The sequence below is a fragment of the Photorhabdus tasmaniensis genome, assembly GCF_011189505.1.
Classification (GTDB): Bacteria; Pseudomonadota; Gammaproteobacteria; order Enterobacterales; family Enterobacteriaceae; genus Photorhabdus; species Photorhabdus tasmaniensis.
Genome location: NZ_PUJU01000015.1, coordinates 57,672 through 110,754 on the forward strand (window position 1 = coordinate 57,672; position 53,083 = coordinate 110,754).

48 protein-coding genes (1 of these 48 running past the window's edge) are annotated in these 53,083 nt (G+C 42.2%); 21 read left to right on the forward strand and 27 right to left on the reverse strand.

Translation table 11 applies throughout. From position 1 onward, the window contains the following. From C5471_RS09185 to djlA, 7 genes are all read right to left on the reverse strand, one after another. Positions 1–255, reverse strand: the 5' portion of a protein-coding gene (locus tag C5471_RS09185; protein WP_133813698.1) for a PIG-L family deacetylase. It extends 525 nt beyond the left edge of the window; the window shows 255 of its 780 coding nt (coding positions 1–255); the start codon lies at positions 253–255; its stop codon lies beyond the left edge, outside the window. Position 256: 1 nt separating this feature from the next. Beyond that, positions 257–1,003 (reverse strand): hypothetical protein, encoded by a 747-nt coding sequence (locus tag C5471_RS09190; protein WP_133813697.1) that lies wholly within the window; start codon positions 1,001–1,003, stop codon positions 257–259. Then, entirely contained in the window at positions 996–1,652 is a 657-nt protein-coding gene (locus C5471_RS09195; RefSeq protein ID WP_207627273.1) for a nucleotidyl transferase family protein, read from the reverse strand. The genes C5471_RS09190 and C5471_RS09195 overlap by 8 nt, the downstream gene beginning before the upstream one ends. Positions 1,653–1,917: 265 nt before the next feature. Next, on the reverse strand, positions 1,918–3,078 hold the full coding sequence (locus C5471_RS09200) for an aminotransferase class V-fold PLP-dependent enzyme (RefSeq protein WP_166295817.1): 1,161 nt from the start codon (positions 3,076–3,078) through the stop codon (positions 1,918–1,920). Next, the gene (locus tag C5471_RS09205; protein ID WP_133813696.1) at positions 3,060–3,734 is read right to left on the reverse strand and encodes a hypothetical protein; all 675 of its coding nucleotides are present in this window, start codon (positions 3,732–3,734) and stop codon (positions 3,060–3,062) included. The genes C5471_RS09200 and C5471_RS09205 overlap by 19 nt, the downstream gene beginning before the upstream one ends. A gap of 11 nt (positions 3,735–3,745) precedes the next feature. Next, positions 3,746–4,624: a hypothetical protein gene (locus tag C5471_RS09210; protein ID WP_133813695.1), complete on the reverse strand. Its 879-nt coding sequence runs from the start codon at positions 4,622–4,624 to the stop codon at positions 3,746–3,748. A 529-nt stretch (positions 4,625–5,153) separates the two neighbouring features. Further along, complete coding sequence (gene djlA / locus C5471_RS09215; protein ID WP_133813694.1) at positions 5,154–5,975, reverse strand: co-chaperone DjlA; 822 nt, start codon at positions 5,973–5,975, stop codon at positions 5,154–5,156. Between the two features lie 183 nt (positions 5,976–6,158). Between djlA and lptD the strand changes: the two genes are divergently transcribed. The 6 genes from lptD to apaH all read left to right on the forward strand — a co-directional run bounded on the left by lptD (position 6,159) and on the right by apaH (position 12,864). Then, positions 6,159–8,483, forward strand: a complete 2,325-nt coding sequence (gene lptD / locus C5471_RS09220) for an LPS assembly protein LptD (protein WP_133813693.1) — start codon at positions 6,159–6,161, stop codon at positions 8,481–8,483. 69 nt (positions 8,484–8,552) lie between these two features. Then, the gene (gene surA, locus C5471_RS09225) at positions 8,553–9,854 is read left to right on the forward strand and encodes a peptidylprolyl isomerase SurA (protein ID WP_133813692.1); all 1,302 of its coding nucleotides are present in this window, start codon (positions 8,553–8,555) and stop codon (positions 9,852–9,854) included. Beyond that, a complete protein-coding gene (pdxA, locus tag C5471_RS09230) occupies positions 9,841–10,833 on the forward strand; it encodes a 4-hydroxythreonine-4-phosphate dehydrogenase PdxA (protein ID WP_207627278.1) in 993 nt (330 codons plus the stop codon). The genes surA and pdxA overlap by 14 nt, the downstream gene beginning before the upstream one ends. Next, positions 10,826–11,644: a 16S rRNA (adenine(1518)-N(6)/adenine(1519)-N(6))-dimethyltransferase RsmA gene (gene rsmA / locus C5471_RS09235; protein ID WP_133813690.1), complete on the forward strand. Its 819-nt coding sequence runs from the start codon at positions 10,826–10,828 to the stop codon at positions 11,642–11,644. The genes pdxA and rsmA overlap by 8 nt, the downstream gene beginning before the upstream one ends. Before the next feature lie 12 nt (positions 11,645–11,656). Further along, a complete protein-coding gene (gene apaG / locus C5471_RS09240; RefSeq protein ID WP_133813689.1) occupies positions 11,657–12,034 on the forward strand; it encodes a Co2+/Mg2+ efflux protein ApaG in 378 nt (125 codons plus the stop codon). Positions 12,035–12,036: 2 nt separating this feature from the next. Next, positions 12,037–12,864, forward strand: coding sequence for a bis(5'-nucleosyl)-tetraphosphatase (symmetrical) ApaH (apaH, locus tag C5471_RS09245; protein ID WP_133813688.1), 828 nt, complete (start codon positions 12,037–12,039; stop codon positions 12,862–12,864). 49 nt (positions 12,865–12,913) lie between these two features. On the opposite strand, the gene folA is transcribed toward apaH, so the two are convergent. Beyond that, the gene (gene folA / locus C5471_RS09250; protein ID WP_133813687.1) at positions 12,914–13,399 is read right to left on the reverse strand and encodes a type 3 dihydrofolate reductase; all 486 of its coding nucleotides are present in this window, start codon (positions 13,397–13,399) and stop codon (positions 12,914–12,916) included. A 178-nt stretch (positions 13,400–13,577) separates the two neighbouring features. Between folA and C5471_RS09255 the strand changes: the two genes are divergently transcribed. Further along, positions 13,578–14,192 carry a LysE family translocator gene (locus C5471_RS09255; protein ID WP_133813686.1) on the forward strand — a complete coding sequence of 205 codons (615 nt, stop codon included), beginning with the start codon at positions 13,578–13,580 and terminating at the stop codon, positions 14,190–14,192. 97 nt (positions 14,193–14,289) lie between these two features. Here C5471_RS09255 and carB read toward each other — a convergent pair whose 3' ends face one another. The 8 genes from carB to ribF form a co-directional block, all read right to left on the reverse strand. Further along, on the reverse strand, positions 14,290–17,514 hold the full coding sequence (gene carB, locus C5471_RS09260) for a carbamoyl-phosphate synthase large subunit (RefSeq protein WP_133813685.1): 3,225 nt from the start codon (positions 17,512–17,514) through the stop codon (positions 14,290–14,292). 15 nt (positions 17,515–17,529) lie between these two features. Further along, on the reverse strand, positions 17,530–18,693 hold the full coding sequence (carA, locus tag C5471_RS09265; protein WP_166295820.1) for a glutamine-hydrolyzing carbamoyl-phosphate synthase small subunit: 1,164 nt from the start codon (positions 18,691–18,693) through the stop codon (positions 17,530–17,532). Positions 18,694–19,127: 434 nt separating this feature from the next. Further along, positions 19,128–19,949, reverse strand: a complete 822-nt coding sequence (gene dapB / locus C5471_RS09270; protein ID WP_133813683.1) for a 4-hydroxy-tetrahydrodipicolinate reductase — start codon at positions 19,947–19,949, stop codon at positions 19,128–19,130. A gap of 114 nt (positions 19,950–20,063) precedes the next feature. Next, positions 20,064–21,017, reverse strand: a complete 954-nt coding sequence (gene ispH, locus C5471_RS09275) for a 4-hydroxy-3-methylbut-2-enyl diphosphate reductase (protein ID WP_133813682.1) — start codon at positions 21,015–21,017, stop codon at positions 20,064–20,066. After that, a complete protein-coding gene (gene fkpB / locus C5471_RS09280; protein WP_133813681.1) occupies positions 20,998–21,468 on the reverse strand; it encodes an FKBP-type peptidyl-prolyl cis-trans isomerase in 471 nt (156 codons plus the stop codon). Before fkpB ends, ispH begins: the two co-directional genes overlap by 20 nt. A 121-nt stretch (positions 21,469–21,589) precedes the next feature. Continuing rightward, entirely contained in the window at positions 21,590–22,093 is a 504-nt protein-coding gene (gene lspA, locus C5471_RS09285; RefSeq protein ID WP_133813680.1) for a signal peptidase II, read from the reverse strand. After that, positions 22,093–24,906, reverse strand: a complete 2,814-nt coding sequence (gene ileS / locus C5471_RS09290; protein WP_133813679.1) for an isoleucine--tRNA ligase — start codon at positions 24,904–24,906, stop codon at positions 22,093–22,095. Before ileS ends, lspA begins: the two co-directional genes overlap by 1 nt. 24 nt (positions 24,907–24,930) lie before the next feature. Next, positions 24,931–25,875: a bifunctional riboflavin kinase/FAD synthetase gene (gene ribF / locus C5471_RS09295; RefSeq protein ID WP_133813678.1), complete on the reverse strand. Its 945-nt coding sequence runs from the start codon at positions 25,873–25,875 to the stop codon at positions 24,931–24,933. 350 nt (positions 25,876–26,225) lie between these two features. On the opposite strand from ribF, the gene rpsT reads away from it, so the two are divergent. Beyond that, the gene (gene rpsT / locus C5471_RS09300) at positions 26,226–26,486 is read left to right on the forward strand and encodes a 30S ribosomal protein S20 (RefSeq protein ID WP_021326156.1); all 261 of its coding nucleotides are present in this window, start codon (positions 26,226–26,228) and stop codon (positions 26,484–26,486) included. 75 nt (positions 26,487–26,561) lie between these two features. On the opposite strand, the gene nhaR is transcribed toward rpsT, so the two are convergent. From nhaR to C5471_RS09320, 4 genes are all read right to left on the reverse strand, one after another. Then, on the reverse strand, positions 26,562–27,476 hold the full coding sequence (gene nhaR / locus C5471_RS09305) for a transcriptional activator NhaR (RefSeq protein ID WP_133814245.1): 915 nt from the start codon (positions 27,474–27,476) through the stop codon (positions 26,562–26,564). A 211-nt stretch (positions 27,477–27,687) separates the two neighbouring features. Further along, positions 27,688–28,854, reverse strand: coding sequence for a Na+/H+ antiporter NhaA (gene nhaA / locus C5471_RS09310; RefSeq protein WP_133813677.1), 1,167 nt, complete (start codon positions 28,852–28,854; stop codon positions 27,688–27,690). Between the two features lie 197 nt (positions 28,855–29,051). Continuing rightward, a complete protein-coding gene (locus C5471_RS09315; protein ID WP_133813676.1) occupies positions 29,052–30,896 on the reverse strand; it encodes a beta-glucoside-specific PTS transporter subunit IIABC in 1,845 nt (614 codons plus the stop codon). Between the two features lie 110 nt (positions 30,897–31,006). Beyond that, positions 31,007–31,861 carry a PRD domain-containing protein gene (locus C5471_RS09320; protein WP_133813675.1) on the reverse strand — a complete coding sequence of 285 codons (855 nt, stop codon included), beginning with the start codon at positions 31,859–31,861 and terminating at the stop codon, positions 31,007–31,009. A gap of 446 nt (positions 31,862–32,307) precedes the next feature. On the opposite strand from C5471_RS09320, the gene C5471_RS09325 reads away from it, so the two are divergent. The 3 genes from C5471_RS09325 to C5471_RS09335 are packed head-to-tail and all read left to right on the forward strand — an operon-like array spanning position 32,308 to position 36,533. Next, on the forward strand, positions 32,308–33,810 hold the full coding sequence (locus tag C5471_RS09325; RefSeq protein ID WP_133813674.1) for a PTS transporter subunit EIIC: 1,503 nt from the start codon (positions 32,308–32,310) through the stop codon (positions 33,808–33,810). Positions 33,811–33,826: 16 nt separating this feature from the next. Further along, on the forward strand, positions 33,827–35,248 hold the full coding sequence (ascB, locus tag C5471_RS09330) for a 6-phospho-beta-glucosidase (RefSeq protein WP_133813673.1): 1,422 nt from the start codon (positions 33,827–33,829) through the stop codon (positions 35,246–35,248). After that, the gene (locus tag C5471_RS09335; protein ID WP_242688632.1) at positions 35,232–36,533 is read left to right on the forward strand and encodes a carbohydrate porin; all 1,302 of its coding nucleotides are present in this window, start codon (positions 35,232–35,234) and stop codon (positions 36,531–36,533) included. Before ascB ends, C5471_RS09335 begins: the two co-directional genes overlap by 17 nt. A gap of 94 nt (positions 36,534–36,627) precedes the next feature. On the opposite strand, the gene dnaJ is transcribed toward C5471_RS09335, so the two are convergent. Together dnaJ and dnaK are read right to left on the reverse strand one after the other, a co-directional pair. Further along, positions 36,628–37,749: a molecular chaperone DnaJ gene (gene dnaJ, locus C5471_RS09340; protein ID WP_133813672.1), complete on the reverse strand. Its 1,122-nt coding sequence runs from the start codon at positions 37,747–37,749 to the stop codon at positions 36,628–36,630. 108 nt (positions 37,750–37,857) lie between these two features. Continuing rightward, a complete protein-coding gene (gene dnaK / locus C5471_RS09345; RefSeq protein ID WP_133813671.1) occupies positions 37,858–39,765 on the reverse strand; it encodes a molecular chaperone DnaK in 1,908 nt (635 codons plus the stop codon). Between the two features lie 315 nt (positions 39,766–40,080). Between dnaK and satP the strand changes: the two genes are divergently transcribed. Further along, positions 40,081–40,653, forward strand: a complete 573-nt coding sequence (satP, locus tag C5471_RS09350; protein WP_133813670.1) for an acetate uptake transporter — start codon at positions 40,081–40,083, stop codon at positions 40,651–40,653. Positions 40,654–40,744: 91 nt separating this feature from the next. Here satP and galK read toward each other — a convergent pair whose 3' ends face one another. Together galK and C5471_RS09360 are read right to left on the reverse strand one after the other, a co-directional pair. Continuing rightward, entirely contained in the window at positions 40,745–41,908 is a 1,164-nt protein-coding gene (galK, locus tag C5471_RS09355) for a galactokinase (RefSeq protein WP_133813669.1), read from the reverse strand. 66 nt (positions 41,909–41,974) lie between these two features. After that, positions 41,975–43,024 carry a UDP-glucose--hexose-1-phosphate uridylyltransferase gene (locus C5471_RS09360; RefSeq protein WP_133813668.1) on the reverse strand — a complete coding sequence of 350 codons (1,050 nt, stop codon included), beginning with the start codon at positions 43,022–43,024 and terminating at the stop codon, positions 41,975–41,977. A gap of 362 nt (positions 43,025–43,386) precedes the next feature. On the opposite strand from C5471_RS09360, the gene xreR1 reads away from it, so the two are divergent. Then, positions 43,387–43,623, forward strand: a complete 237-nt coding sequence (xreR1, locus tag C5471_RS09365) for a cell morphology transcriptional regulator XreR1 (RefSeq protein ID WP_133813667.1) — start codon at positions 43,387–43,389, stop codon at positions 43,621–43,623. A 141-nt stretch (positions 43,624–43,764) separates the two neighbouring features. On the opposite strand, the gene xreR2 is transcribed toward xreR1, so the two are convergent. Next, entirely contained in the window at positions 43,765–43,986 is a 222-nt protein-coding gene (xreR2, locus tag C5471_RS09370; protein ID WP_133813666.1) for a cell morphology transcriptional regulator XreR2, read from the reverse strand. Between the two features lie 148 nt (positions 43,987–44,134). On the opposite strand from xreR2, the gene C5471_RS09375 reads away from it, so the two are divergent. Both C5471_RS09375 and C5471_RS09380 read left to right on the forward strand, forming a co-directional pair. Next, the gene (locus C5471_RS09375; protein ID WP_133813665.1) at positions 44,135–44,371 is read left to right on the forward strand and encodes a helix-turn-helix domain-containing protein; all 237 of its coding nucleotides are present in this window, start codon (positions 44,135–44,137) and stop codon (positions 44,369–44,371) included. A gap of 129 nt (positions 44,372–44,500) precedes the next feature. Further along, positions 44,501–44,818, forward strand: a complete 318-nt coding sequence (locus tag C5471_RS09380) for an SAP domain-containing protein (protein ID WP_242688634.1) — start codon at positions 44,501–44,503, stop codon at positions 44,816–44,818. A gap of 89 nt (positions 44,819–44,907) precedes the next feature. Here the strand turns inward: C5471_RS09380 and C5471_RS09385 are convergent, their stop codons facing one another. Beyond that, entirely contained in the window at positions 44,908–46,104 is a 1,197-nt protein-coding gene (locus C5471_RS09385; RefSeq protein ID WP_133813664.1) for an aspartyl protease family protein, read from the reverse strand. 348 nt (positions 46,105–46,452) lie between these two features. Continuing rightward, entirely contained in the window at positions 46,453–47,403 is a 951-nt protein-coding gene (uriH, locus tag C5471_RS09390) for a uridine-preferring nucleoside hydrolase UriH (protein WP_133813663.1), read from the reverse strand. A 265-nt stretch (positions 47,404–47,668) separates the two neighbouring features. On the opposite strand from uriH, the gene C5471_RS09395 reads away from it, so the two are divergent. The 6 genes from C5471_RS09395 to C5471_RS09420 form a co-directional block, all read left to right on the forward strand. Continuing rightward, positions 47,669–48,424, forward strand: a complete 756-nt coding sequence (locus C5471_RS09395) for a response regulator transcription factor (RefSeq protein ID WP_133813662.1) — start codon at positions 47,669–47,671, stop codon at positions 48,422–48,424. Between the two features lie 108 nt (positions 48,425–48,532). Further along, positions 48,533–49,834 (forward strand): NAD(P)/FAD-dependent oxidoreductase, encoded by a 1,302-nt coding sequence (locus tag C5471_RS09400; RefSeq protein ID WP_133813661.1) that lies wholly within the window; start codon positions 48,533–48,535, stop codon positions 49,832–49,834. A gap of 73 nt (positions 49,835–49,907) precedes the next feature. Then, the gene (locus tag C5471_RS09405; RefSeq protein ID WP_133813660.1) at positions 49,908–50,276 is read left to right on the forward strand and encodes a cupin domain-containing protein; all 369 of its coding nucleotides are present in this window, start codon (positions 49,908–49,910) and stop codon (positions 50,274–50,276) included. 33 nt (positions 50,277–50,309) lie between these two features. Beyond that, entirely contained in the window at positions 50,310–51,803 is a 1,494-nt protein-coding gene (locus C5471_RS09410; RefSeq protein ID WP_133813659.1) for an aldehyde dehydrogenase family protein, read from the forward strand. A 440-nt stretch (positions 51,804–52,243) separates the two neighbouring features. Then, positions 52,244–52,669: a DcrB-related protein gene (locus C5471_RS09415; RefSeq protein WP_133813658.1), complete on the forward strand. Its 426-nt coding sequence runs from the start codon at positions 52,244–52,246 to the stop codon at positions 52,667–52,669. A gap of 12 nt (positions 52,670–52,681) precedes the next feature. Continuing rightward, the coding region (locus tag C5471_RS09420; protein WP_166295823.1) for a PAAR domain-containing protein at positions 52,682–53,083 on the forward strand (402 nt) is incomplete at its 3' end.

Sequence of the window (53,083 nt, forward strand, 5' to 3'; positions counted from 1 at the left end):
ACCATGTATTGGAATAGCTGATAATTTATTGCAAAAAGCGATATCTTCATTAATTCGCTTTGAATAAAGTTTTGTAAATGAATTCATATTATCATTATGTACAGAGTCTAAATAATGAGATGTAAGATATTGGTCATGCTCAGTAAAAAATGTTAAAACAATCACTTTTTGATTTTCTGAAATTAATTTATATATTAAACCACCCGCACTTAAGGCTACATCATCTAAATGGGGTGATAAAAATAAATGAATCATTTCAAATCTCCATGCAAAGGTTGTTATATTTTATTTCCATTAGTACTATATAAATAGCTGCTAGATCAATACGTATCCCATCCCTGTTTTTTATAAAATCTGAGTTGTTAATGTTTGGTTTTTCTTGGAATTGAACTCTTTCATCATGGGCATAAAATTCTTTCATTATATCAAACCAGCTAGCATGGATTTTTTTTGCTGCAACTTCTATTATGCTGTCACTGTGGCCTAATATTGTCATTAAATCTGAAAAAATAGCATCGTTTGTAGAAAGTAGAATTTCATAATTAAAATTATCAGATACGATATTATCATCGTATAAATAAAGATTTTTTATTACTTCTGATATAATACTCAAATCGCTCTTTATTAACCTTTTCTCAAACTTCTTCTCTTTTTCAGTGAATGCTTGATAAGGTTTTAAAAAATTGATTTGCAAGTTGTACTCAATTTCAAGTTTTGTTATTGAATCTTGTATAGCCGTTTTATTGTCGATTAAATATTTTGCACACCATAGATCATGTATGCAAGAAGCAAGGATATCTAAGTTGTCTTCCCGTTCCAAAAACACACATATCTCAGAAAATAATTTAATTTTTGAACTACTTAGCTGGGAATTCAAAGTTCTATGGCTTGGATTAAATATAAATGACGCTTGCTTTAATCTTCTCTGAATCTCTTTAGTTAAATATGTTGAATTTAAATTAATTTTGCTATCCAGCAATTTTTTATTATTTTCTTTACTCATGATCCATCTCCTGTTCTTTGTTCATTAACCTTATTTCCGTTGATGATATATCTAAGCGAAATAAATTTTCCGGAATAGATTCAAATAAAAAACGGTGTTCATTTCTAATATTTACCAAATCATTAACTGTATGATATCTATTATTAAAAAAACGTCCAGCTACAAGAAACCTACAATCATTACTCTTAATTTTCATAAGAGATTTTTTTAATTCCTCTTCACCTCCATAATAAATAGGGTTATTAATTTCTTGACATAAATCAGCTCCAATGACGAAAATTGCCCCTTGATAAATATGTGATTTTTCAATAAAAAATTTAGCATCACTTAAAATAACATCACCTTTTCCTTTGAATTGTCTTATCCTCTTGAAAATTTCATCAGTTGAAATTGTAAGTTTTACCGCATTCTTGATTGACAGTTCATAATATGGTTTTCTTTTAGTCATTTCTGTAGCGATTTCTTTTAATTCTTCATGTCCTTTATGAAGTGGATTGAAAGAACCAGATAAAATTATAGAATTTTTCCAGTCTATCTTTGTATTGTTAAAATATCCGTTTCTATCAATATGTATATAATTCGACTTACCATTAATTAAATCGATTAGATAATTATCATTCTTGTTAGGAATATTAATATATATTCTCATATGCTATTATTGTTAATCAAATTTATAATACTTCCTTATAAACTCACATATTTCTGAAGTTATATCATTGTATTCTTTGCCAATAGTGATTAATGACATATTTTCATTCTTTTGAAAGAAATATAAAATTTATTTCCCTAGTGATCACTTGGCCGTTTGTCAGTAGCAAATCCTTTGTGTTTTAACATTAAGACTATGAGCTTTAAATATTTTACTCGCAGCTTCGCTGATCGCTAAATCGCCTAAGTTGTCTGAACGATTCTCATTAATTATAAGTACTTCCTTCATAACTTTCCTCAGTGATTTTAGCTAAGGCTGATTTTATTTTTAAAATATCTTCCATTGTATGCGACGTATCAATACTAACCCGAACAGCACCATCGGGATAAGTTCCAAATTTTTTATGGGCTAACGGTGCACATTGTAATCCGGGACGTGTAATAATATTGTATTTATTTTCTAGTATATAAGAGATTTCTCCAGGATGATAACCTTCTACGGTAAAAAGAATTGTTGGCAACCCGACATTATGTTTACAGATTAACTTGACCTTCTTTAATTGTGATAGTTCATCTATAAGATTCGTGCGCAGAGTTTGTAGTTGATTTTGAATGTTTTTTATCCCAATTTTTTTTAAACGTCTTATGGACGCTAGCAATGAAAGTATGCCAATAGTGTTTTGTGTTCCTGATTCATACTTGTATGGTATTCCAGTGGGCTGTTTTATTAATCTTGATAATACACCTGTCCCACCCTGGATTAATTCATTATGAGAAAATTCATTATCAAGAATAAAATATCCGCCAATACCTGATACTCCTCCTAAGCTTTTGTGCCCGCTAAAAACAAGATAATCAATATTACCTTTAGACAAATCAATTATTTGTGAACCAAAAGATTGTGAACCATCAACTAAAACCATCGTGCCATATAAATGTGCCAATTTTCCTATCTCATCTATATTACAAAATGTACCAATAGTATTGGAGCAACTATGAACCACTAATAACTTGGTTTTTTTATTCTTCAATAAAAATTCCAAATGCGACATATCAATGTCGCCATCTGTCACATCGATTAATTGACTACTTACCCCAATACCTTTTAAATGATCTATAGGTCTAAGCACTGAATTATGTTCTAAATGGGTAGTAATGACATTATCACCCGGCTTAAGCGTACCCTTTATACATTCGTTGAGTGAGTACGTTGCCCCTGAGTTAAAAATTACTGTCCCATGACGGTTTAACCCTGTTTGTTCGATTAATTCATGCCTGCACTCTTCAATGAGTTCTGTAACCTTTTTAGATTGTTGCGATAAAGATCGCCCTGGCGTTACCCCAAGAGTGTCCAAGTACATATTTATTATGTCTTTTACTTCTTGTGACTTTGGCCATGAAGTAGAAGCTACATCTGCATATAACATTCTTCAATCTCCATATGATTATTAATATATGATTTGAATTTTTTAGCAGTCGCATCCATCTCCCTTATTCCTTCATTAGCTCTCCAATCGGATCTTTCTGGTACATTCAAACTATTTGCTAATACTGTTCTTATCATCCCTCTCTCAATGAAATCTGATTCGCCTATCGTAAAAATGTACTTATTACCACTATCTTCAATGTAGATATAAGGCCCCGCCTCACCGAATATCTTAAGTTCATCCAACGAGTCTATAGTATGCATTTTAAATTGATGTTTTAATTTATTATGAATATCAATCTCGGTGGGGAAACAACATAAATGTGCGTGATAACAGTACTTCTGATTTGGGTCCATGACGATACAACCACCGGCTCGTCCATTTTCATAGCAGATAGGATTGTTTATATTGTAATATTCGCGATAAAAATCATTTATTATATTCTTAAACTTTTTCAGTTCTTTTATTGCTTCTTCATCGTATATTTCTGCAAAACACCGGTATCCCCCTAAATCAGCTTCACATTTGTTGGTGGCAATGATTATATAGCCCTCAATTATCTGGCCTTTAGGTATAAACGCATAGAAATGTTTTCCTTGTAAAAGTATTTTATCTTTTGCAAAGGAAGACTCTGGGTGACAAAAAATACATCCCATTTTAAACTCCTTTATCGTTTGTCGATTCTACTGATAAATATATTTTCATGACACAAATTGAAATCGTCTTCGGTATGCCAGGCAATCATCATACTAAACTTATTTATAATACTGTGTTTGCTCAGTCTACTTTGTAGTTCAGAATAAATAGGATTTGGTAAGATTATTCTGCATTTTTCCCTAATAGCAAGACAAGAATCAATTACAGATATAATTGTACGGGGAGCGGTGCTTGACAAACCGATCACTTCCACAGTGATATCATCAAAACCTAATATCGCCAATTCCTTTCCAACAGTTAACAACTTAATATCCCTGTAGTAAGGACACTGCTTTGAGTAAGCGATCCAATCGTTATTTACTTCCCTGCCGAAAAAATTGATTTTATTAATATTATCTATTTCATTAAAATCACTCAAATCTACATCGATTCTAGTACATCCTTCTACTACTATTTCTATAAAGTCAAAAACGTTCACTCTGTTACATATGTATTTCTCGAAAATCTTTGAATAACATTTGATCTTCCGTTCATCTGAGTAACAAACCGTTGCATCTACATCATTACGATGTGTTTGTTTAGCACTTTCTATTATCAAAGTTCGTGATTTTACACATTCATCTATGCCAAAATCGCTAAGCATATTAATGGATATCAGCCTGTTTTTAAGGCAAAACTCACACTTTCTTGCCATAACAATTGACAAGTATGTATCGTTTATTTTAAACGAAAATGCTTTGATCTCACTAGAAAGATTATATTTTTTTTCTTTAAGATTTCTCCAAATAAAATAATCTAAGCTTCCTATATCACGCTTATAAAAATTATTCAGCAAGATATAGTTTTCCTTCGTTATATCTTCGCAGATCAGGGTTAATCCATTTTCCATTATTTCCCCCGTTATTTTATATTGGTGATAATTTCTTCTCACTTTCAGTTTATATTCATTTCCCAGTATATGAATCATGAAATATTTTATTTTATGATCTGTATCATGATTTAAAGATCTAACAGGAGCAAAAAATGCAATTATTTATTCTGAGAAGTTAAATTTAAGTTTCCCCCAATCATGCAAGACCATAGGGCTGTCAGCGCAGGAACTGCAACGAAAGCGATTAGCACCTGTTAATTGGGGTTATTAAGAAGCGCCCACGATAATCACGGGTGATTTAGTGGGGAGAGCAAGCCACTAGACAAATACGGTAACCGAATTCAATGAAGCTAATATTAGGCACAAGGCCAAGCCAAAATAACCTACGAGAATACGGATATTTGCCATTTTTTGCATTCTTTTTTAATTGAAAGTAAAAAATATAAATTTTTCTAATATTCTAGAGGAATAAAAAATAAACACAATAACAATAGGGGATTTTATTCCCCAATATGTTAATAGGATGTTTTTAAAAAGAAAATAGGATTCATTTAAAACCTTTCTCTTTTTTAATCAGATCATAAGCAGCTTGAATTGACTGGGCTTTTTGTTTAGCAATCTCCATCATTTCCGGTGGTAAACCTTTTGCCACTAGCTTATCAGGATGATGCTCACTCATCAGTTTACGATAGGCTCGTTTAATTGTTGTCACGTCATCACTTTCACGCACACCCAGCACCTTACAAGCGTCCGCCAGTGTTGGCCCCTGAGCGGCTCTCTGGTAGCTGCCATACTGCTGTTGCTGCCACTCTCCTCCACCACCGAAATTGCGGCCACCTTCCATCATGGCAAGAAATTGTTCAAACTGGCTACGGGAGATCCTAAGTTCATCAGCAATGATAAACAGCACGTTCCTTTCATTCGGATGCAGCTGACCATCAGAAAATGCAGCCTGTAACTGAATCTCCAAAAACATCCGAATTAAGTCAGACCGGCCAAAGCAAGCACGACGCAATTGTCTGAGTGTCTCACGCAAAGGAAAATTCAGCTCTTTACCTTCACGAAAAGCATGCTGTGCCGCAGTCCTTGCTTGCCCGTGAAGTTGCATTCGGTCCATTAACTGGCTGGCAAGCTGGATGTCTGTTTCGGTCACCCGTCCTTTTGATTTAGTAATATGCCCCATCACCTGAAAGGTACTGCTGAAAAACAGCATCTGGCGGGACTGATTATCCGCAAAAAAACCTTGGTTTCTCCGTACACTGGCCCTATCAAACAGATGACCAATAAACAGGCCAATGACAATACCCCAGAAGCCTGCTCCAGACATGACACCAAAGATCAGTCCAAGCAATTTTCCCCAATAATGCATATACTCCTCAATTCATCAATGCTCTGAGTGTAGTTTTGCATTATCATACTATTCATTCAGCTCCGTGCCTAACGGCAAGATAAATAAAGGCATGACTTTACACTAGCGCATATTCATTGAGTGCGTTAGTCTCTTGAGGTTTGCCGGCCTAACGCCACTGATGACGGAACCGCATAAATATCTATGAAGAAATGTTATCCAACTTTGCTGGCCACAATGGTATGGGCCGCACTTTATAGTCAGCATGTACATGCTGATCTCGCAGCACAATGTATGCTGGGTATACCTGTTTACGATCAGCCAATAATTTATGGCGATCTAAATCAACTTCCTGTCAATATCCTGGCGGATGACTCACACACAGATTATCCGCGCTCTGCTAAGTTCAGCGGTAATGTCCATATTAAACAGGGTAATAAAACATTGACCGCTGATAAGGTACAACTTGATCAGACAGAAGATGAAGTTCCGCTAAGGACTGTTACTGCAACGGGCAATGTTCATTATGACGACCCCCAAATTATTCTGAAAGGTCCACGCGCCTGGTCTAATTTAAATAATAAAGATACAGATATGGATCAAAGCGATTATCAGATGGTCGGGCGTCAGGGACGCGGCATCGCAGATAAAATGAAACTGCGTGGTGAAAACCGCTATGCCATTCTGGATAATGGTTCTTTTACTTCCTGCCTGCCTGGTAATGATAGCTGGAGCGTTATTGGCTCCGAAGTCATTCTCGACCGTGAAGAAGAAGTGGCTGAAATATGGAACGCCCGTTTCAGAGTGGCGAATGTTCCGGTATTTTATAGTCCGTATCTGCAATTACCGATCGGTACTAAACGCCGCTCCGGTTTCCTTATTCCTAACGCCAGCTATTCCAAAAATGATGGCTTTGAATTTCTTTTGCCCTATTACTGGAATATTGCACCGAATTATGATGCCACGATTACGCCGCATTATATGAGTAAACGTGGTTTAAAACTGGATAATGAGTTCCGTTACTTAACGAAAGCAGGTATAGGTACACTTGCGTTCGACTGGCTGAATAATGACGATCAGTATATCAAAGATAAAAATGCAAGAACACGCACCGCCAGAGAGAGTGATAATCGCTGGTTATTTTACTGGGGACACAATGGTGTGATGAATCAGGTATGGCGCTTTAATATCGATTATACCAAAGTCAGTGACCCTGAATACTTTTCTGATTTCAGTTCTCAATATGGTTCTACCACCGACGGCTATGCCACACAGAAATTCAGCATGGGATATGCTCAACAAAGCTGGAATGCCACCTTATCGACTAAACAATTCCAGATTTTTTCTAAAGATACCAATAGAAAAGCCTACAGAGCTGAACCACAGTTAGATCTGAACTATTACAAAAACGATCTGGGGCCATTTGATCTTAAGGTCTATGGTCAGGCGGTAAAATTTACCAGTGTAGGTAAAGATAATCCGGAAGCAACCCGTTGGCATCTGGAACCCTCCATTAACCTGCCACTTTCCAATGGCTGGGCCAGTATAAATAATGAAGTTAAGCTGATGGCGACTCATTATCAGCAGGATATTCCCAAGGCTCTTGAAAATGCTGAATATAAAGAGTCGGTTAACCGGGTTCTGCCGCAGTTCAAAAGTGAGGCCAAAATGGTGTTTGAGCGTTCAACATACCTGAACAGCGATTACACCCAAACGTTAGAACCACAGATTCAGTATCTGTACGTGCCATACAAAAATCAGGCTAATATCAATAACTTCGATTCATCTTTACTGCAAACTGACTATACTGGCCTGTTCCGTGAACGCTTTTATGGTGGCCTGGATCGCATTTCATCTGCTAATCAAGTGACTACTGGCCTCACTACTCGCATTTATGATGAGAGTTTGGTTGAACGTTTTAACCTGTCGTTAGGTCAAATCTATTATTTTGAACGTCCGCGCACCGGTGAGGAAAATATCATTAACAGTAAAGACAGAACAGGTATGATGACCTGGGCTGGTGATACTTACTGGAGAATTAATGATTCCTGGGGTTTGAAAGGCGGTATGCAGTACGATACTCGTCTGGGCAGCGTAACGATGGGGAATACAGTACTGGAATATCGCCGTGATGCAGACCGGCTTGTGCAGTTGAACTATCGTTTTGTTGACCGAGATTATATCCAGGCCACAGCTAAAAGTGCCCCCGCTTTCCAGCAAGGTATTTCTCAACTTGGTCTGGTTGCAAGCTGGCCGTTGAGTGATCGCTGGGCTTTGGTCGGCGCTTACTACTATGATACCAAAGAGCAGCAACCTGCAAGTCAGTTAGTGGGCTTGCAATACAACACTTGTTGCTGGGCGGTTAACGTCGGTTATGAGCGTAAAATCGTGGGTTGGAAAGACAACAATAGTGAATTTGACAACAAATGGTCATTTAACTTTGAACTCCGAGGCTTAAGTAACAATCATAGTCTGGGTAGCCAGAAAATGTTGCAGTCTGGCATCATGCCATACCAGCGTGCATTCTGATGCTAATAACGCTTTGATATTAAACAATATAAGTCCGCTATCGCGGAACCTACATATGATGGAAAAAGTATGAAGAATTGGAGAACTCTCATTCTCGGATTGATGTTTTCAGTGAGTACTGCCTTCGCTGCACCTCAGCAAATGGATAAAATCGCTGCGGTTGTTAATAACGGGGTAGTACTGGAAAGTGACATCAGCAGCCTTTTACACTCGGTTAAACTGGATGCGCAACGCGCAAACCAGCAAATACCGGACGAGAAAATGCTGCATCGTCAGATCCTTGAGCGTCTGATTATGGATAATATCCTGCTACAAATGGCAAAGCAGATGGGGATTACCATTCCTGATCAGGCTCTGGATTCCACAATTGCAAATATTGCAGTCCAGAACCACATAACCGTGGATCAGATGAAACTCCGTATCGCTGCTGACGGGATGAATTTCGATACTTATCGTAGTCAGATCCGTAAAGAGATGATAATCGCAGAAGTGCGCAACAATGAAGTTCGCCGCCGTGTCACCATTCTGCCTCAGGAAATTGACGCCTTAGCGAAACAAATTGGCAACCAGAATGCCTATGATACTGAACTGAATATCAGCCACATTCTGATCCCATTACCAGAAAACCCGGACCAGGCACAAATGGAAAAAGCCACGGCTGTAGTACAGAAAATTATGTCTGAACTTAAGCATGGCGTTGACTTCGGTAAACTGGCTATCGCTTATTCCGCTGATCCACAAGCCCTGAAAGGCGGTAATATGGGTTGGAGCAAGCTTCAGGAACTGCCAACCCTGTTTGCCGAACAGCTGCAATCAGCCCCGAAAGGTGCCATCGTTGGCCCAATCCGCTCCGGTGTGGGTTTCCATATTCTTAAAGTCAATGATATCCGTGGCGGTAATGCGACAATCGCAGTCACTGAAGTTCATGCCCGTCATATTCTACTGAAAACTTCACCCGTCATGACCGATGATCAGGCACGCACCAAGTTGCAGCAAATCGCCGGTGATATTCGCAGCGGAAAAACGGATTTCGCTGACGCCGCGAAAGCGTTTTCAGAAGATCCCGGTTCAGCCCTGCGTGGTGGTGATCTCGGCTGGACCACACCTGATATCTATGATCCCGCTTTCCGTGACGCGTTAATGCGACTGAATAAAGGTGAAATCAGCCAACCGGTTCATTCCTCTTTTGGCTGGCATCTGATTCAATTGCTGGACACCCGCAAAGTCGATAGAACAGATGTCGCTCAGAAAGATCGTGCTTACCGTATGTTATTCAACCGTAAATTTACCGAAGAAGCACAAAGCTGGATGCAGGAACAACGCGCCTCAGCTTATGTGAAAATTTTAGATGGCAGCGATGCACAACAATAAACCTATTGTTATTACCCCCGGCGAACCAGCCGGGGTTGGGCCTGATTTGACTGTCGTTCTTGCTCAACAAAGCTGGCCAATACAGTTGGTCGCCTGCGCAGACCCCAATTTGCTTCTGGGCAGGGCCAGACAACTCAATTTACCTTTGCAATTATTGGAATATTCGCCAGATAAAACACCCGAACCCCAGGCTGCCGGAACGTTGACTATACTGCCAGTTCCTCTTCATGTACCGGCAATCGCCGGCGAGTTGATGCAGGAAAACGGCAGATATGTGACTGAAACTCTGGCAAGAGCCTGCGACGGTTGCCTGAATGGAGAGTTTTCAGCGTTAGTCACAGGGCCGGTTCATAAAGGGAATATCAATGACGCTGGCGTGCCTTTTATCGGCCATACTGAATTCTTTGCTGATCGCAGTGGGTGTCAACGGGTTGTCATGATGCTTGCAACAGAGGAACTTCGGGTTGCTCTGGCAACAACTCATCTGCCCATTGTTGATGTGCCAAAATCCATCACTTCTGATAGCCTGCGGGAAGTTATCACGATCCTTAACCATGACTTAAAAACAAAGTTTGGCCTGGCAAAACCCTGTATTTATGTTTGTGGCCTGAATCCCCATGCAGGGGAAGGCGGGCATATGGGACGGGAAGAGATCGATGTCATTATTCCCGTGTTAGAAAGCCTGAGAGCAGAAGGTTTCGTATTAGAGGGGCCTTTGCCGGCAGATACCCTGTTCCAACCTAAATATCTTCAACATGCAGACGCCGTTCTCTCAATGTATCACGATCAGGGATTACCCGTGTTAAAATACCAAGGTTTTGGCAGAGCAGTGAATATTACGTTGGGCCTGCCGTTTATCCGTACTTCTGTCGATCATGGCACAGCATTGGAACTGGCTGGCACAGGTCAAGCTGATGTGGGAAGTTTTATCACCGCATTGAATTTAGCAATTAAAATGATACAAAACAGTAATGAATAATAGAGTCCACCAAGGGCATTTTGCCCGTAAACGCTTTGGGCAAAACTTTTTAACCGATCAGTTTGTCATTGACAGTATTGTTACCGCTATCAATCCACAACCGGGCCAGGCCGTACTGGAAATTGGCCCCGGTCTTGGTGCATTGACAGAACCGGTTGGTGAGCGCATGGATAAAATGACTGTGGTTGAGCTCGACCGCGATTTAGCCGCACGTCTACAAGTTCATCCGCAATTAAAAGATAAGCTGACCATTATCCAGCAAGATGCAATGACCGTTAATTTTAGCGAATTGTCTCAGCAAAGAGAGTTGCCGCTGCGGGTTTTTGGTAATTTACCTTACAATATTTCCACGCCATTAATGTTTCACCTTTTCAGCTATGCTGATGCTATTGCTGATATGCATTTTATGCTGCAAAAAGAGGTAGTAAACCGCTTGGTAGCTGGCCCCGGCAGCAAAGCTTTCGGACGTTTGAGTGTCATGGCCCAATATTATTGTCAGGTTATCCCTGTGCTGGAAGTACCGCCAACCGCATTTACTCCCGCACCTAAAGTCGATTCAGCAATTGTACGTCTGATACCGCACAAAAGCATACCTCACCCGGTCAAAAATATTCGTATGCTGAGTCGGATCACAACTCAGGCTTTCAACCAACGGCGTAAAACTATCCGTAATAGCCTCGGTGACCTTTTTACTGTAGAACAGCTCATAGAACTGGGTATCGACCCAGGTACACGTGCAGAGAATATTTCTGTTGAGCAATACTGCAAAATGGCAAACTGGTTATCGGCACAAGCTGAAATGCAGTCATAACAGGAGTCAACCATGATTAATGCGCCCAGAGTTTCTATTCAGGTACAAAGTGTTTATGTCGAGAGCCAATCGTATCCCGAGCAACAGCGTTTCGTTTTTGCCTATACAATCACTATTCGTAATCTTGGGCGCGAACCGGTTCAGTTAATCAACCGTTATTGGCTAATTACCAACAGCGATGGTCACCAGACTGAAGTTCAGGGGGAAGGCGTTGTTGGTGAGCAACCAATAATCCTGCCAGGTACAGAATACCGTTACACCAGTGGCGCTATATTGGAAACGCCTTTAGGCACGATGGAAGGCCATTATGAAATGGTCGATCACAATGGTGATCCATTCCGCGTTGCCATTCCGGTTTTCCGTCTGGCTATCCCAACGCTGATTAATTAATTATGTCTACCTATCTGATCGGTGATATTCATGGCTGCTATCATGAATTACGAACTTTATTAACTAAAGCCAATTTTGATCCCCAAAAAGATACATTATGGCTGACCGGAGATTTAGTTGCCCGTGGCCCGGATTCTCTTGAAGTTTTGCGGTATGTTAAGCAATTAGGTTCAGCCGCAAAAATAGTATTAGGCAATCATGATCTTCATTTATTAGGCGTTTATGCCGGGATCAGTCGCAATAAACCGAAAGATAAAATTAATGAATTACTGTCCGCTCCAGATGCAGACGAATTAATTAATTGGCTACGCAAACAACCGCTATTACAGTGCGACGATGATCTGAAACTGGTCATGACCCATGCGGGTATTACGCCCCAATGGGATCTGGAAACAGCGAAAATATGCGCTGGCGAAGTTGAAGTTATGCTCAATAGTAGCAGCTATCCCCTGTTTCTCAATTCAATGTATGGGGATATGCCGAATAACTGGTCACCGGAACTTTCTGGGCTGGCACGCTTACGTTTCAGTACCAATGCATTAACACGTATGCGTTACTGTTTTCCAAATGGCCAGTTGGATATGCTTTGCAAAGATAAACCCGAAAGTGCTCCCGCGCCGTTAAAGCCTTGGTTTGAGCTGCCACAGCAGATCTCAGCAGAATACTCTATTGTTTTCGGTCACTGGGCATCACTGGAAGGTCAGGGAACATCAGAAAGATTTTATGCATTGGATACAGGTTGCTGCTGGGGAGGTGAGCTAACAATGTTACGTTGGGAAGATAAGCAATATTTTACACAGCCATCCCTGTCAGCCGTAAAACAGTATTAAAGCCAGACACGCCGTGAAGAAAGCTAGCTTCATCGGCGTGTTTTATCAATTAGATACGACGTTGTAGAATCTCAAAACAGTAGCTGTGAGAATTTGATTCATCTGCATCATGGTATTCAGTAAATTCAGAATCCCATTCATCTGGTTCATAATCAGGGAAATGAGTATCACCTATCACTTCTGCATCAATATGGGTCAGGTACATACGGCTAGCCAGCGAGATGAACTGGTCATAAATTTTGCCGCCCCCCATCACCATAATCTCTTCTGTATCACCAGCTACTGCCAGTGCTTCATCAACTGAGCTTACCCAGGTTACACGTTCATCATTACCCGGTTGATTACTTAATACAATATTGAGCCGTCCCGGCAATGGGCGACCTATGGATTCATAAGTTACTCGTCCCATAATGACTGGTTTATTCAATGTATTACGTTTAAACCAGGCCAAATCCCCCGGCAAATGCCAAGGCATTGCATTCTCCATGCCGATAACCCGATCCATAGCTAAAGCAGCGATCAAGCTGATATTCATTGAGTCACCTTATAGGCAAATAGTATAAAAATTGGTGACACTATACGGAAAGGGATGTACCCAGTCGATAGGATCAACACTTTCTTAAGTGCAAAAAATTCATTTATACTTGATTTGTTGTTTAAGACATTTATTGATCAAAATAATAACAAATCTAATATTAACTATAGGGTACATTATGCTGGAAACATCGCTGCTCGTCATCACCCTCTCAACTTTGGGCATGCTCTCTCCTGGTCCCGATTTCTTTCTGGTAGTCAAAAATGCCATACGTTATCAACGCTCTGCCGCAATGATGACGGTAATGGGATTAATTGCCGCTATCGCCTGTCATATGACTTATTGCGTCGCCGGGCTGGCTATTCTTATCACCACTACTCCGTGGCTGTTTAATCTGATGAAATATGCCGGAGCGGCTTATCTTATTTGGATCGGGATCAATAGCCTGCTTTCCCGCGGAGGAAATACCGTCACTCTTGATGATCAAACACGACAAATTGTCACTTTTAAAAAAGCGTTTATGCAAGGATTTCTATGTAATCTGCTGAATCCAAAAGCAACCTTATTCTTCCTGGCAATATTTACTCAGGTACTAAACGTCAATTCGGGTGTTGATGAGAAATTATGGTATGCCTTTATTATTTGGAGTCTGTCGGCCATCTATTGGCCATTATTGGTAATATTGATCCAGAGTGCACCAGTTCGCTGCGGATTAGTTAAATCCCAAAAGATTATTGATAAACTGCTTGGCGTTGTTTTGATTGGCTTAGGTGTCAAAGTGGCTCTGGGATAACAGGAGTTCATTCCCTCCCTTTAGGTTTTCAATGAACATAAAAAAGTGCGCTTAATCGAGCGCACCTTTTTATTACTTCAATTAATCAGAATACGGACTAGCTGTTAATCTTGGCATGCATTTCCTGTACAGAGGTCACCTGCTCGGTTGGATCTGCGCTCTGTGCCATTGTTGTAGCAAAACCACCATTCAATGTGGTGTCATAATGCACTTTATATTGTAGTGCACTACGGCGAATAAGCTTGGAATCCTCAATCGCCTGACGACCCGCAGTGGTGTTCACAATATAGCTATACTCACCATTTTTGATTCTATCTTGAATATGCGGACGCCCTTCATGAACTTTGTTCACCAAGCGAGGATTGATACCTGCTTCACCTAGTACAACTGCCGTACCGTGAGTCGCATCCAATTCAAAGCCCTGTTTCAGCAACTTAGCAGCCAAATCTACGACCCGGCCTTTATCACCATCACGCACCGACAAAAGAGCTCTGCCACTCTGTTGCATTCTGGAGTTACATCCCAACAGTGCTTTTGAGAAAGCTTCTGCAAAAGTACGGCCAACGCCCATCACTTCCCCGGTTGAGCGCATTTCAGGCCCAAGAATCGGATCCACACCCGGGAATTTGTCGAAAGGCAGTACAACCTCTTTCACCGAGTAGTATGGCGGGATGATCTCCTGAGTTGTGCCCTGCTCTGTCAGAGACTGACCCACCATCACTCGAGCTGCAACTTTCGCCAGTGGCAAACCTGTAGCTTTAGAAACAAAGGGCACAGTACGGGCCGCACGAGGGTTGACTTCAATCAGGTAAACCTCGTCGTTCTTAACTGCAAACTGAACATTCATCAAACCACGGACACACAATTCAAACGCCAGTTTTTCTACCTGCTGGCGCATGACATCCTGAATTTCCTGACTCAATGTGTAAGCCGGCAGTGAACAGGCGGAATCACCAGAGTGAACACCTGCCTGCTCAATATGTTCCATAATGCCACCAATCAGCACGCGTTCACCGTCACAGATAGCATCAACATCCACTTCTATTGCATCATCAAGGAAACGATCAAGCAGTACCGGAGCATCATTAGATACACTGACCGCCGTCTGGAAGTAACGACGTAAGTCAGCTTCGTCATATACGATTTCCATCGCACGGCCGCCCAGAACATAAGATGGACGAACTACCAGCGGATAACCTAACGCATTCCCTTTCTCAACCGCTCGTTCAATCGTCGCCACAGTGGCATTTTCTGGTTGTTTCAGGCCAAGACGATTGACCGCCTGTTTGAAACGTTCACGATCTTCAGCACGATCAATCGCATCCGGACTGGTCCCAATAATTGGCACACCTGCGATTTCCAGCTCACGGGCCAATTTCAGTGGGGTCTGCCCGCCATATTGAACAATCACCCCTTTTGGCTGCTCAACACGCACAATTTCAAGCACATCTTCCAAAGTAACCGGTTCGAAATAGAGGCGATCCGAAGTATCATAATCTGTCGAAACTGTTTCCGGGTTACAGTTCACCATGATGGTTTCATAACCATCTTCACGCAGTGCCAGTGATGCATGAACACAACAGTAGTCAAACTCGATCCCTTGTCCAATACGGTTAGGACCACCACCCAATACCATGATTTTTGGCTTGTCACTATTCGGATTGGCTTCACACTCATCTTCATAAGTGGAATACATGTATGCGGTATCGGTCGCAAATTCTGCCGCACAGGTATCAACCCGTTTGTAAACCGGATACAGATTATATTTGTGACGCAGCTTGCGGATCTCTTTTTCCGCCACACCGACTAAGTTCGCCAAACGCGCGTCAGCAAAACCTTTGCGTTTCAAATGACGCAGGAAATCGACAGTCAGGCTGTTAATTCCCTGTTCGGCCACTTGCTCTTCCAGTCGCACCAATTCTTCAATTTGCACCAAGAACCAGCGGTCAATATCAGTCAGATTGAAAACACCATCAACCGACATACCGGCACGGAAAGCATCGGCGATATACCAGATACGCTCCGCACCAGCATCTTTCAATTCACGGCGTATTTTGGTCAATGCCTGTGGATCATCCAGACTAACTTTCGGATCAAAGCCAGTTGCTCCCACTTCCAAACCACGCAATGCTTTTTGCATGGACTCCTGCTGAGTACGGCCAATCGCCATCACCTCACCAACAGATTTCATCTGAGTTGTCAGGCGATCATTGGCACCGGCAAATTTCTCGAAATTGAAACGAGGAATTTTAGTCACTACGTAATCAATTGAAGGTTCAAAGGAAGCCGGCGTGCGGCCACCAGTGATATCATTCATCAGTTCATCAAGGGTATAACCTACCGCTAATTTGGCGGCAATTTTGGCAATCGGGAAGCCTGTCGCTTTCGAAGCCAACGCAGAAGAGCGGGAAACGCGTGGGTTCATTTCGATGATAACCAAACGACCATTTTTTGGGTTCACCGCGAACTGTACGTTAGAACCTCCGGTTTCCACACCGATTTCACGCAGTACCGCCATCGAAGCGTTACGCATGATTTGATACTCTTTATCGGTCAGCGTTTGTGCCGGTGCGACGGTGATGGAATCGCCAGTGTGAATCCCCATAGCATCGAAGTTTTCAATCGAGCAGACGATGATGCAATTATCATTTTTATCACGCACCACCTCCATTTCATACTCTTTCCAGCCAATCAAAGATTCATCAATCAATAGCTCGTTGGTTGGCGAAAGATCTAAACCACGCTCACAAATTTCTTCAAATTCTTCGCGGTTATAGGCAATACCGCCACCACTTCCTCCCATAGTAAAGGAAGGACGGATAATACAAGGAAAACCGACTTTATCTGCGATGGCCAGCGCTTCTTCCATCGAATGGGCGATACCAGAACGTGGGGTTTCCAAGCCTATCTTTTTCATTGCTATATCAAAACGGCGACGATCTTCCGCTTTGTCAATCGCATCTGCGGTGGCACCAATCATCGTCACGCCAAATTCTTTCAAAACCCCCTGACGTTCCAGTTCCAACGCACAGTTCAGCGCAGTTTGTCCACCCATGGTTGGCAAAACCGCATCAGGACGCTCTTTTTCAATGATTTTACGTACCACTTCCCAGTGGATCGGCTCAATATAAGTGGCATCCGCCATGTCTGGATCAGTCATGATGGTGGCAGGGTTTGAGTTCACCAGCACAACACGATAACCTTCTTCCCGTAACGCTTTACAAGCCTGTGCACCTGAGTAGTCGAACTCACAAGCCTGGCCGATAACAATTGGGCCAGCACCCAAGATCAGGATACTTTTAATATCAGTACGTTTTGCCATTTTATTTTCTCCTGATTACTTGGTGTTATGACGATTATTTTGCTGACAATACTGTTTAATCAGCTCGATAAAGTGATCGAACAATGACGCAGTTTCATGTGGGCCAGGGCTGGCTTCCGGGTGCCCCTGGAAGCTGAATGCTGGTTTATCTGTACGATGAATTCCTTGCAACGTACCGTCAAACAGGGATTTATGGGTCACACGCACATTTGCCGGCAGTGATTTTTCATCCACAGCAAAACCGTGGTTCTGTGCCGTAATCATCACAATATTACGATCAAGATCTTTTACCGGATGGTTGCCACCGTGATGACCAAATTTCATTTTCATTGTTTCGGCACCACTCGCCAATGCCAGCAATTGGTGCCCAAGGCAAATACCAAAGATCGGAATATTTATTTCAAGGAAAGTTTTAATTGTTTCAACCGCATAGCCACAAGGTGCTGGGTCACCTGGACCATTGGACAAGAAAATACCATCTGGATTTAACTTTAATACATCCTCAGCTGGTGTCTGAGCGGGAACCACTGTCAGGCGACAGCCACGATCTACCAGCATCCGCAAAATGTTGCGTTTTGCGCCAAAGTCATAAGCAACGACATGATAAGGCAGCTCCTGTACTTGTTTCTCTTCCGGTAACCCATCTGCCAGCGTCCAGCTTCCCTGTAACCACGGATAAACCTGCTCCGTTGTCACCTCTTTTGCTAAATCCATCCCTTCCAACCCTGAGAACGCTTGTGCTTTTTCCAGAGCAACCTGAGCGTCAATCTGCTTACCTGCGATAATACAACCATTCAGTGAGCCTTTTTCCCTTAGCAAGCGAGTCAGTTTGCGGGTATCGATATCCGCTATCGCAACAATATTATGGCGTTTAAGGTAATCAGAAAGTGTTTCTTCGCTGCGGAAATTACTGGTTAGTAGTGGTAGATCACGGATTACCAGCCCCTGAGCCTGTACTTTTAGTGATTCTTTATCGACTGAGTTAACACCGACATTACCAATATGGGGATAAGTAAGAGTGACAATTTGGCGGGAATAGGAAGGGTCTGTAAGAATTTCTTGATATCCGGTCATTGAGGTATTGAAAACCACTTCCCCAACTGCCGCCCCTTTAGCCCCTATGGCGCGACCGTGGAATTGGGTTCCGTCTTCCAGAACCAATATAGCTGACTTAATCAAAACACCCTCCAGAGAATAATAAATCACAATTAGTGCATATTAATTCAGATTTGTTCGTCAAAATCAATGCCAAAGCTGCTTTTTAGGCAAAATTTTGGCAAATTGCGCGCATTCTAATGATGAGAAGGATAGTTGTCTACAAAAAATGTTACTTTTATTATTTTTTTGCACACTTCACCGAAAAAACCAACAAAAGAAGACTAAAAACAGACATAAAGTTAACTTAGAAAACGGTTGCCAGCATAGAAGATTTAATTTTCAGACGAAAAACTGAAAAGAATCATAAAAAGGAGAAAAAATAAGACAATAAAGGTAAAAAATAAGACAAAAATAAGAAAAACCAATGATAATCAAATAAAAATAAACAAAACAACTAAAAATCGCACAATATATAAATTAATTATGCGATATCAGGATGTTATAAAAATACTTTTTTAAAGTAAATCGAGATCCAATACATCTTTCATATCAAAAAGACCTCTATTTTCACCACTTAACCATAATGCTGCCTTCACTGCTCCATTTGCAAATGTCATCCGGCTTGAAGCCTTATGAGTTATTTCAACTCTCTCGCCGATATCTGCAAACATAGCGGTATGTTCACCTACGATATCCCCGGCACGGATGGTGGCAAAACCAATACTTTTCGGATCACGTTCACCGGTATAACCTTCACGAGCATAGACCGCGCATTCTTTAAGATCCCGCCCTAAAGCATGGGCAATCGATTCTCCCATCGCTAACGCCGTTCCTGATGGAGCATCCACTTTATGGCGGTGATGTGCTTCGATAATCTCGATATCAGTATATTCACCCATCACTTTCGCCGCTTTTTCCAGTAATTTAAGCACTAAATTCACACCAACACTGAAATTTGCAGCAAATACTATCGGGATATCCGCAGAAGCATCTTTAATCGCCTGTTTACCTTCATCATCAAAGCCTGTGGTACCGATAACCATTGCCTTACTGTTTTGACGGCAAATTTCAAGATGGGTAAGCGTTCCTTCCGGGCGGGTAAAATCGATAAGCACATCAAAATTATCAACAACTTTTTTCAGGTCATCACAAACAGTAACGCCTGTATTACCAATACCTGCCAATTCTCCGGCATCCGCGCCAATCAGAGAAGAGCCTAAGCGTTCTAAAGCTGCACCAAGAGCGACGCCACTTAATTGATGGATAGCCTGTATTAACTGACGCCCCATACGCCCACCAGCACCAACAATAGCAACACGAATTTCTGTATCAGCCATAAGCCCTCACTGTGAATTAGTCCGTTTCCTGATTTAACACAGGCGATCAGTCAGATAAATATTTTAAATCAATAGATTATGAGCAATCTCACTCTTAATCTGGCGCAGTACTTTTTAACTAATCTGTTTAACCTCAACACGTAACTCTTTGGGCACTTCGAAAACAATATTCTCTTCCCTGCCATGTAATTCCTCGACAGAATCAGCACCAAGATTTTTCAGCCGCTCAATGACTTGTTGAACTAAAATATCCGGTGCCGAAGCTCCCGCAGTCACTCCAACCAGAGAAACGCCAGTTATCCATTCTTTTTTAATATCATCAGCAGAATCTATCAGGTAAGCAGGTTTACCAACACGTTGAGCTAACTCCGCAAGGCGGTTAGAGTTAGATGAATTCTTTGAACCAACAACCAATACAACATCAGCATCAGATGCCAGATCCCGTACCGCTTCCTGGCGGTTAGTCGTCGCATAACAGATATCATCTTTACGGGGACCGACAATGTTGGGGAATCGCTCATTAAGCGCATCAATCACTTCTGAAGTATCATCAACTGATAACGTAGTTTGAGTCATAAAACACAAGTTATCTTCATCTTTGACTTTCAGATTCCACACATCTTTAGGAGATTCAACCAGATACATTCCACCATCAGCATTATTGTACTGACCCATTGTCCCTTCAACTTCCGGATGCCCAGCATGACCGATCAGAATAGCTTCTTTGCCTTTGCGGCTGGCTCTGGCCACTTCCATATGGACTTTAGTTACCAAGGGACAAGTCGCATCGAACAGCATTGTCAGATTGCGGGAACGGGCTTCTGCGCGGATCGCCTGTGAAACGCCGTGGGCAGAAAAAATCAGAATCGCATCATCGGGTACTTCTGCGATGTCTTCAATAAAGATAGCCCCCCGCTTGCGCAGGTTATCCACAACATAGCGGTTATGTACAACCTCATGGCGAACATAGATCGGTGCACCATATAATTCCAGAGCACGTTCTACAATACTGATAGCCCGGTCAACGCCGGCACAAAAACCACGAGGGTTAGCCAGCAATATCTGCATGGTTTTTCTCCAACTGTGGATCAATTTCCAACACTTCAATCTCAAATGTGATGTTCTGATCAACTAACGGGTGATTGAAATCAACAGTGACGGACTCCTCTGCCACTTCTTTTACGATGCCTGGCATTTCACTGCCATTCATTGCCGTAAATAACATTATAGTTCCAATTTCAGGAATACCCGTTTCGGCAAAATCACGCGGCGTAAAATATTGGATCAGATCAGGATTCGGTTTACCAAATACTGCCTCACCAGCCAGAGTAAATGTGCGTTTATCTCCCTCTTTCAGACCGGTAAGCTGCTGTTCCAAAGGTGAAGAAAGGGTTCCATCACCTAAACGGAATAATGCAGGTTTGCCCTGATGGTGGGTGGAATCGGCTGTAGAACCATCTTGCAGTTTTAAAGTGAAGTGCAGTAAAACCGCACTATCTGCATGTACCTGCTTTGACATATTACTCAGAACCTATTTTTATTTGCTGCTTTTTATCGTAAAAAGCGAACTTGGGCACTGCCCAAGTTCACTATTCACTCACAAGAACCGCCTGAACAATAACGCCTACTAAAATAGGCTTTTATCCCGCTTTAATTGTCTTTTCATCCGGGCTTGAAAAACTATCAATAATAACCAATGCTGCTCCGATGCATATCGCCATATCAGCGATATTAAAGGTTGGAAAGTGCCAATCACCGACATAAAAATCAATAAAATCAATGACAAAACCATGAACCAACCGGTCAAACAGATTGCCCAATGCTCCACCAATAATCAGGGCATAAGCGATATTACTCAGTTTCTTCTTTGCACTGGAGCGATACATCATCACCATCAATATGACTGAAATAGCAACGGCAATTAATGCAAATAACCAACGCTGCCAGCCGTCTTTATCCGCAAGGAAACTGAAAGCCGCCCCCAAATTCTGGGCATAAGTCAGGTTGAAATAAGGTATTAATGGAACGGATTCATACAGATAAAAGTGTTTCAGCACCAACTGTTTACTACCCAGATCCAGAATCAATACCACGACAACTAACCAAAGCCAGCGAAGGCCAGTGGAGCAAATGGGTCTATTCATCAGGCAAACTTACGCTCTTCGCCGTTACCGGCAACATTAGTTACACAGCGGCCACAAAGTTCTGCATGCTCCGCCACCAATCCCACATCTTTAGCGTAATGCCAGCAACGAGGGCATTTTTCACCATCCGCTTTATGGAAAGCAATTTTCAGGCTGTCGATTTCGCTTTGCTGCGCACCGTCACCCGCCTGTTCATAAGCTGCAACAGAAACCTGAGATGTCAGCAGCACAAAACGCAATTCATCTCCCAGACTGTTCAATTTATCAGCCAGTTCATTATTTGCATACAGAGTGACGGCGGCTTCTAAAGAGCTGCGAATATGTTTATCTGCACGTGCCTGCTCCAGCACTTTGTTGACTTCACCACGAACAGCCAGTAAATCAGCCCAGAAAGCATCATTCATTTGTTCGCCTGCGGCCAAACCAAACAAGCCGTCATACCACTCTTCGGTAAATACATACTGAGCATGTTTACCAGGCAATTCCTTCCAGACTTCATCTGCGGTAAAGGAGAGAATAGGCACCATCCAGCGAACCAGTGCTTCTGCAATATGATACAGCGCAGTCTGGCAACTGCGGCGAGCCAGACTATCGCCCTTCGCGGTGTACTGACGGTCTTTAATGATATCGAGATAGAACGACCCCATTTCTACAGAACAGAACTGCATTAAACGCTGAACAACAGAGTGGAAATCATACTCATCGTAACATTTTGTAATGTCTGCCTGAGCAGCCTGAGCACGACCCACAGCCCAGCGATCCAACACCGCCATCTCTTCCGGTTTAACCCTATGTTGTTCCGGATCAAAACCATTCAGGTTTGCCAGCAGAAAACGCGCTGTGTTACGGATACGACGATATGCATCAGCAGAACGTTTCAGGATTTCATCTGATACCGCAATTTCACCGGTGTAATCAGTAGAAGCAACCCACAGACGCAGAATATCCGCCCCTAATTTATTTATCACATCCTGCGGACTGATGGTGTTGCCGATAGACTTAGACATCTTACGGCCCTGACCATCTACAGTGAAACCGTGTGTCAAGACCTGGCGGTAAGGCGCTTTGCCTTTCATTGCGGTTGAGATCATCAGGGAAGACATAAACCAGCCACGATGCTGATCTGAACCTTCTAGATAGATATCCACAGCGTTGCTCTGGAATTCAGGACGGGCATCAACAACCGATGAATGGGTTGAGCCAGAATCGAACCATACATCCAGAGTATCAAAGATTTTGACATAGTTAGCCGCATCATCACCCAGCAGTTCGGCTGGATCCAGATCCCACCACGCCTGTATACCATCAACTTCAACACGTTTAGCCACTTCTTCCATCAGTTCGATAGTACGTGGATGAAGTTCTTCCGTCTCTTTATGGACAAACAGGGACATAGGCGTACCCCAAGTCCGCTGACGTGAAATACACCAATCAGGACGATTCTCAACCATTGCCTCAATACGGGCCTGCCCCCAGCCTGGGATCCACTGAACACCTTTGATCTCTTTCAGAGATTGCTTGCGCAGACCATTTTGATCCATGCTGACAAACCACTGTGGCGTGGCACGGAAAATGATAGGTGCCTTGTGACGCCAGCAGCAAGGATAGCTATGCTGTAATTTTTCCAGGTGGAGCAATGCATTATTTTCACGCAGGATATTCAGCACAACATCATTCGCCTTAAAGACAAACACGCCATCCAGAGAAGGATAAGTACCCGGCAGATAGCAGCCATTCGGACCAACCGGGTTTGCCACTTCCAAACCATATTTCTGACCAATAACAAAATCGTCTGGGCCATGACCTGGCGCAGTATGGACAGCACCGGTACCCGCATCCAATGTAACGTGATCACCCAGTACAACCGGTGAATCGAAGCCCATAAACGGATGTTTGAAGCGCAACAGTTCCAACGCAGAACCCGCACAATGTCCCAGCACGGTCCACGACGTCACACCCGCACGCGTCATCACACTTTCGACCAAATCAGCAGCCAGGATCAAACATTCACCCTCAATCTGTACTAATTGATAGTCAAATTCAGCATGCAAAGCGATCGCCCGGTTAGCCGGTAACGTCCACGGCGTGGTTGTCCAGATCACCAGAGAAACAGGTTGATCTGATGGCTGTACACCAAATTTCTCGTAAACAGCTGCCGTATCAACAGCGTCAAAACGCACGTCAATAGATGGAGATGTTTTGTCGTAATACTCAACTTCCGCTTCCGCCAATGATGAACCACAATCAGTACACCAGTGAACGGGTTTAGCGCCTTTCAATAAATGTCCATTGGCAATAATACGGCTCAGTGCACGAATAACGTTGGCTTCGGTCTTAAAGTCCATCGTCAGGTATGGGCGATCCCAGTCACCTAATACGCCCAGACGGATAAAGTCTTCCTTCTGACCTTCTATCTGCTCTTTAGCATATTTGCGGCACTCGGCACGGAATTCAGCAGCGGAAAACTTTTCTCCCGGCTTACCAATAATCTGCTCAACCTTAAGCTCAATGGGTAAACCATGGCAATCCCAACCGGGTACATATGGCGAATCATATCCCGCCATCCCTTTGGATTTAATAATAATATCTTTGAGAATTTTATTGACTGAGTGACCAATATGAATGCTGCCATTCGCATAAGGAGGGCCGTCATGCAGAATAAATGTTTTTTTACCGGCTTTTGCTTTACGAATTACCTGATACAACTCATCTTTGTACCAACGTTTTAGCATGTCTGGTTCGCGCTTTGCTAAGTCTCCGCGCATTGGAAACCCTGTTTCTGGTAGGTTCAGGGTATTTTTATAGTCACTCATTCGATTCTCAATTCCAATTTTCCGCTAGATACATGACACTGGTTGCTGTTTAAAAAATGCCTTCGCAGCGACCAAATCATTAGCAATTTGCTGCTTGAGTGCATCAAGAGAAGCAAACCGCTGCTCATTACGCAGTTTTTTGCGTAACACCACATCAATATGATGCCCATACAGATCCATTTGGGTATCAATCAGATGTACTTCAAGTTGTTGGCCCTGACCAGAGACGGTTGGACGTGTACCAATATTGGCAACACCCGGTAAAGGCTTATCTCCCAGGCCATAGACTTCAACGACATAAACGCCCTGTACAGGAGCCACTAAACGTTTTAATGGCAAATTCGCTGTTGGAAAACCAATAGTGCTCCCCAGCCGTTTGCCATGAACGACCCGGCCATAAATGCTATATGGATGGCCCAATAATATTTCAGCTAGTACCAAATCATCATCTTGCAGTGCCTGACGGATAGCTGTACTGCTGATCCGCAAGCCACTGTCACAAAAGCTTTCGCTGTTGGTCACGTCAAAACCGTATGTTTCGCCGGCTTGCTGTAGAAAGGCAAAGTCACCACTGCGGGATTTGCCAAAACGAAAGTCATCGCCTACCGCCAGAAACTTAACACCCAATTTTTCCACGAGCAACCGCGAAACAAAGGCTTCTGGCGTATTTGCCGCAAAATTCCTGTCAAATTTCACACATAATAAATAATCCACTCCATACTGGGCGAGATATTTAGCTTTATCCCTCAATCTCGTCAGACGGGCTGGTGTATTATCCTTGGCAAAAACTTCCAAGGGTTGTGGTTCAAAAATCATAACCGTTACTGGTAAACCCAGACGCTGCCCTTCGCGTTTTAAGTGCTTCAGTAGTGCTTGATGGCCTCTGTGGACGCCATCAAAATTACCGATCGTCAGCACGCAACCATGGTGACGCGCCCGGATATTACGTATACCGCGAATTAGCTCCATAGCTGGCTCAATACCCTGGAAATTGCCAAATTATACCTTGTACAAAGCGCAAGGTTAACCCACCATCATAAGATGGCTAAAATTAATAACCCTGATTCATACAACAAAAACGGGCAGGAATCCCGAAAAATATTTATTTTATTTCTCATTAGGACTATTCAATGAGATTTTTATTGTGAAAGACTGTATTCCAACTAACTAAGCTGATAAAATCCTGCGCCATCACAACGTAACAAGTGCCGCAGTACAACGGCGCTTATTTGCACAAATCCATTGACAAAAGAAGGCTGAACAGGCATATTCCTCGGCCTTTGAATTGTCCTCGATAGAATATATTTGGGAGTTGGACCTTGGCTAATATCAAATCAGCTAAGAAACGCGCCATTCAGTCTGAAAAACGTCGTCAGCATAACGCTAGCCGTCGTTCTATGGTGCGTACCTTCATCAAGAAGGTTTATGCTGCTATCGCCACTGGCGATAAAGAATCTGCACAGAAAGCATTTAATGACATGCAACCTATTGTTGATCGTCACGCCTGTAAAGGTCTGATCCACAAAAATAAAGCAGCACGTCATAAATCTAATCTGGCTGCTCAAATCAACGCAATGTAATCATTTGCGTTTAGATTACTGAAAAACCGGCTTTCGCCGGTTTTTTTGTTGTTTGCAATTATTATCAATTATTTTTTAAGTCCGCTTCTTAGATGGCGCATTAAACAACGCGGAAAAATCTTTATTACACACTCGCTGAACAGCCGGATGTTGAATCATTCGTTCAGCAAAAATCACATAATACTCTTCCTGCACTGCATCCAGCCGGCCAATTTCAGCAATATCGTTGTCAGCAAAAATATCATTGGTATACAAAGACGGTGCCACGAAAATCGCATTATGATACATACCAAACGCTTTCATTAATGCGGCATCATCAAATTCACCCAGAACTTCAACCTGAAGATTTTTATTACGGATCCAAGTCAACAGTTTACGCCCTAACATAGAGCGACGTCCTGGAACCAACAGGCGACGTTCCTCTAAACATTCTGGGAAAGGCTTTTCCGGAACAGGTTGCCGGCAGAAGAAACTGACGTTGCATTCACCCAGTTTTACCGAGAACAACCCTTCCTGCTGGGAAGAATCCACCGGGCAATCAGACAGTATCATATCGAGTTTGTGCTGACTAAGTTGCTCAAGCAGCAATTCATGGGTTGATTCAAAACAGCGCAGATGGATCTGCTCATGTTCCACTACCGCTGTTTCCAATACCTGGCTAACCAGACGTTTGGATAATGCATCAGCAACACCAACATCAAACAACAGGTTGGATTCACGGCTGTAGTTAACAATATCCAGCATCTCCTGACTCAGCATAAACATCTTATCCGCATAGCGGAAAATAAGCTGTCCCAGTTCTGATGGCACCAGACCCCGTCCTTGGCGTTTGAACAGCTTCCCGCTTAAACGCTCCTCCAGTGCTTTTATTTGCCCTGTAATCGTCTGCGGCGTCAGATAAAGCGCTTCTGCCGCCCCAACCACAGATCCTTCCTTGCAAACATGCCAGAAATAATAGAGATGATTAAAATTCAGATGTGACACCCGCATATGTTTTTCCTTGTGTATCGCTTTCGTCTGATAACCAACGCCAGCCATACATTCCTAATTTACCGTTTTACGGCGATTTCCTGTTTTTTCGCTACATAAAATATCCGCGATACAATTTTTTGTTGTACCGCGAGTACAAAAATGAGAGTCAGTTCGGAAATTCTTTCTGAAACTATCAGGCTAAATTAATTAATTTATCACGGCTCTGCCATTACTTTTTCGTTGGTAAGACCATTCGTAACAAGCCATAACCCATTAACGCGGCAGTTGTTGAGCCAATCAGAATTCCCAGACGGGAATAGGTACTGAAAAATTCACCTGCACCTTCAAAAGCCAATCCTGAAATAAAGATGGACATGGTAAAGCCTATCCCACAAAGAACCGAAACAGCAAATATCTGTTTAAGACTAATCCGTTGCGGCAATTTAGCAAATCCTATCTTGATGGAAATATAGCTGAACAGGAAAATTCCCAATGGCTTACCAAGAAACAGAGCCGTCGCAATGCCCAGCGGTAACATATCAGTCAAACCATTTAGCGTAACGCCACTCAGGATCACACCTGCATTGGCAAATGCAAATAACGGCAAAATAAGATACGCCACCCAAGGATGTAATCCATGTTCAAGTGATTCAGAAGGAGAATGACCACTCTGGCAACGCAGAGGAATAAGAAAACCAACGATGACGCCGGCTAATGTTGCATGAACACCCGATTTCAGGATACAGACCCAAAGAATTGTGCCAATAACCAGATAAGCCGATGTTTTTTCAACACCACGCCAATTCATCCAAATCAACGCAGCAATCATTGCTGCCGATAATCCAAGCGCGACCAGGGAAACTGTTTTGGTATAAAACAGAGCGATGATCACAATAACACCCAGATCATCAATAATCGCTAATGCCAGTAGAAAAACCTTAAGTTCTGTTGGTACCCGTTTAGCCAATAGCGCCATCACACCCAGAGCAAATGCAATATCTGTTGCCGCAGGAATAGCCCATCCCTGACGGGTAAACTCATCACCACCGTTAAATAACAGATATATCAGTGCAGGTGCGACCATGCCACCAATAGCCGCTATTACTGGGAATATCGCTTTATCACGTCCCGCCAGAGAACCTTCTAGCAGTTCACGCTTAACTTCCAAACCAACAATTAAAAAGAAGACAGCCATCAAGCCGTCATTTATCCACAACAATAAAGGTTTATTTATCTCCAGTGCAGAAAATTGTACTGCTACCGGAATGTTAAGAAATTGCTGATAAACACCCTGTAATGGCGAATTTGCCATTATCAGCGCAATAATGGCAGCAATGATAAGAAGTAGCCCGCCAGCTGCTTCTAATTTCAGGAATTGACGAATAATTGCTGTCACAATGATTAACCTCTGAAATTGATCGGGTTATGAATAGTACTTCAACTATCATTTCGAAAAAAATCGATTTTATAGCCATAATAATTCGTTATAACCGATCTATTGATGATCTACATCTCAATAAAAGTAGATTATCAACCAGAGGGAGAGCGTTGAATGACGGCTCAATTACCTTACATCAGCACCGATTTCCCGCATTATTGATTAATCGTCAGAAAATAATCTTTACACCCTATAACTTCTTTTCTCTTAGTCGGAATTATTGAGTAATACTCTTCACTATTAGTAACAATAATTGGCGATATTAGTTGAATCTGATTCTCTTGAAGAAAAGAGATATCAAAATTAACTAATATGTCACCGGCAACCACAGTCTGGCCTTCCATAACTTGCAAATTAAATCCCTTTCCTTGTAAATCTACAGTTTCAATACCAATATGAATCAATAATTCAATCCCTTGTTCGGAAATTAAACCAATAGCATGTCCCGTTGGAGTAATCATTGAAACTTTACCATTAAAAGGTGCTTTCACTACACCTTCGGTAGGAATAATAGCAACACCATCACCAATAATTTTTTCAGAAAAGGTATCATCAGGTACGCTTGAGAGAGGTTTAATTTCACCCGTCATAGGAGAAAGTAATGTGAGTTTTTTAGTTTTCGAAGCGTATGGATTTTTTAATACCATAGGCTCAGTATTAGATTCTAATTTCATTAATAACGTGAGTATAAATGCAACTAAGAAACTACTGCAAATTCCAAATAAAGTAAAAAGGAAATTATTGCTATCTTTTAGCATATAAAAAGGGAGTGACACCAACCCTGGCATACTAAAAGTAAATATTTTTACAGAGAAAATACCCACAATAGCCCCACCAACTGCTCCACCAATTAATGAAGCATAAAAAGATTTTCTTAATTTAAGAGTTACACCATACATTGCAGGCTCAGTGATCCCTAAAAAAGCAGAGAATGAGGCTGAATAAGCTAATGACTTCATCTGTCTATCTTTTATTTTAATTGCAACTGCCAATGTAGCACCCGCTTGGGCAATATTACTGACGAAGCTAATTGGTAATAACATAAAATCGTATCCGAGAGATTTAAAGTTAGCAAAAACACTCGGTAAAAAAGCATAATGCATCCCAGTAATAACCAAAATAGGTATCAGCCCTCCTAGCAATAATCCGGCAAATGGTCCAACTACAGAAAATAACTCTAAAATCACCTTCTCAAGATACAGGCCAATTGCATTTCCTAACGGTGCAGCAATAATTAATAAAATTGGTACGGAAATCAATAAGACTAATAATGGCGTAAATATTAACTTTAATACTACCGGAATAAATCTGTCTACCCATCGATGAATATAACTAAGCAACCAAACACCTAAAATAATTGGAATAGCAGTGTAGCTATAATGAATAGCTGGAACAGAGATACCAAACACATCGAGATATCCACCGCCGGATGCGCTTATAAAATCAGATAATGTTGGATAAATTAAAATACACGCTAACGTTGCCGCAATAAATTCGTTAGTTTTAAATTTTCTTGCCGCTGAAAAGGCAAGAAGAACAGGCAAAAAATACAGAGGCGCATCAGAAAGAATATATAATAATTTATACTCATTACTCTCCGCTGAAACCCAGTTCATCATATAGAAGAAAATCAATCCGCCTTTCAGTAATCCAGCACCGACTATCACCGGCAATATGGGAACAAATATACCTGAAATTATATCAAAAATATGACTTATCCGGCTTTTATTTTGGTCATCACAGCCACTTTCATTCTCTTTCAATTGCTTAATTATTTCACTAAATATTTCAACAACTCTATTTCCAATAATTATTTGCAACTGTCCACTGTGGAAGCGCGCCCCCATAATTCCCTGCATTTTCTTTATCGCAGAAATATCTACCTTACTATCATCTATAACATTAAAACGTAATCTGGTAACACAATGCCAACTTTTATTTATATTCCCACCTCCCCCAACAAATATAATAATATCTTTCGCAACGTCTTTATAATTCATTTTCACCACCCGCATTTAATTTTTTGTCAATAAAATCAAAAGCATAAATATATTTATCTCATATTATTTAAATTAATACCTGTCAACAAACCTGTTTGACGGCTCACTTGCTATAAATCTCTGGCCTTATAACTATCATTGACCACCCGTTCTATATGAATCACCAAATAAATCAGTTCATCATCGGGAACTTTCCACTGATATTTTTCTCGCAGATATTTTATTAATTTCACTGCACAGTTGTAACTTTTGAAATACTTTTCCTCTATCAATTCTTGCAATGAGAAATCCATTTCAATAGCAGACGAATGCTGATTTTTATTTTGTCTGATCAAGAAATATCGCAGATGAGTAATAAAACGAGAATAATTCACTGACGTTGAATCAAGGTTAACATGAAAATAGTAGTGAATGAGTTTAACAGTTTTATTAATTAAATTCGTTAATTTTAATGTATCCCCCATCGTTTGCCCTTCATATTGAGCATTAACAAAATGCAAGGCAATCAATGAAGCTTCTATCGGCGGTAATGGTGTTTCAATCTGATTATTAATATGAATAATCGCCTGTTTACCGACTTCATATTCTAACGGATAAAGATGAGGGATCTCCCACTGCAAGACATTACCAATCTGATATCCTTTGCTCACACGCTCAAATGCGAAGTTTAAATGTTCTGATAAAGTAATGAGTAATGAATCGTTAAGAGGTTTGGCAAGAAAATCTTTACCTAAAGTGATAATTTTCTCAGTTAGCTCTATAACTGAAACAGGGATAGTAGAAAGGATCTGATTTATTTTATAATGTTTTTCGATAGTAAAAACTTTTGCAACATCTTGAATATGCAGCCTATCCCCTTTTTTCCTATTAAACCCTATACCCTTATCCATAAGAATCATTTCATTATTATTCTCATCAATAGCAAGAACGACATTATTATTTATGAGTTTTATTATCGTTAACAAAAGATATACCTTAAGAATAAACCATTATCAATCCTAACCTATAGAATAGGTAAAATATATCTGTAACTTGGTTGTGCCTGATCTAGTTAGTCATTTCCCCCCCTGTACACTAATTCATATAGATATTCCATTTTTCAGGCTAAGGCATAATTTTTATAAAGTCAATGACACAGCAACATACTCGAATTATCTACTGTATTTATGATAAGTATCACATTTTTGCCAAAATTACAGTTAATAGCTTGCAAGTATCATAAGGAATAACTAATTTCTAAATATTGATATAGGCTTGTTACCGACTTGGTTGCGACTGGCGTCGGGCAAAACCTAATCCATTATCTACGATATCCCTATTCCAGGGCTAATTAGATGGTGGGTTAGGTTTTTTTTTGACTTAAATTCGGCCTTTCGCTGTTTTCAACTTAATTCAAAGAAGGGGAAGTCTAATGAGGTACGAAAGTCTGGCTGATAAGATAGTCAGCACAATAGGTGGGAAAGAGAATATATTCAGCCTTGTCCATTGTGCTACTCGTTTACGATTCAAACTTAAAGATAGAGACTTAGCCAACAGCGAATTACTCAAGCAAGTTACAGGAATTATCACCGTAGTAGAGAGTGGTGGGCAATATCAGGTGGTTATTGGTAGCCATGTAGGTGATGTCTACGATGATATTAATAATAAATATTTACAAGATAATATAGAAAAAAACGAGGTTAAACAAAGTGTAACCTCACAGCAAGAGATAAAAAAAGAGAATGCAAAAGGTTTAAAACGTATTTTTAATGTAGCAATTGATATTATTTCCAGCATTTTTACACCGCTGTTAGGTGTGCTGGTCGCTGCCGGATTGATTAAAGGAATACTCGCTTTATCCAACGTGTTTGATTGGATGAGTGTAGACAGTGGCACCTATAAAATCTTATTCGCTACCGGCGATGCAATGCTTTATTTCATGCCTATTTTATTAGGGTATACTGCCGGTAAGCGGTTTGGCGGAACCCCTTTTATTACCATGGTTATTGGGGCGGCATTAACCTATCCAACAATGACCGAAACATTTAAACTTTCGCAAGCCACCCCAGGCCTTCACCTAGATTTCCTTGGTATTCCCATTACTTTCATTAATTACAGCTCAACAGTTGTTCCTATTATTTTATCCGCATGGTTTAGTTGTTTTCTGGAGAAGAAGCTAAATAGTTGGTTTCACGCCTCTTTCAAGATATTTATTACGCCTTTCCTGTGCCTGTTGATTACCGTTCCTTTGACCTTTCTGGTCATTGGCCCTGTAGCAACAGAACTCAGTAATGGTCTGGCGGCAGGCTATCTCTTTTTCTATCAACTAAACCCGGTCATTGCAGGGATCCTGATGGGAGCAATATGGCAAGTTTGTGTCATTTTCGGTCTGCACTGGGGACTCATCCCAATAATAATCAACAATATGATGACACAGGGAAAAGATATGCTCTCCCCACTGCTCCAGCCAGCAATATTTGGTCAGGCAGGTGCAACACTGGGGGTATTTTTACGTACACGCGATAAGAATATGAAAACGTTATCAGGAACTGCATTCATATCAAGTCTCTTTGGCATTACTGAGCCGTCTATTTATGGTGTGACATTGCCACTGAAACGTCCATTTATTATCGGTTGTATTGGCGGTGCACTTGGTGGCGCTGTTGTCGGTTTCTATTCAGGGACAGCACATAATTTCGGTGGTATGGGTGTCTTTGCATTTACCTCATTTATTTCTCCGGCAGGAATAGACAACGCTTTCTGGAGTGTCATCTTAGGTTCACTGGGTTCATTCATTTTCTCCTGTATCGCAACCTATTTATTCGGCGTACCGTCAGAGGCTAAAGTTTCACAAAGTATATCCGCACAACAAATTAATTTAAACGCCGATAAAAAACATCGTATTAAGACAATATCACCCAAGTTTAACAAGTAATAAAGAGAGGAAAACCATGAAAAAACAATTTCCAGAAGAGTTCCTTTGGGGAGGCGCATTAGCGGCAAATCAGGCCGAAGGCGCTTATCAAACAGGTGGAAAAGGGTTATCAACCTCAGATATGCAACCTCACGGCGTCATTGGCCCCAGTATAGAACGCAATCTGGGCGATTTTCATATTAAGGATATTGGTATTGATTTTTACCATCGTTATCCTGACGATATTGCGCTGTTTGCTGAAATGGGATTTAAATGCCTGAGAACATCTATTGCCTGGACACGTATATTTCCTGAAGGAGATGAAGAAACACCGAACGAAAATGGTCTGGCCTTTTATGATCGCCTTTTTGATGAAATGAGAAAATATCATATTCAGCCGTTAATTACGCTTTCTCATTTTGAAATGCCTTATGGCTTAGTAAAAAAATATGGCGGTTGGGGAAATCGTCAAACAATTGAGTTTTTTGACCGTTATGCCAGAACTGTTTTTGAGCGTTACAAACATAAAGTAAAATACTGGCTGACATTCAATGAAATTAACATGTCGTTATTTTCTTGCTTTACTGGCGCAGGCTTATCGGAAAACAGCAAAGTTCAGGATATTTATCAGGCGCTACACCATCAGCTCGTTGCCAGTGCCAAAGCAGTTAAAGCCTGCCATGAAATTATTCCTGATGCAAAAATTGGTAATATGGTAGCGGCAATATCTCACTACCCATTAACTTGTCATCCTGATGATGTATTAGAATCATTGAAAAAGAATAGAGAATGGCTGTTCTTTTTTGATGTACAGGCTCGTGGGTATTATCCATCTTATATGACACGTCTGTTTAAAGAGCAGAATATTACGCTCGATATAACAAATGAAGATGCACAAATACTCAAAGAAACCGTCGATTTCCTTTCTTTCAGTTACTACATGAGCTGTTGTGCAACGACAGATCCGGAAATAACCAAAAACGCCGGAAATTTGATTAATCCGGTGAAAAATCCTTATTTATCCAGCTCAGAATGGGGATGGCAAGTAGATCCTCAGGGTCTTCGTTATCTGCTTAATATGCTATATGACCGTTACCAGAAGCCACTGTTTATTGTCGAAAACGGTTTGGGTGCCAGAGATATTATTCAAGACGATGGCACTATTATTGATGATTATCGTATTCAATATCTCAACGATCATCTATTCCAGGTACGGGAAGCCATCGAAGATGGTGTCCAGTTATTAGGATATACCTCATGGGGGCCAATAGATTTGGTCAGCGCCTCTACTGCGGAAATGTCAAAACGATACGGGTTTATTTATGTCGATCGAGATGACCAAGGCAATGGCACGCTGGAACGGCGGCGTAAAAAAAGTTTTAGTTGGTTTCAAGATGTTATAAACAGTCACGGGAATATTCTTAAAGCTCCAGGGGTAAAAAATGAAAATAGCCAATAAATTTCTTTTCGCCATGTTTCCACTTATTTTTCTTTATAGTAATGCGGTAGCGGCAGAAAATGACTGTAACGCATATAATGACCTTTTACCTAGAGGGCCGGAAACACCTTCGGTTGCATCCGTATGCGATACCGTCTTTCCTGAATGGGGCGGTTTCAGGAAAAAAATGGCAGATCATGGCTTTTACGCAAATTTTCAAATGCTAACAAACCTGACCTACGATCTTGCAAGAAATTGGAAAAATACGCCTAACCCTAACTATATGGGGCAGCAATTAACCACCGGGAACATGGTGATTACAGAACTTACCTATGATTTATCGCGGATTGGTTTTACTGATAAAGCACAGCTACGCGTAGGTCTAAACTACGCCTACAATAATTTTAAAAATAATGGTCAAGATGGGCATCCTTATATTTCAGCCTTTTCTATTAACCAACCTCTATTTAACGATCGGGTGATATTAAATTACGGCTATACCACAATGCTCTCGCATTTCTATGGGCTGTTTTTGGGTAGCAGTACCGCATCATCAGCGTTGGGACCAACGAGTGTGATGTTGTCCCAGGCAGGCTTGCCAAGTACAAAACCAAGCCCATCGATAGATATTCGGTTTTTATCAGAAAATAAACGTTGGTATGACCATATTGGGGTTGCCAGAAGCCAAAGCTCCGAAGGTTTAAGAGCAGACTCAAAATATAATACTTACGGTCTACGCTGGAAAGTTCCCAGTGCAGGTACATTGGTCATCAATGAATTAGGTTATCGTGTTAATGCCAATGAAACGGAAAATATGATCTGGATTCGAGGAGGATCGGTATTCAATAAAACACCTTATTTTAACTATAACACCTCGAAATATAAGGATTATACCTACTCCCACTATATTGCGGCTACCCGCCAGATAACCAAGCCAGATGCATCAATGCCTTTCCGGGGCTGGTATGTTGATGGCAAAGCCAATTATGCACCAAAGGATCGCAATCTGTTCAATGCCGACGTTTCATTATCACTGTTTAACATTGGCCTATTCGATTCACGGCCAAACGATATGCTGACTCTTGGTTTGTCATACAACAAGTTCAGTGATGATGCGAAAAATTACTTTGCCCGCAATGGTCAAGTTGCTGAGAGCTATAGCGCAACCGCTTCCACAGCGTATACGTACCGTGTTTCCAATGGGATCTATTGGACAAACAGCTTATCGTATACTCATCATCCATCGGTGACGCCAAAAGAGGATGATGCTTACAATTTACTCACACAAATTACCTTTAGTTTATGATCCTCCGCCAGAGCAAAAAGTCCTCGTATAAAAGCGAGGACTTTATCAGTAATCTGAGCTTTGTTTACAAACGTAACTCTTAGAGATACCGGCTCTATTTGGTCAAATCATCAAAAAATTTCTTTACACCATCGAAGAAACTTTTAGAACGTGGGCTGTTGGTTTCGCCACCAGTGCCGCCTAAAGATTCACCCAATTCACGCAGTAATTCTTTCTGTTTTTCGTTCAATTTAACCGGCGTTTCTACGACTACCCGGCACAATAAATCACCCTGAACGCCACCACGGACAGATTTAACCCCTTTGCTTTTCATGCGGAACATTTTACCTGTCTGAGTTTCAGCAGGTATTTTCAGTTTCACACGGCCATCAAGGGTTGGGACTTCGATTTCTCCACCCAGTGCCGCCATTGCAAAGTTAACCGGTACTTCACAATAGAGATTATTTTCTTCACGCTCGAAAATATGGTGCTTTTTCACCTGTACCTGAACATACAAATCGCCTGCCGGCGCGCCCTTACCACCTGCTTCACCTTCACCACTCAGGCGAATGCGGTCACCGGTGTCCACACCAGCCGGGATCTTAACAGACAGTGTTTTATATTTTTCGACACGACCATGACCATGACACTTGTTACAAGAATCTTTAATGATCTGACCACGACCATGACAATGTGGGCAGGGTTGCTGAACGGTGAAGAAACCCTGACGCATATGAACCTGACCAGAACCCTGACAGGTTGAACAGGTGACAGGGCTGGTACCTGCTTTAGCACCACTGCCACGACAGCTATCACAGGTTTCCAGTGTCGGGATACGGATCTCTTTGGTCACACCACGAACCGCTTCTTCCAGTGTCAGTTCCATGCTGTAACGCAAATCAGCACCGCGGCTTGGACGCTGCTGGCGACGACCACCACCGAAGATATCACCGAAAACGTCACCAAAGATATCACTGAAATCAGCACCGCCACCCCCGCCCATGCCACCTTGCTCGAAAGCAGCATGACCATATTGGTCATAAGCAGCCCGTTTCTGCTCATCAGTCAGAATTTCATAGGCTTCTTTAACTTCTTTGAATTTGCCTTCTGCATCTTTGTCACCCTGATTACGATCAGGATGATATTTCATTGCCAGCCGCTTATAGGCTTTTTTAATCTCTTTTTCGTCCGCTGTTTTGGCAACCCCCAAAACCTCGTAACAATCTCTCTTTGCCATCTCTTATTTTACCCTTAACATGCGCGCACGGGCGCAGAGTTCCCTCAACGCCCGTGCCGGTTAATCAGCAACAGTCGTCATAACTGTCACCGCGCCCGCTAAGGGCAATTATTTTTTGTCTTTAACTTCTTCGAATTCAGCGTCTACAACGTTGTCATCTTTTTTCGCGTTGTCACCCGCATCTGCTGCGCCAGCCTGAGCCTGCTGTTGAGCAATTTCCAACAGTTTAGCGGAAGCCTGAACCAGAGCCTGAATTTTCGCTTCGATATCAGCTTTGTCTTCGCCTTTAGCCGCAGTTTCCAATGCAGTTACCGCGCTTTCAATGGCGGTTTTATCTTCTGCCGGCAGTTTGTCACCCGCTTCTTCTACTTGTTTACGAGTACCGTGAACAAGTTGATCTGCTTGGTTACGCGTCTGTACCAACTCTTCAAACTTACGATCAGATTCAGCGTTGGCTTCTGCGTCACGCACCATCTGTTGGATCTCTTCCTCATTCAAACCGGAAGAAGCCTTGATGGTGATCTGCTGTTCGCGGCCACTGTTTTTGTCTTTAGCAGAAACATGCAGAATACCGTCAGCATCAATGTCAAAAGTCACTTCAATCTGAGGCATACCACGAGGTGCTGGCTGAATACCATCGAGATTGAACTGCCCCAGAGATTTATTATCGTTGGAGCGTTTACGTTCACCCTGCAACACATGGATGGTTACCGCAGACTGGTTATCTTCTGCCGTAGAGAACACCTGGCTGTGCTTCGTTGGGATAGTGGTATTTTTCGTAATGAGAGAAGTCATTACGCCACCCATCGTTTCGATACCCAAAGACAGAGGCGTTACGTCCAGAAGCAATACGTCTTTCACATCACCAGCCAGAACACCGCCCTGTACCGCAGCACCTATCGCTACCGCTTCGTCAGGGTTCACATCTTTACGTGGTTCTTTACCGAAGAAGTCAGCAACCACTTTCTGCACCATTGGCATACGGGTCTGACCACCCACCAGAATCACATCTTGCACATCAGAAACTGACAGGCCAGCATCTTGCAATGCAACCCGTACAGGTTCCATAGAACGTTTAACCAAGTCTTCTACCAGTGATTCCAGTTTCGCACGGGTCACTTTGATGTTCATGTGCTTAGGACCAGTGGCATCCGCAGTAATGTACGGCAGGTTAACATCGGTCTGCTGTGCAGAAGAAAGCTCAATTTTTGCTTTTTCCGCCGCTTCTTTCAGACGTTGCATTGCCAGTGGATCATTACGCAGATCCATGCCCTGATCTTTCTTAAATTCGTCAACCAGATAGTTGATCATACGGCTGTCGAAGTCTTCACCACCCAAGTGAGTATCACCATTGGTTGCAAGAACTTCATAGGTTTTTTCGCCGTCAACTTCATCAATTTCGATAATAGAGATATCGAAAGTACCACCACCAAGGTCATAAACCGCAATAGTACGGTTACCTACTTCTCTGTCCAGGCCGTAAGCCAGTGCAGCCGCAGTGGGTTCGTTGATAATACGTTTTACTTCCAGACCTGCGATACGACCGGCGTCTTTTGTTGCCTGACGTTGAGCATCATTGAAATAAGCAGGTACAGTGATTACTGCTTCAGTTACCGGCTCACCCAGGTAGTCTTCAGCTGTTTTCTTCATTTTCTTCAGAACTTCAGCAGAAACCTGAGGAGGAGCCATTTTCTGGTCTTTCACTTCCAGCCATGCGTCACCGTTATCTGCCGCAATGATTTTGTATGGCATGATAGCGACATCGCGTTGTGCTTCATCGTCTTGGAAACGACGACCAATCAGACGTTTAATAGCAAACAGCGTATTTTGCGGGTTAGTAACAGCCTGACGTTTAGCCGGTTGACCAACCAAGGTTTCGCCATCCTGGGTATATGCAATAATGGAAGGAGTTGTACGATCACCTTCGCTGTTTTCCAGTACACGAGCTGTCGTGCCATCCATAATAGCTACACAAGAGTTGGTAGTTCCCAGGTCGATACCAATAATTTTACCCATCTAAACGCCTCCACAAGAAATTCATAATCAGTCAAGTTGCTAATCAATATGAGGATGGTTATCAGCTTTTCAACGGCACCTATTTTTATTGCCTCTATGCGATTCCTCACCTTTGCTTATATACATCAGCTGTATAGGACAGCGATTAGCAACTGCGGTTGATTATAAGATGGGGCCGTTAAAACCATCATCAAGGGGGGGAGTGAAAAAAAAACCTTTTTATTATTTCTCAGGTTATTGTTTCCTTGCTGACAGATCATTATGATTCGCCACCTTTGCTATTTATTACTTTTACGATTTTCTTTCAGAGGACTTATGAGCACTAATCAGTTGGCAAATCCCGGCCCTTTAGGTTTGATGGGTTTCGGCATGACAACCATTCTGCTTAACCTGCACAACGCAGGTTTCTTTCCACAGGCATCAGTTATCCTGAGCATGGGCATTTTTTATGGCGGTCTGGCCCAAATACTGGCGGGGCTTTTTGAATATAAGAAAGGCAATACTTTTGCCGCAACGGCTTTCACCTCTTATGGGCTGTTTTGGCTCAGTTTGGTCGGGTTATTGTTTCTGCCAAAAATGGGACTGGCAGAAGCCACCAGCAGTCAGTATTTGGCGGTATACCTTGGCTTATGGGGTGTTTTTACTCTGTTTATGTTCTTTGGCACCTTCAAAACTAACCGCGTACTCCAGTTTATCTTTGGTGGCCTGACACTGTTATTCGCTTTGTTAGCCATTGGCAACTTTACCGGAAACACCGCTCTTCTGACGATTGCCGGTTATGAAGGAATAATTTGTGGCACCACCGCATTTTATCTGGCAATGGCGGAAGTACTGAATGAACAGTATGGCCGCACTATTCTGCCTATCGGCGAGATAAAACAGTCATAAACCGCAGGTTGGAAGCGGGAAGGTTCTTCCATTCCCGCTTTCAATCCAGTAGAGCGTATTGCCATCTTAAAGCACCTGCCATTCTCATTGCCTATAGGGTTTCAACCAGACTCGCACCATCCGTAGCCTGACACACATAAATGGTTTCTTTCAGACCTGTCGAGGCAGAATAGTGCTGTTCTACCGCAGCTTTAACGACATCAACTAATGTTTGTGGCACTAAAGCTACCACACAGCCACCAAATCCCCCTCCGGTCATTCTCACGCCACCTTGTTTACCGATAGCTTGCTTCACAATATCAACCAAGATATCAATTTCAGGTACGGTAATTTCAAAGTCATCACGCATTGACTGATGTGATTGTGTCATGAGTTCTGCTATTAATGGTATATCACCCCCTGCCATTAACGCTTTTGCTGCCAAAAGCGTACGCTCATTTTCTGTGATCACATGGCGTGCACGTTTAGCGACTACCCCATCAAGCTCAGAAATACGCTTTTTAAATTCATCTATTGTCACATCCCGCAAAGCTTTAACGCCAAATAATGCCGCTGCTTGCTCACATTGAGTCCGACGTATATTATATTCACTATCAACCAATTCTCGTTTCTTATTTGAATTAATAATAATAACCGCTATATCTTTAGGCATAGACACAGCCTGAGTGGTTAAATGCCGGCAATCAATTAATAACGCATAATTATTTTTCCCTTCTGCTGAAATTAATTGATCCATAATGCCGCAATGACAGCCCACAAATTCATTTTCTGCTTGCTGTCCATTTAGCGCAATTTCTGTTTGGCTAATGGTTAAGTGGTAAAGGGTTTTAAATGTTTGACCAATAGCCGTTTCCAATGCGGCCGATGAGCTTAATCCCGCGCCCTGCGGTACATTTCCAGTCACTACAATATCTGCGCCTTTAAATGCATATCCACGATGGAGCAGATACTTCACAACCCCTCGAATATAATTGGCCCACATTTTACTTTCGTGAAATATAATAGGTTGACCGATATCAAATTCATCTAATTGATTGCCATAATCAATTGAAACAACACGAATAATATTGTCCTGCCGTTTCGCCGCAGCAACCACAACTTGGTAATTAATGGCACATGGTAATACGAAGCCATCATTATAATCAGTGTGCTCTCCAATCAAATTAACCCGACCTGGCGCTTGAATAATATGCGTCGGTGTATAATGGAATACTGAATTAAAAATATCTTTAGCGCAATTAATTAAAGTTTTCATTACGTTATTCTCAAATATAGCGTTAACCGCACGATACTTTCAATGAAATATCGCCACCGGGCATAATCACTTTTGCTCTTTATAATGCACGTCACTCAAAGCACGCAAAATTTGAGCTGATTGCTCTGCGGTTAAATCACGTTGCGTTTCAGCAAACATTTCATAACCCACCATGAATTTTCGCACGGTAGCAGACCGCAATAATGGTGGATAGAAAAGTGCATGTAATTGCCAATGTTCAATATCTGTATCTTGTTCAAAAAACGGGGCAAAATGCCAGCCCATAGAATAAGGAAAAGAACTTTGAAATAAATTGTCATAATGACTGGTGAGTTTTTTAAGTGCGACCGCTAAATCACCGCGTTGTTCATCTGTTAATTCATTCATACGACGAACATGAACTTTAGGTAACAACATGGTTTCATAGGGCCATGCTGCCCAATAAGGCACAACCGCTAACCAATGCATGGTATTAACCACGACTCGCTCACCATCAACTAATTCAGCCTGAACATAATCCACCAGTAAGTTAGAATTATGTTCCTGGTAATAAGCTCGCAACTGTTTATCTTTACGCTCAATTTCATTTGGCAAAAAACTATTTGCCCAGATTTGCCCATGCGGATGAGGCTGAGAACATCCCATTGTTTCTCCCTTATTCTCAAATAATTGCACCCAGAGATATTCTTTACCCAGTATTTCAATTTGTTCATTCCAGGTATCAATTAATTGACGAATTTGTTCAACAGACAATTCAGGCAATGTTTTACTGTGATCAGGAGAAAAACAGATCACGCGGCTTAATCCCCGTACTCCTTGCATTTTAAATAACGGGTGATGCGATTGTAGTACCTCAGGCGAATCTGGTATTAAAGCCGAAAAATCATTATTGAAAACAAACGTTGCTTGGTAAGCAGGATTTTGCTCACCGGAAATACGCACGTTTGATGGACAAAGGAAACATTGCTCATCATAGTTTGGGATATCGTCTATTAATGACTGCTCATCTTGACCACTCCATGGCCGCTTCATTCGATGGGGAGAGACCAAAACCCATTGGCCGGTTAGAGGGTTATAACGACGATGGGGATGTTCAACAGGATTAAATTTAGACATAACAGTCTCGACTTTATTTATATTTTCCAACATCATTTGTGAAAATATTTGTTAATACTTGGACTGACCGCAGTGTAACAATGGGCCTCAATACCAATCTGAGATATCAATCACGCATACGAATAAAAGCAAGTATCAAGAATTGTATTTAATGATGACCTTGTAACTCTAAATTGCATCTCAACCAAATGGTAACGTTTACAATCCCATAACAAATAAACCCGTCATTTCCTCTTTGTCGAATCCTCTTTGGTAGCACAATGACCAATGATGCCCTGTAAATCAGATTAGTGGCACGACTTATAGGAAAGCGTGACTTATAGTCCGTGGTTTGATAAGTAACATCGTTCGATACTTATCAGATGAAAAAGCCTAATACGATAAAATCTATTTTTGGACAAAGAGTTAGATATATCAGAGTGACATCTGGTATGTCTCAGGAAGCTTTTGCTGATAAATGTGGGCTTGATCGTACCTATATCAGCGGTATTGAACGTGGAGTCAGGAATCCCACGCTCGAAGTTATCAATGTCATCGCAAATGGTTTGCAGATCGAGTTGAAAGATCTGTTTGATTTTAGTGCGGAAAAAAAGAGTTAACTGATTTTATTTGTACATCGTTTTATTACCTTTTTGTTTTGTCATTTCCTTCTGGAAGATTTTATTTTTTTGCCAATCTCACCGAGTGATATAAAACATGTTGAGGTAGCTCATCTCGTTGATGAGCTACGCCATTTTGCTCTACAGCCACTTACCCTCTGTGTACCTCGAAGGCCATATCTCGGCAGGGTCGCAATCTAAAGCATCTGCAATGAGCTGCTGCCCTTTAGGCCAACGGCGTTGCAAGGTATTGGCAAGGGTCGATGAGGCTAACCCTGCCTTTCTTGAAACTGCGGCTAACGATGTTCCTCGTTTTTTTAGTGCTGCTATGATGTCTGCTGGGTGCCAGTCCTGATTTTTCACTATTAATCCTCCACGTTACGGATAACTTTGATATGAAAAGATAAATCGTTACATAGTAGACTATAAGTCACATATGATAACATAACTTACCGAGAAAAGTGACTTATAGTCCGTGGTCTGATAAGTAACATAATTCGATACTTATTAGATGAAAAAGCCAAATGCTGTAAAATCCCTTTTTGGACAAAGAATTAGGCATCTCAGACAATCGTCTGGAATGTCTCAGGAAGCCTTTGCCGATAAATGTGGAATTGACCGTACCTATATCAGCGGCATTGAACGGGGGATCAGAAATCCTACGCTTGAAATCATCAATATCATTGCAAGTGGTTTGCAAATTGAGCTAACAGAGTTGTTTGATTTCAGTGTAAAACCAAAAGGCTAGCTGTATCTTTCGCTTTATTTCTTGGGAGTTTTCTTATTTTTTGTTGGAATGAATGACGGTGTTAACTCTGAATGAAATTGAACAAACAGGTTAATGGTGATTGGCAAGTACGATTGAGGAAATGTCACGGTGAGTAAATTGCATAAAGGCATGAGTCAAGAAGCGTTCGAGAATGGTTATTTTTACGCAGTTGAACTGCGACAATTTGCTAAATCTTTGGGAATTACACCAGGTAATTTAAAAAAGAATGAGCTTGAGCTGCATATTCGGTCACGTTTATTTGGTTATTCTGGCGATTTGCCGATTGCGATACCCAATAAAAGAGATCGTGCCGGTCGGGATTTACTCACCCTGAAAAGTTTGGTCATAAATTATGTGAGTGACAGACAAAGGGAAAAAACAAGCGTTGGAAATATGGCAAGAGCTGAAAGAGAAAAATTTACCTAAAACGTACCTTGCTTATAAACAGAATAAATAATCAGCTGAGGCGTAGTTTATAGAGAGAGAATCAGGTTCTCCCTCTATAAATGGTTCTATTAGATATTGATGATTTGCTGGCTACCTTTCCGTTCAATTTTTATTGTCAGTTTACCCGATGGTGTCTCTGATAACTGATTACGAACATAGGTGATATCTTTAGGAAGGACCTTCTGACCATTGACTTCCAGTACAACATCACCGTTCTTCAAACCAAATTTTTCAATACCTTTTGGCTCGTTATAAAATATTTCTACTTTATTATTAAAATAGCGAACTGCAATCGTGCGCAGTAATTTACTATCATAACGGGTGAAATTCTTGGCGTTAAAACAGAGCAACATTTTATTGGGGATAAATAGATAGTCATCAAAACGAGAGAGGAAACTCATACCGAGATAGTATTGATCGTTTTTATTTTCGCTGACTCTCAGACGACCAACAGGCAGTTGTTGTAAATAAAAGCCGTCAATCAGGTACTCTTTGCTACTATCAAGTCCGCTGGCTGAGGCATATTTAACATCGATTCCTTCATAAATTTTATCTTTATGTTCTTTTTTCAGATATGTGATAAATTCCTGAGAAACATAGCTGTAATCGGCCCCGGTATCTACATTGAAAATGACATTAGAAACTTGGATTGCGGGAGATTTCCCGTAGCTGTCACTGTAAGGTTCACATTGCTGATAATTCAGGATTGAAGGTGCATGGTGCCATACTGTCAGGGTATGGTTCAAATTATTCACTTCCCAGTTTAATTGGCGGAAAGTATCAATCCCAAGGATACCATCCAGCTTCTGACCAATGGATTGATTAAAAAGATTCATATCAATGCCAATCCAGGGATCGGAAGCTGGCACACTATAATTACCGATGGTAAGAGCAAGCGGTTGCCATAATGTCAGATCATCTTTATGTAATCGCTTTTCACTGGTTGTAATTAATCCATCGGATAACATATGGTGGAATGTCACTGGTATGTTTGATTCTGGCGTGATTTGGGTCAGTGTCTTAGCCAGTTCATTGTCGATGAAGGTATAACTGGCCCCGGTATCCAGCAGGAATTGATATTTTTTACCGGAGATCGTGACAGGAACTATGATCGAGGTAGGTTGATGGATATTCAGTTTAGTAGAGAGTACCGGCTTATTTTCTCCGGGAATATGGATTTTTCCTATATGACTACAGCCGGTGATCAGTGTCAGTAAACCAGCGGTAATAAGTGCTTGGCAGGTTATTTTTCCCTGTTTTTTCATAGGATTGGATTCCTTTTCTGTGGTGTGGAAGATGAAAGTCTATGGTTCAATAAAAGTTCAATATGGTGCAATGGAAGCAAATAAGATGTAGCGGCATGGCCTGGGGTAAGCGCGTATTGCCAATACAGGTTAGCTTTGTTTCGAATATTATTATCCGCTTCTTTGCTAAAACCAAAGATAAACAACCACATTATTATACTTGGTTAACATAAAATTCAGTCAGTTACTGTGTAGTTACGATTATGGCGTCTGGCTTGTCGATATTCACGGTCTAAGGTAGCGTTGAAAGCCGTTTAGTATTAAGTCACGGCTTTAATTATGATTTTATGCTTGAAGTGATTTTCCACCTTAATTGCAGGTATCGCCAATGTTGTTCAACGCATCAATGACTAATTGCCAGAATCGTTGTTGATCGAGTTTTACCGCAACCTGGGTATGGCAATCTTCTGGTGGTGGAAAACGGAAATCCACCACGGTCATACCGACGGTTAAAGTACCGTTCAGTTCAATATTGACCGGCACTTTTTGTGTCGTCATCACCGTAGGATCGATCACATAAGCGACGGCACAAGGATCATGTATTGGAGGGCAATTGAAGCCGTGTTTCTCCTGATAACTTTTGCCGTAGAACTCCAGCATGTCCACGACAAACCGGGAAGCTTTGGTATTGATACGTGAAATCGCCTTGGTGATTTCTTGTGTGGCTCGTGCCTGATGTGTCAGATCTAGGCCAACCATCGTCAGCGGCCATTTTTCATTGAAAACAATATGTGCGGCTTCTGGATCAACTTTGATATTGAATTCTGCAACTGCACTTCTGTTAGCCGTGTGATATCCACCTCCCATTAAAACAACTTCTTTTACCCGCTCGACGATCTGTGGTGCTTTACGGACAGCGAGAGCAATATTGGTCAGACTGCCGACAGGAACCAGTGTTACTGTTTTGGGTGGATGAGACATGATGGTATCAATGATCAGATCCGTCGCGTGACGAGGATCAAGCGTCCGTGAGTGTTTCGGGATATTCACGCCTCCCAGACCCGATTCGCCGTGAATATCCGGTGCTGTTTCGAGATCACGGACCAATGGGCGATGACAGCCTGCGGCAAAGGGCACTCCGTTAATACCGGCAATATGCGCTATCGCCAGCGCGTTGCGAGTGACTTTATCCAATGTCTGATTACCGGCAACAGTGGTGACGGCTAATAGCTCAATATCAGGATTACCATGTGCCAGTAACATCGCAATGGCGTCATCATGTCCCGGATCGCAATCAAGAATAATTTTTTTGGTGGTCATTTTTACTCCTTACTAGAAAAAGTGATATAAAAAATGAGAATAATCCTGTTAAAAAATCTATTCCGTGATGAGATCTCAGGTCTGCGTGAGGGTGCTCATAAATAATTAATAAAATGCTTCATAATTGTGATTTTATTAGCATATAAACGACAATTGAGTTGTATAACCAGTTTGAGTGTGATTCTTATATAGTTTCGCTATGGAATTGGCGGGCAATATCTACTTCGGATTTATTGTTAATCTCTTAATAATTGCGAGGACTGGAATGGATATTCATGTGGATAGATTGTCAGCAGTGATTGAATCTGTGGCAACCAGTGAATTTTATCCTAATTTACTTAGTTGGTTGGAACAATTTATTGCCTTTGATAACGCCATTGTCTATGCCTTTGAGCAAGACTCTCCTCCACGTTGTTTAAGTAAAGCAGAGAAGAAAAACAGCGATGCGGTAAACCAGATTTATCAACAGGGTGCTTATCTGCAAGATCCTTTCTATCAGGCTTTGATAAAGGGGGCTGAGACTGATCTGTTTACCTTACGGGAACTCGTGCCTACAGGATTTTATCATACTGATTACTATTTAAATTTTTATCGCAAGACCGGTTGGCGGGATGAAGCGGGCGTTTTGCTGAAACTCTCTCCTCAAAGGCAGCTTGGCTTGTTTTTTGGTAATGAAAATCAGCCATTTTTTATACAAAAACAGCACCAGAAAAACCTGCAAACAGCGCTGGAAATTGTTCGCAGTGTCACCCGGTTACATGGTGAAATGGTGCAGCAAGCCTCTTCTGCTGACATGGTTTGTCTGGATACCCAATCCCGTTATGCTTTGACGCCAAGGGAATGTGAGATTGTTGAATTAATATTGCAAGGTAAAGGCTCGCCACAGATTGCTGAAAAACTGTTTATCAGTACTGGAACGGTGAAAAACCACCGGAAAAATATTTATCAAAAACTGCAAATCAGATCACAAGCAGAGCTGTTTAGCCTGTTTTTGACGTCTCCTGTGCGTTATTTCGCTTGAGTCACAATTGTTAATACCGTGTTGCAAATATCCCTAAAGGGACATGGTGATGTGACTCCGCACTACAGATAATCCGGTGATTATGTCAGATGCTAACTGGGGTATCACATGAACAATAATATTGATTCATTAACTTATTATGCAACGACCAAGAAATATGATCTTCGTTTTCCGATATTAAAAGAAGATCTGGATGTGGATGTTGTCATTATCGGCGGTGGATTTTCCGGTATCAATACCGCGCTTGAACTGGCGGAAAAAGGCATCACCAATATTGCGATTCTGGAAGGGCGTCATCTTGGCTATGGTGGTACTGGCCGTAATGGTGGTCAGGTTATGGCGGGTATTGGTCATGACTTGGAAGTGATCAAACGACATGTTGGTGAAAAAGGGCTGGAGACGATCTTTAAGATCAGCAACCTCGGCGCGGGTATTATTCGTGATCGTATTGAGAAATATAACATTGACGCCGATCTTTGCCGTGGTTATGGCTATCTTGGTTTTAATCAGCGGCAGGAAAAAACGTTACGTGGCTGGCTGAAAGATTTCCAGGCAGTTTCTCCTGATGAAGAAATTGAGCTGTATACCGGCTCTGATGTGAAAAAAGTTGTGGGTTCTGATGTCTATACCTGCGCGTTGAAGCATATGGGGGGTGGGCATGTTCACTCCCTGAACCTGTTATTGGGTGAAGCTAAAGCCGCGACAGGACTTGGCGTAAAAATCTTTGAGAACAGCCAGGTGCTGAATGTTGAATATGGTTCCAGGGTGACGGTTCGTACCTCAATGGGATCTGTTCGCGCCAATAAAATGCTGTGGGCTTGTAACGGTTTCCTCAATGGCCTTGAGCCGTATATCTACAAGAAGACAATTAACACTTATGCCTTCCAGCTAATGACGGAAGAATTATCGGATGATTTGATCGAGAAAATCAGCCCAATCCGTGGTGCATACAGTGATATTCGTCCGGTTATCGACTACTACCGGGTGACTAACGAAAACCGCCTATTGTTCGGCAGTACAACGCCTTTCATTGAACACATTCCATCGGATTTGAAAGCCTGGAACCGCCATTTGATGCTGAAGGTTTTCCCCTATCTGAAAGATGTGAAAATTGAATTGGCATGGGGAGGACCATTATGTTGCAGCGCCAACCTGTTCCCGCAAATCGGCTCTTTGCCGCAGCATAATAATGTGTTCTACGTGCAGGGATATTCCGGCTTTGGGGTAACGCCAAGCCATATCGTTTGTAAGGTCCTGGCGGAGGGGATAAGTGAAGGCTCTGAGCGTTATGACCTGATGAGCTCGATTCCTCATGCGAACATTATTGGTAAAGATACGTTACGACATCTGATGGTGTCGGCGGGCAAGATCTGGCATCAAACGTCAGGGTACTGGAAAGGCCGCCGTTAACTTATTGAGATTTTTGGTATCAATAGCGTTCACTGAACGATCTATAAATTCTTTTATTTGAAGCGAGAACATCATGATTAAATCTCTTTTATTGAACAAATCACTGCCTGAACTATTGGACATTGGTAGCGTAAGCAATCTGGGTTCTACCGTTGTGGAAGGTGATCCACAGGCAAGTATTGCAATGATATTTGGCGAACCGACTGATAACCTGACTTGCGGCATTTTCGCCTGTACCCGTGGCAAATTCAGTATGGTGTACCCGTTTGATGAGCATGCAACCGTTTCGGAAGGTTCGGTAAAACTGACCGATGTGAAAACCGGTGAGACAGTTGAATATCATCCGGGGGATTCCTGGTTTGCCGCGAAAGGAACTGAAGTGCTGTGGGAAGTGACCGTAGACCGTTTTGTGAAGCATTATCTGGCTTGTGTTAAAGGTTAAAAAGCACCCGTTTGATCAGAGGTAAGTTAAGTAATGAGTGATATAACCCTGTTACAGCAGGTTACGGCCTTTCTGCAACGCAATCATGGTCATTATATTCATGGTCAGTTAGTCAGTGGTCAGGGGAATGAAACATTTTCCGTGGTGAACCCTGCGACTGATGAAGTTATTGCGACAGTGAATCAAGGTGGTGAAGCGGAAGTCAATGCAGCTATGCAAACGGCACATGCTGCATTTCATGGTGTGTGGGCGCAAACTTCACCTATGGAGCGTGGTAACTGCCTGAATCGTCTGGCAGATCTGTTACTGGTACATCGGGAAGAACTGGCGCAATTAGAAAGTGTTTGCTCTGGTAAAACGATCCAATTGTCCCGCATGCTGGAAATTGATTCTTCTGTTCAGTTCCTGCGTTATTTTGCCGGATGGTCAAGTAAGATCAGCGGTGAAACGCTGAATGTTTCTTTGCCCTCTTTTAAAGGTGAACAATACACGGCGTTTACCCGTCGTGAGCCGATTGGTGTTGTGGCAGGGATCATTCCGTGGAATTTCTCCATTATCGTTGCCATCTGGAAAATGGCGGCTGCACTGACCTGTGGTTGTACCATTGTGTTGAAACCAAGTGAATACACCCCGCTGACCATGCTCAGGGTGGCTGAATTGGCAAAAGAAGCGGGTATTCCTGATGGTGTCATCAATGTGGTTAATGGTTCAGGCTCAGTATTGGGTCCTGTGCTGATAAGTCATCCATTGTGTGCCAAAGTGACTTTCACTGGATCTGTGCCAACCGGTATTGCCGTGGGTAAATCAGCGATAGAGCAGGGATTGACCCGCGTCACGTTGGAGCTGGGTGGCAAAAACGGCGCAGCGTTTTTGGCAGATATGTCTGTTGAAAAGATCGTTGATGGTATTCTGGAAGCGGGTTATCTCAATCAAGGGCAAATTTGTGCTGCGGCTGAACGTTTCTATATTCCTGCCGGCCACATGGATGAAGTGCTGAAATTGTTGTCTGAAAGACTTGCTGCAATGAACATGGGTTCCCCGCTGGATGAATCAACGGAAATGGGACCGCTGGCGAACAAAGAGCACTATAACAAGATACTGTCCCTGTTTGACAAAGCTCGTCAGGAAGGCAGTGAAATTGTTTATGGTGGTTATGCTCTGGAAAGACCTGGTTGTTTTGTGGCGCCAACCGTTATTCGTGCTAACAGCCCGGAAGATTCGTTGATGAAGGAAGAGACATTTGGTCCTGTGGGCACTTTCCTTAGTTATAACGATGAGGAAGAGCTGATTGGGTTGATGAACAGCACGCCGTTTGGTTTAGCGGCGAGTTTATGGACCAATGATCTGGGCAAAGCTATGCGTATGATCCCACGTATTGAAGCCGGGACTGTTTGGGTTAATATGCATACATTCCTTGATCCGGCATTACCGTTCGGTGGTACGAAATCTTCAGGTATTGGCCGTGAATTCGGTAGCGCCTTTATTGAGCACTATACTGAATTGAAATCGGTTATGGTTCGTTATTGATTTTATTTCGGAATTAGAAAAAGGGTGGCCCCTGAGTAGTAAAAGGGGCAACCTATTTTGTTCAATATCAATAACATCATAAAAAATACAGTGTTAACCTTCTCTGGTGATTAATACCCGCTCTATCAACCGGGCAAGGTAACTAGGTTGAATAAAGCTTTAGTGATTTAGCTAATATAAAACCGGTTTCCAGCGAGATTATCGGCATGCTTTGTGACCTAAATCACATTTTATGACATTCGTTGGTGATTAATTCTCCGGATAATTAAGACATAGCTGATTTTTTGTTATATCTTTTTGTCTGAATAGTAAACGGACAACATTATTTATTATATAAATTTATTGATGACTGAGCAGGAGAGGCACCCTGCATTTGTTTAATCAGGATTATCAATGTTGTTGCTTTGTTCGGCACGCCTACTACATAAGACGAAAGAAAGATGGACAATCAAGCCCGTTGTCGGTTCACTGAAGGCAGCATGCTGTTACCGGAAGGCTATCAGGAACAGACGGTAAACATCCTCATCGCGCCTGAGGCCCCGGCGCTGAATATCTCGCGTGATCAGTTAATCGAAGGCGAAGATCTCCCCGGTTACCTCACCCGTCAAAAAGGTCTGTTGAAAAACGGTCTGCGCAACTGGCAATTATTGGAAGAGCAGCCCGCGACGCTGGGCGATAACTTGCGGCAGGGCACCGCGCTGCTTTCCCGTTATCGGCCCAAAAAAGGCCAACAAGTCTATCAATATCAGGCCGTATTCCGGCTGGATGAGAAAAAAATGCTGATTTTCACCCTGTCATCCCCGCAGAAATTCACCGATGCTCAACGGCAGTGGCTGGATGACGGCCTGAAAAGTTTCCAGTTCTAGGGCGGGGACGTTATGCCAGAAGCTGCACGACTCGGAGACACGATAGGCCATGCCAGCGCCATGGCGGGACTGATGGCGGGAACCGTCATCGGTTCATTAATTTCAGCTGCCGGGGGGATTCTCGCCGGGGCCCTCTTTGTGGCCGGATTGGCCGCATCCTGTATCGGGGTGGGCGTTTTGCTGATTGGTGCCGCCATTGCGGTGGGCATGGCGGCGGGTTATTTAGGCGACATGGCGCGTGACGCTGCTGTCTCTGCGGGGGCCTCGTCGCGCAGTCCCTGCGGGGAAATTACGCGAGGCTCCCCCAATGTCTTTATCAACAGCAGACCCGCCGCTATCGCGACACGCAGCACGGTGGAATGCAGTAAAGAGCATGGCCTGCGCCAGATGGCAGAAGGCTCGGCTTCCGTTTTC

What these genes read in the sequence shown, in the direction of transcription:
- C5471_RS09210 (WP_133813695.1), bottom strand. Translation starts at nt 4,624, where the DNA reads ATGGAAAATGGATTAACCCTGATCTGCGAAGATATAACGAAGGAAAAC.
- C5471_RS09195 (WP_207627273.1), bottom strand. Translation starts at nt 1,652, where the DNA reads ATGAGAATATATATTAATATTCCTAACAAGAATGATAATTATCTAATC.
- pdxA (WP_207627278.1), top strand. Translation starts at nt 9,841, where the DNA reads ATGCACAACAATAAACCTATTGTTATTACCCCCGGCGAACCAGCCGGG.
- ispH (WP_133813682.1), bottom strand. Translation starts at nt 21,017, where the DNA reads ATGCAGATATTGCTGGCTAACCCTCGTGGTTTTTGTGCCGGCGTTGAC.
- ascB (WP_133813673.1), top strand. Translation starts at nt 33,827, where the DNA reads ATGAAAAAACAATTTCCAGAAGAGTTCCTTTGGGGAGGCGCATTAGCG.
- nhaR (WP_133814245.1), bottom strand. Translation starts at nt 27,476, where the DNA reads ATGCGGGTGTCACATCTGAATTTTAATCATCTCTATTATTTCTGGCAT.
- C5471_RS09255 (WP_133813686.1), top strand. Translation starts at nt 13,578, where the DNA reads ATGCTGGAAACATCGCTGCTCGTCATCACCCTCTCAACTTTGGGCATG.
- apaG (WP_133813689.1), top strand. Translation starts at nt 11,657, where the DNA reads ATGATTAATGCGCCCAGAGTTTCTATTCAGGTACAAAGTGTTTATGTC.
- ribF (WP_133813678.1), bottom strand. Translation starts at nt 25,875, where the DNA reads ATGGAGCTAATTCGCGGTATACGTAATATCCGGGCGCGTCACCATGGT.
- C5471_RS09205 (WP_133813696.1), bottom strand. Translation starts at nt 3,734, where the DNA reads ATGGGATGTATTTTTTGTCACCCAGAGTCTTCCTTTGCAAAAGATAAA.
- dnaJ (WP_133813672.1), bottom strand. Translation starts at nt 37,749, where the DNA reads ATGGCAAAGAGAGATTGTTACGAGGTTTTGGGGGTTGCCAAAACAGCG.
- C5471_RS09385 (WP_133813664.1), bottom strand. Translation starts at nt 46,104, where the DNA reads ATGAAAAAACAGGGAAAAATAACCTGCCAAGCACTTATTACCGCTGGT.
- C5471_RS09335 (WP_242688632.1), top strand. Translation starts at nt 35,232, where the DNA reads ATGAAAATAGCCAATAAATTTCTTTTCGCCATGTTTCCACTTATTTTT.
- C5471_RS09400 (WP_133813661.1), top strand. Translation starts at nt 48,533, where the DNA reads ATGAACAATAATATTGATTCATTAACTTATTATGCAACGACCAAGAAA.
- lspA (WP_133813680.1), bottom strand. Translation starts at nt 22,093, where the DNA reads ATGAATAGACCCATTTGCTCCACTGGCCTTCGCTGGCTTTGGTTAGTT.
- rsmA (WP_133813690.1), top strand. Translation starts at nt 10,826, where the DNA reads ATGAATAATAGAGTCCACCAAGGGCATTTTGCCCGTAAACGCTTTGGG.
- galK (WP_133813669.1), bottom strand. Translation starts at nt 41,908, where the DNA reads ATGAAAACTTTAATTAATTGCGCTAAAGATATTTTTAATTCAGTATTC.
- C5471_RS09395 (WP_133813662.1), top strand. Translation starts at nt 47,669, where the DNA reads ATGGATATTCATGTGGATAGATTGTCAGCAGTGATTGAATCTGTGGCA.
- C5471_RS09190 (WP_133813697.1), bottom strand. Translation starts at nt 1,003, where the DNA reads ATGAGTAAAGAAAATAATAAAAAATTGCTGGATAGCAAAATTAATTTA.
- C5471_RS09415 (WP_133813658.1), top strand. Translation starts at nt 52,244, where the DNA reads ATGGACAATCAAGCCCGTTGTCGGTTCACTGAAGGCAGCATGCTGTTA.
- xreR1 (WP_133813667.1), top strand. Translation starts at nt 43,387, where the DNA reads ATGAAAAAGCCTAATACGATAAAATCTATTTTTGGACAAAGAGTTAGA.
- C5471_RS09315 (WP_133813676.1), bottom strand. Translation starts at nt 30,896, where the DNA reads ATGAATTATAAAGACGTTGCGAAAGATATTATTATATTTGTTGGGGGA.
- C5471_RS09325 (WP_133813674.1), top strand. Translation starts at nt 32,308, where the DNA reads ATGAGGTACGAAAGTCTGGCTGATAAGATAGTCAGCACAATAGGTGGG.
- C5471_RS09375 (WP_133813665.1), top strand. Translation starts at nt 44,135, where the DNA reads ATGAAAAAGCCAAATGCTGTAAAATCCCTTTTTGGACAAAGAATTAGG.
- C5471_RS09360 (WP_133813668.1), bottom strand. Translation starts at nt 43,024, where the DNA reads ATGTCTAAATTTAATCCTGTTGAACATCCCCATCGTCGTTATAACCCT.
- satP (WP_133813670.1), top strand. Translation starts at nt 40,081, where the DNA reads ATGAGCACTAATCAGTTGGCAAATCCCGGCCCTTTAGGTTTGATGGGT.
- carB (WP_133813685.1), bottom strand. Translation starts at nt 17,514, where the DNA reads ATGGCAAAACGTACTGATATTAAAAGTATCCTGATCTTGGGTGCTGGC.
- lptD (WP_133813693.1), top strand. Translation starts at nt 6,159, where the DNA reads ATGAAGAAATGTTATCCAACTTTGCTGGCCACAATGGTATGGGCCGCA.
- dnaK (WP_133813671.1), bottom strand. Translation starts at nt 39,765, where the DNA reads ATGGGTAAAATTATTGGTATCGACCTGGGAACTACCAACTCTTGTGTA.
- C5471_RS09200 (WP_166295817.1), bottom strand. Translation starts at nt 3,078, where the DNA reads ATGTTATATGCAGATGTAGCTTCTACTTCATGGCCAAAGTCACAAGAA.
- surA (WP_133813692.1), top strand. Translation starts at nt 8,553, where the DNA reads ATGAAGAATTGGAGAACTCTCATTCTCGGATTGATGTTTTCAGTGAGT.
- djlA (WP_133813694.1), bottom strand. Translation starts at nt 5,975, where the DNA reads ATGCATTATTGGGGAAAATTGCTTGGACTGATCTTTGGTGTCATGTCT.
- C5471_RS09410 (WP_133813659.1), top strand. Translation starts at nt 50,310, where the DNA reads ATGAGTGATATAACCCTGTTACAGCAGGTTACGGCCTTTCTGCAACGC.
- ileS (WP_133813679.1), bottom strand. Translation starts at nt 24,906, where the DNA reads ATGAGTGACTATAAAAATACCCTGAACCTACCAGAAACAGGGTTTCCA.
- folA (WP_133813687.1), bottom strand. Translation starts at nt 13,399, where the DNA reads ATGAATATCAGCTTGATCGCTGCTTTAGCTATGGATCGGGTTATCGGC.
- uriH (WP_133813663.1), bottom strand. Translation starts at nt 47,403, where the DNA reads ATGACCACCAAAAAAATTATTCTTGATTGCGATCCGGGACATGATGAC.
- fkpB (WP_133813681.1), bottom strand. Translation starts at nt 21,468, where the DNA reads ATGTCAAAGCAGGTACATGCAGATAGTGCGGTTTTACTGCACTTCACT.
- apaH (WP_133813688.1), top strand. Translation starts at nt 12,037, where the DNA reads ATGTCTACCTATCTGATCGGTGATATTCATGGCTGCTATCATGAATTA.
- dapB (WP_133813683.1), bottom strand. Translation starts at nt 19,949, where the DNA reads ATGGCTGATACAGAAATTCGTGTTGCTATTGTTGGTGCTGGTGGGCGT.
- C5471_RS09405 (WP_133813660.1), top strand. Translation starts at nt 49,908, where the DNA reads ATGATTAAATCTCTTTTATTGAACAAATCACTGCCTGAACTATTGGAC.